This is a genomic window from Streptomyces sp. NPDC008150 (assembly GCF_042956945.1).
Classification (GTDB): domain Bacteria; phylum Actinomycetota; class Actinomycetes; order Streptomycetales; family Streptomycetaceae; genus Streptomyces.
This window is the reverse complement of sequence record NZ_JBIBHJ010000021.1, coordinates 1-57,671: the sequence shown is the minus strand read 5'-3', so window position 1 is coordinate 57,671 and position 57,671 is coordinate 1. Positions and strand designations below refer to the sequence as shown.

Sequence of the window (57,671 nt, the reverse complement as noted above, 5' to 3'; positions counted from 1 at the left end):
CTCCCAGCAGCCGGTGGTGCAGATCCTCGCGTCGATGCTGCTGTCGCTGACCTTCGCGGTGCTGCTCCAGCAGGAACGGTCCACCGTGCTCATGGTGACGCTCAACGGGGGCGTCGCCTGGTCGGTGTACGGCGCGATGCACACCGTGGGCGGCATCTCCCCGGTGGCGTCGACGGCCGCGGCGGCCGGTCTCGTCGGCCTGTTCGGGCAGCTCCTGTCGCGCTACCGGTTCGCGTCCGCGCTGCCCTACACCACCGCCGCCATCGGCCCGCTGCTGCCCGGTTCCGCGACGTACTTCGGGCTGCTCGCGATCGCCCAGAACGAGGTCGACAAGGGCCTGCTGTCACTGGCCCGCGCGGTGTCGCTCGCCATGGCCATCGCGATCGGCGTGAACCTGGGGTCCGAGATCTCCCGGCTGTTCCTGCGGCTGCCGGGCGCCGGCAGCGCCGCCGGCCGCCGCGCGGCCAAGCGGACGCGCGGCTTCTGAGGCACGGCCGGGCGGGGAGCGGCCGGCCGCTCCCCTACTGCTCGGGGTGACCGCCCCGGCCCCGGTGGCCCGGCTGCGGCTGCCCGCCCTGCTGCGGCTGCTGCGGGTACGCCTCGGGCGCGTACGGGCCGGGCTGCGGGTAGCCGTACCCCGGTCCTGCGCCGCCGTCCCGCTGCTCCTGCGTGCCGTACGGCTGCTGCCCGCCCTGCGGGTTCTGCGCGTACGGCTGCTGCTGCTGGTAGGGCTGCGGCTGCGGCTGCCCCTGCGGGTAGGGCCGGCGCCCGTACTGCGGCGCGTCCTGCCCGTACGGCTGCTGCTGCCCCGCCTGCGCGTCCTGCCCGTACGGCTGCTGCTGCCCGTACTGCTGCGGGTGTCCGCCCTGCGGGCCGCCGTACTGCTGCTGCCCGGCCCCGTACGCCCGCGGGTCCTGGCCGTACGGCTGCTGCTGCCCGTACTGCTGCGGCGCACCGTACGGCTGCTGCTGCCCGTACTGCTGCTGCGGCGCACCGTAGGCCGCCGCGGACTGCTGCGCCGCGTACGCCTGCGGGTCCTGGGGCTGCTGCCGGTCCGGCGCGGCGGGGGCGCCGTACGAGCCGGCGTCCTGGGCGGCCGGACGGCGGTGACCGGGCTGGATGCGCAGGGGCCGCGTCGCGTCGTCCATGGCCGGCGGGCCGGCCGGGCCGTCGCCGCCCCACCCGTCGTCGTCCCGTCCGTCGCCGCCGTGCGCGTCCTCGCCCGCGGGCTGCGGGTTCTTCCTCGCCTTGGAGCGGGCCCGCAGGAACTCGATGGCGATCGGGACCACCGACACGAGGACGATGAGGACGAGGATCAGCTCGATGTTCTTGTTGACGAACTCGATGTTGCCCAGCCAGGAGCCCAGCAGGGTCACGCCCGCGCCCCACAGCACGCCGCCGATGATGTTGAACGTGAGGAACGAGCGGTACTTCATGCCGCTGACGCCCGCGATGATCGGCGTGAACGTGCGGACGACGGGCACGAAGCGGGCCAGCACCAGCGACTTCGGCCCGTACTTCTCGAAGAACTCGTGCGCCTTGACGACGTTCTCCTGCTTGAAGAGCCGCGAGTTGGGCCGGTTGAACAGCGACGGGCCGACCTTCTTGCCGAACAGGTAGCCCGCCTGGTCACCCAGGACCGCGGCGACGCAGATCAGCGCGATCGCCGCCCACAGCGGGAAGTCCAGCGTCCCCGAGGTGATGAGCAGGCCGCACGTGAACAACAGGGAGTCGCCCGGCAGGAAGAAGCCGATCAGCAGACCCGACTCCGCGAAGACGACCAGCAGCAGTCCCCACACGCTGTAGGTGTCGAGCAGGTAGTTCGGGTCCAGCCAGCTCGGTCCGAGGGCAAGCGTCATCACGGTTCCGGGCTCCTGAGGGTGGGGAACGATACGGCGTCGTGCTGGTACGGCCGCACAAAGCTATCAACGCACTGTGGCAGCCCCAGGTTCCACCGGTGGCTCCAGGATGCACTGTGCCCCCGCTGGGGCAAAGCTGTGAGTCGGGGGGCCGACGGGGCCCCGCCCCCGGCGCCCCGGCCCCCGGCGCCGACACTGGCACCGCCACGTGAGAACGCACTGCCGCCCCTCTGGGAGAGAACATGCCGCTGCACGCAGGTCCCGGGACGCCGGACGAGCGCCCGATGTCCGTGAACCCCTTCTTCGGCGAGGCGAACCCGGTCGCCGGCATGGACGAGGCACCGCCCAAGCACCGGCTCCCCGATCAGCCGATCCCGCCGGCCACCGCGTACCAGCTCGTGCACGACGAGCTGATGCTGGACGGCAACTCGCGGCTCAACCTCGCCACCTTCGTCACCACCTGGATGGAACCCCAGGCCGGCGTGCTGATGGCCGAGTGCCGCGACAAGAACATGATCGACAAGGACGAGTACCCGCGCACCGCCGAACTGGAGCGGCGCTGCGTCGCGATGCTCGCCGACCTGTGGAACGCTCCGGACCCCTCGGCCACCGTCGGCTGTTCGACGACCGGGTCGAGCGAGGCGTGCATGCTGGCCGGGATGGCGCTGAAGCGGCGCTGGGCGCACCGCAACGCCGACCGCTACCCGTCGGGCACCGCACGCCCGAACCTCGTCATGGGTGCCAACGTCCAGGTCTGCTGGGAGAAGTTCTGCAACTTCTGGGAGGTCGAGGCGCGCCAGGTGCCCATGGAGGGCGAGCGCTACCACATCGACCCGCAGGCGGCAGCCGACCTGTGCGACGAGAACACCATCGGCGTCGTCGGCATCCTCGGCTCCACCTTCGACGGCTCCTACGAACCGATCGCCGAGCTGTGCGCCGCGCTCGACGACCTCCAGCGGCGCACCGGGCTCGACGTCCCCGTGCACGTCGACGCGGCCTCCGGCGGCATGGTCGCGCCGTTCCTCGACGAGGACCTGGTGTGGGACTTCCGGCTGCCGCGCGTGGCGTCCATCAACACCTCCGGCCACAAGTACGGACTGGTCTACCCGGGCGTCGGCTGGGCACTGTGGCGCGACAAGGAGGCGCTGCCCGAGGAACTGGTCTTCCGCGTCAACTACCTGGGCGGCGACACCCCGACCTTCGCCCTCAACTTCTCGCGCCCCGGCGCCCAGGTCGTCGCGCAGTACTACACCTTCCTGCGCCTGGGCCGCGACGGGTACCGCGCGGTGCAGCAGGCGACGCGGGACGTGGCCGTGGGGCTGGCGGAACGGATCGAGGCGCTCGGCGACTTCCGGATGCTGACCCGCGGCGACGAGCTGCCGGTGTTCGCGTTCACGACCCGCGACGAGGTCACGTCGTACGACGTCTTCGACCTCTCCCGGCGGCTGCGGGAGAGCGGCTGGCTGGTCCCCGCGTACACCTTCCCCGCCAACCGGGAGGACCTGGCCGTGCTGCGGGTGGTGTGCCGCAACGGCTTCTCCTCCGACCTCGCGGACATGTTCCTGGAGGACCTGCGCCGCCTGCTGCCCCAACTCCACGAGCAGCCGCACCCGTTGACCCGCGACAAGCAGGCGGCCACGGGCTTCCACCACTGAGGCACCGCAGCACCGCCGGCGCCCCCGTGAACTCCCGCCCGGCGCACGGGCGTTCACGGGGGCGGCAGGGGCCGTCTCAGCCCTCCCAGGGCTCTCCCCGTTCCATGGCGACCAGTTCGAAGGCGACCTTGCCGTCGAGGGACTCACGGATGATGTCGGCGTGCCCCGCGTGCCGGGCCGTCTCGCGGATCAGGTTGAGGACCAGCCAGCGCATCGACACCGCCTCGTCCGGCGGGAACCACGGCTCGTCCGGCAGCGGGAACGTGTCGTCGAGGCTCGGCACCGAGCGGACGAACGCCTCCGTCTCGGCGGCGACCTTCTCCCAGTACGCGAGCTGCGAGTCGACACTCTCGTCGCCGACGAGCACGAAGCACTCGTGCCAGTTGGACCGGTCGCGGGCGACGGCCGGCGGCTCGCCCTTCGCGCGGGCGACCCAGCTCTGCTCCACCTCCGCGACGTGCTTGAGCAGCCCGCCGAGGCTCAACTCGCTGGCACTGGGCTTCTCCAGCGCCTGCTCCGCGGTCAGCCCCAGCAGGGAACGGCGGACACCGCCGCGCTGCTCCTCCAGGAACGACAGCAGGGCCCCGCGCTCGTCGCCCCGCGCCTCGGCACGCACGTGTGTGACCATGTTCGGCCACCTTTCTCGGTGGTTCTCGATCTCTCCCTGACCCCGACGACGCTACGGGCCCTTGCGGTCACCTTCTGTCCGCAAGTCCACCGGCGTGGCGCGCGAACCGGCGTGACGCCGCAGCCGTGCACCGCAGCCGTGCGACGCATCGATCCGCGTGACGCCGCACCCGCGTGACGCACGCATCGCCTCCGCCCGCCGGTGCGGACCGGCGGCCGGAGGCGATGCGTGCACGGCGGCGCGCGCCCGCGCCACGGGGTGCGGTCAGAACGGGAAGCCGCTGCGGCCGTGCTGCACGGAGATCCACTTCAGCGTGGTGAACGCGTCCAGCGTGGTCTCGCCGTTGAGGCGGCCGATGCCGGAGCTCTTCTCCCCGCCGAAGGGGACGAGCGGCTCGTCGTGCACGGTGCCGTCGTTGACGTGGAACATGCCGGTGTCGATCTGCTGCGCGAAGTTCACGCCGCGCTCGACGTCACCCGTGTGCACGGCGCCGCTGAGACCGTACGGGGTGTCGTTGACGATGGCGACGGCCTCGTCCTCCCCGTCGAAGGGGATGAGGAAGGCGACCGGTCCGAAGACCTCCTGCCGCAGCAGTTCCGAACCGGCGGGGACGTCGGTGAGCACGGACGGGGTCACCAGGTTGTCGGTGACGGTGCCCCGCACCAGCGCGGTGGCCCCCTCGGCCACGGCCTGCTCGACGACACCCGAGACCGAGTCCGCCTGCTGGGAGTTGATCAGCGGGCCGATGATGGTCTCGGGGTCGCGCGGGTCACCGGTCTTCAGCGTCTTGACCTTGGCGACGAACTTCTCGGTGAACTCGGCCAGTACGGCGCGGTCGACCAGCACGCGGTTGGCCGCCATGCAGACCTGGCCCTGGTGGACGTACCGGCTGAAGACCGCCGCGTCGACGGCGTAGTCGACGTCCGCGTCGTCGAGGACCACCAGGGCGCTGTTCCCGCCCAGTTCGAGGATCGACCGCTTGAACTGCGCGGCGCACACCGTCGCAACGTGCCGGCCGACCTTGTCCGACCCCGTGAAGGAGATGACCTTCGGGATCGGGTGCTCCAGGAAGGCGTCGCCGATCTCGGCGATGTCCGTGACGACGACGTTCAGCAGACCGGCGGGCAGACCGGCGTCCTCGAAGATCTTGGCGATGACCGTGCCACCGGCGATCGGGGTGTTCTGGTGCGGCTTGAGCACCACGCCGTTGCCCGCCGCGAGGGCCGGTGCGACCGACTTCAGCGACAGCAGGAACGGGAAGTTGAAGGGGCTGATGACGCCCACGACACCCACCGGCACCCGGTAGAGGCGGTTCTCCTTGCCGTCGATCGGCGACGGCAGGATCCTGCCCTCGGGACGCAGCGCCAGGTGCACCGACTCGCGCAGGAACTCCTTGGCGAGGTGCAGCTCGAAGCCGGCCTTGGTGTGCGTGCCGCCCAGCTCGGCGACGATCAGCTCGGTGAGCTCCTGCTGGCGCTCCTCGACGAGACGCAGCGCCTTCTCGAAGACGGCACGGCGCGCGTACGGGTTGGTGGCCGCCCACTCCTTCTGCGCGCGGGCCGCGGCCTTGTACGCCTGGTCGACCTCGTCGACGGTGGCGATGGCTATCGACGCCAGCTTCTCGCCGTCGTACGGGTTGAAGTCGATGATGTCCCAGGAGCCGGACCCGGGGCGCCATTCACCATCGATGTACTGCTGTGCGAGGTCGGCGAAGTAGGACGACATGTGTGATCCCTCGAATCCCTTGCTGCCTCACGGCGGGCGAGGCAGGCTCCCGGACGCCTTCACGTTCTGATCACGCGTCATCGTACTTGCGTTTCAAGGCAGTTGAAGTTCGAGTTCGGCCAACTGCGTTTTATTCACAGGCAAGAAGGGAACAGCGCCGAGCGGCATCCGTCCGGGACGTCAGATCAGCTGGAACAGACCGCGCAGCAGGTCCCGGCTCTCGTCGGGGGACGGACTGTCGCTCTGGAGCTCCGTGAGGGCGCGCTCGTACTGCGCGACGTCCTCCTGCTTGTCCAGATAGAGCGCGCTGGTGAGCTGCTCCAGATACACGACGTCCGACAGGTCGGAGTCGGGGAAGCCGAGGATGGTGAAGGCCCCGCTCTCCCCCGAGTGGCCGCCGAAGCTGAACGGCATGATCTGCAGGCGCACGTTGGGCGACTCCGACACCTCGATGAGGTGCTGGATCTGCCCCCGCATCGTCTCGCGGTCCCCGGCCGGCCTGCGCAGCGCCGCCTCGTCTATGACCACGTGGAGGTCGGGCGCGTTCTCCGAGACCAGGTACTTCTGCCGCTCCAGACGCAGCGCCACCCGGCGCTCCACGTCCGCCTCGCTCGCGTCCCGCATGCCGCGCCGCACGACCGCGCGGGCGTAGCCCTCGGTCTGCAACAGGCCGTGCACGAACTGCACTTCGTAGGACCGGATCACCGAGGCGGCGCCTTCGAGGCCGACATAGGTGGGGAACCAGCTCGGCAGCACGTCGGAGTAACTGTGCCACCAGCCCGCGACGTTGGCCTCCTTGGCGAGGGAGAGCAGGGAGGTGCGCTCCGCCTCGTCGTTGATGCCGTACAGCGTCAACAGGTCTTCCACGTCACGTGCCTTGAAGCTGACGCGCCCCAGCTCCATCCGGCTGATCTTCGACTCGGAGGCGCGGATCGAGTATCCCGCCGCCTCGCGCGTGATCCCCCTCGCCTCACGCAGTCGCCTGAGTTGCGAGCCGAGCAGCATCCGCCGCACCACCGATCCGGGCTCTCCCGCGCTCACGTTCGCCAGCCTCCCCAACGGTTCCAGGTCCCGAAGTGTGCCATCAAAACACTCCGAGCAGTACTCATGTGATTACGGAAAGGGAAAGCCTTGTCCTCCCTTTCACAGGTTCAGACCAGATTCGGGCCCCGCGACGGCGCAAAAGCGGGGGAAGACGTGCTGCGGACGGGGGAAAAAATGACCCAGAAGCGGTACGGTCACGTCCATTTCGGTCTCGTGCACGTGCATCTGCCCTTGCATCTGCCGGACGCATCGGAAACCATGGTCCCGCGCAACCGCTGCATCGCCACGACCGCGAACCCCGGGAGTGCCTCGCATGGGGACGAATGGATCGACCATGCTCGAGCCGTTGAGGCAGGGCCTTCCGCCGCTGGATCCCGCAGCAGCGCGCAACGCCGCCACCTGCGCCCTGCCCGCCCGCCTCGAATCGGTGCGTGAGGCACGGCAGTTCACCCGCAGGACCCTCGGACAGTGGGACGTCGGCGACCGCTTCGACGACGCCTGTCTCGTGGTCTCCGAACTGGTGACCAACGCCCTGCGCCACGCGATACCCCGCGAACCCACTCCGCAGGACCCCACCGCGCCCGTACGGCTGCATCTGATGCGCTGGACGGAGCGACTGGTGTGCGCGGTGCGCGACACCAGCCGCGGCACACCGGTCGCCGGCGACTCGGACGACTGCTCCGCGGAGTCGGGACGCGGCCTCTTCCTCGTCGAGTCGTTCAGCGACGGCTGGGGCTGGCACCCGCTCGCGGGCACCCTCACCGGCAAGGTCGTCTGGGCCATGTTCCAGCTCCACCCCGACCGCTGACGACCCCCGCTCTCTTTGCGCGCCAAGGGTCTACGCGCGTTACAGCGTGTATGCCGACGGTGACTGGATTTCCTTCTCCGGAGCGATGCCGGCGACACCGCCGGCCCCCCGGGCCGTCCCGCGCGACGGGCTGCGGCCCGGCTTCGGGTCCGGTTCCGGTTCCGGCCGCCGTGCCTTCCGCTTCGGCCGCCGCCGCGCCTTCCGTCCCGGCCTTCGGAGCCTGACCCTCTTCGCACCGGCCGCCGGGTGCGCCGGGTGCGCCCGGAATTGCCGACCCACCGTGCAACACGGCTCGCCGGACGGTCAGTTCAGAATCAGGTGGTCGAACTCGCCGTCCTTGATGCCCAGAAGCATCGCCTCGATCTCCGCCCGCGTGTAGACGAGGGCAGGACCGTCCGGGAAACGCGAGTTGCGCACCGCCACGTCACCGCCCGGCAGCCGCGCGAACTCCACGCAGGACCCCTGCGAGTTGCTGTGCCGGGACTTCTGCCAGGCGACGCCGTCCAGTGCCGCGGCGGCCATGCCGTTGTACACGCCGGACGCGTCGGCAACGTCAAACGCGTCGTACACGTCGTGTTCCACAGGTCGCTCCCCGGTGGTGCACCGGCCGGTGAGGGCCATAGATGCAGTGGTCAACTGACGGGGATCATAACCCTGTTCACGTGCAGATGCATGAGCAAATGCACGTGCACGAGGGGTGGTGGCGCGATTACAGCTCCGCCGACCTGGCTCCCCGTCCTCACCGGTGCCCGACCTGACGGGTTCCCGCCCGCCTCTCACGCATGCGGGCACCGGCTCCGCGGGGTGTTGGAGGGTGGGGCAACGTGGCGGGTCGTGAGGGGTTGTGGGGGCTTGCGTGGGGGCGGTGACGGAGGCTCGGTGGCCGATTCCGGGTGGGGGTGAGTGAGGCGGGGCAGGGGGTGGGGCCTGTTATCGAGGGGGCCTCTGTTGCTAAAACGTTTATCCGGGGCCGAGGGTTCCGGGTGGGGCACTCGGATCACGTGCACGCGACGGGCGGCGGGACGGACGGGGGCGCACGGGGAGTGCGGGGCGGACTCCGCGTGGGTCGTCCGGGTAACCCCTGGTAGCTTGCTGCGGTCGGTCCGGCATGTCCGTCCGGACGGCCGCGGACCGGTTCCGTGACCGGCAGGCGGGCCACAGCTTGGGGGTTACCAGTGACTTCGGCGATCTCAGCGACTCCGCCGGCTTCGGCCGTCCCGGCCGCTCCTCCCGCCTCCACCACCCGCGCCTCGGCCTCGGCCGCCGGAGCGGCCGGATCCCGGGTCCGGGGCCGGGGCCGGTCGGCACTCCGCCGCCGGGCCCGGTCGACGGCGGCGGCCGTCGGCGTTTCCGGCGCACTCGTCCTGGCTCTGGCCGCGTGCGACGGCGGAGGCGGCGGGGACGACGCCTCCTCCAGCGCCTCCGCGACCTCCACCGCCACCGCGAACACCGGTGGCGGCTCGGCCGGTTCGGGAAGCACGGACGGTACGGAATCGCCGGGCGGGCTGCCCGGCAGTTGGCTCGCGACCACCGGCGGCAAGGCGGTGGCCCTGGTGATCACGGGCGACAAGGCCGGCCTCTTCGCCACCGGCGGCACGGTGTGCAGCGGTACGGCGAGCGGCAGTTCGATCCGCCTCACGTGCGTGGACGGTTCCAAGGACCGCGCGAAGGGCACCGTCGACTCGGTCAACAGCACGACGCTCAAGGTCACATGGAAGAGCGGCCTCGGCTCCGAGACGTACACACGCGCCGAGGGCGGCAAACTCCCGTCGGGTTTGCCGACGAGCACGAGTACTTCTTGAGTACCGGTACGTACTGCGGACTCGGGACACGCCGGGCGGACGGTGCGCGGGGCGGACGGTGCGGCGTCGAGGGGGCTCGTTTCGGCCGAGGCGTCAACTCCCGCTTCGTGTAACGCCCTTGCTGTCGACCCCCACCGGCGAGACCGCCGTGTCGAGCGCGTCGGACAGCTCCCGCAGGTGCTCCAGGAGAAGTCTGCCGCCGTCGCGCACCACGGGATCGACGCCCTCGGCCGCCAGGCCGCCGTCGTCGCCGAGCGCGTCCCGCACCGCGTCCCAGGCGGGCACCCGCCGCTCCCGAACGGCCCGCGCACCGTGCTGGGTCGACGTCCGCAGCGCCTCCGCCAGCCGCGCCGCGGACGGTGTCGGACGTGCGTCCCGCTCGGGCAGGTGTGCCTCCAACAGCATGGCCACCCGGCCGAGTTGGGCGATGGCGTCGTCGGCCGCCGCGTGGGACAGACCGCGGTGCCGTACCGGCTCGTCCCTCGCGTGCTCCAGGGCCTGGTGCCAGGCGACGCGGGCGGACCGGGAGCCGAGCAGCGCCTCCCGCACGTCCGGAGCGGTCTTGCCGACGGGTTCCGCGTAGTGCCGGACCACGCAGGCCGCGTACCTGCCCTGCGCCGCAAGCCAGTCGGCGAGCCGGGTGCGCAGGCGCGGGGTCTCCCAGGCCGGGTACACCGCGTACGCCACCATCGCCAGGACTCCGCCGAGCAGCGTGAGCAGCACACGTTCGGGCACCGTCTGCGTCCACTGCTGGCCGCCCATGCCGAGCAGGAAGACGACGTACGCGGTACCGCACGCCTGCGTGGCGAACTGCCCTGTGCGCATGAGGAGATACATCAGCCCCGCGCTGACGACGGCCAGACCGCCCGACACATACGTGCCCGGCCCCACCACCTGCACGACGGCCGTGGCGAGGGCGACACCGACGAGGGTGCCGCCGAACCGGGCGACGGCGCGGCTGTACGTCTGCGAGAAGTCGGGACGCATGATCATGACGGACGCGAGCGGCGCCCAGTAGCCGTGCCCGAGCGGCAGCGCGGTGCCCAGCACGTAACCCACCACCGCGACGGCGGCCAGCCTGACGGCGTGCCGCGCGACGGGCGAGTCCCGGAACACCTCGGCGCGCATGGCCCGCAGGGCGAGCGGGGCCAGCCCGAGGACGCCGGGCCGATTCCGGTGCGGGGTCGAGGCACCGCGGGGCACGGGAGGCGGGGGGCCGGCGGGGGTGCCGCCTGCGGAGGGCGTCCCGGTTCCGGTTCCGGCTCCGGCAACGGCGTCCGCCGCTGCCGCCTCTTCCTCCGCCGCTTCTCCGGCCCGCACCAGGTCGGGCACCGGCAACGCGGCACCCATCGCCGTGCCCGCCCCCACCACGGCCGCGGCCACGGCATCGGCGCCGGCCTCCTTCTCCGCCTCGGTCTCCGCCGCCGCGGCCTCGCCGACCGCCGACGCGACCTGCGCATCCGGCGCCTCTCCGGAGCGCGGCGCGGCGTATGGCACGGCCGGTTCGGGAACGCCGGAAGCGGACGACGGTTCCGGCGTCCGCTGCGGCTTCGGCGGTGTCGGCTCCGGCATCGGCTCCGGCTCCGGCGTACCGCCACCGGCCGTCTCCAGGACGTCCAGCACCAGCCGTCCGAGCCGGATCGCCGCACGGTACGGCGGGCCGGTGAGGATCGACCCCGTGTCCGGCGTGCGGAACGCGCCGATGGCACCCCCTGGCAGCACGACGGGCTCACCGCGGCGGATGGCGCGGGCGGCGGCGTCGAGGATGGTGCCGGCGGAGGCGAGGAGCTCGCGGACGCGGTCACGTTCCGGGCCGTCCTCGGGCACCCCCACGGCCGGATCCGCGAGGGACGCGAGCACCGGACGCACACGTTCCGCGAGGCCCCGCGCACCGTGCAGCTCGGCCGGCCGGTTGCGCGCCTGGCGCGGGGTGAGCGCCGCCGCCTGACGTGCCACCATCAGCGGCTCCGGGTCGAACGGGGCGACCGGGTCGTAACGCAGCCGCCGCGCGTAGTCCGCCACGGCGGCCAGCGCGTCCGCGAGGGCGTCGCGGTGCTGCCCCCAGCGGCGCACCGGGAACAGCACGATCAACGCGGCCTGCACGAGACCGCCCGCGACCATCAGGCCGGCGTGCCCGGCGGCCTCGCCGAGCGATGTCGGCAGGGTGACGGTGACGAGCATGATCGCGACGTTGGAGGAGGCGATGATGCCGATCGTGGGACCCGCGGCCCAGCTCAGCCCGGCGACGAAGGTCCACAGCAGCAACACGATCAGGAACAGCGGCCGCTGGGAGACCGTGACGTAGCCGATGAAGCTGGAGAGGGCGAGACTGACGCCGGACGCCAGCGCGAGTTCGGGACGGGGCCGCCAACTCCGCTCGAACGTGGCGAGCGCCGCCTGGAACGCACCGAACGCCGCGCCCGCCGCAGCCGCCGGGCCCAGCGTCGCCAGGGTCACCGCGATCACGATGGCGAGCCCCGCGGCGCCGCGCAGCGCGACCAGCGGTTCAAGCCGCTTGCGCTCGACCACGAACCCCGAGCGCGCGGTGGTTCTCAGCGCCCGAAACCAGCCCATTCAGCCAGCCTACGGAAGTTGCCGCCGACGACCACCGGACACAAAACACACCCCGGGGGCCCCTCCCCCTCCCCCTCCCCCCTCCCACCCCACCCCACCCCTCCCACCCCCTTCACGGAAGCGCGCGCCCCGCCCCCTCACGCTTCGTCGTACGGCCGCACCACCGCGCTCACGCTCCGCGCTGCCGCATTCGCTCCACGGCAGGGCCGCACCGCAGCGTCACCCTCACGCCCCGCCCCGCTATACGCGCACCCCAGCCGCACCGCCGCACCGCCGCACCAGCCACCCCCGCGCCACCCCGGCGTAGCCCCGCACCCCCGCACTCGCGCCCCGGCACAGACCACCCACAGCTCCACCGCCCCCGCCACCCCACCGCCCTCACGGCAGCGACGGTCGCCCTCCTCCCACCCGGGCCCTGTCCGCCGCGCGGGAGCCCTCCGTCCAGCCCGCCTCGTCGCTGACTCCCCGCAACCGGGTCGTGGTAGTCCGAGGGAACAGGTGCTCGACCCGGTCCTTGACCGCGACCTCACGGGTGGCCAGGACCGGAAGCAGGTCGTCGGTCACCTGGGTCTCCGCTGCGGCGGCCAGCCGTGTGCCGATGCGGTGCGCGTAGGCCGCGAGGAACGACTGCCGGAACGTCTTGGTGCGTCGGCGCCCACCGCCCGTGCCTCCCCCGCCCGTACCACCCCCGCCCGCGGCACCCCGGGCCCGTGCCTCCGCGCCCGGCCGCGGTGCCCTGACCGCGGCCTCCGCGCGGGTCATCGCGCTGGTGGCCTGGACGAGCAGCGAGGTGTACAGCACCTCGACGGACTCCAGGTCGGTCTCGAAGCCCACGACGGTGGAGAACATGAACGGCTCGTTCCACACCGCCTGGCAGTGGTTGGCGGTGGCCACCGCGTCCAGCAGGATCGCCTTGGCCTGTTCGTACGGCGGTTCGACGCCTATGCGCCAGGCCACGGGACCGTCGCCGGTGGGCGTCCCGGCGGCGAGCAGCGCCTCGTCGATGGTGTGCCGGGCCATCAGCTCCTGTGCCTTGGCACTCAGCGCCTCCGCCTCCTCGGGGTACTCGGTGCCCTCCGCCTTGGCGAGCAGCGCCCGGATCCGGGTCAGCATCCGGGACTCGGTGCCCGTGCGGTGCCCTCCGCCGGCGCCGTCCACGCCCCGTCCGTTCCGGCGTATCGGGTCGTCGAGGGGTTCGAGTGTGGGCAGGGCGAGGAGCAGGCGGTAGAGCTCAAGGACGGTGGTGGCGTACGAGAAGCGGTCGGTGCGGGGCGGGTCGCCCGCGGGCAGGTCGGCGAGTTGGTCGGTCCAGCGGCGCCCGCGAGGCCTGTCCTGGGGCACCTGCGCCCGGATCAGTCCGGCGAGTATGCGCACGTGCGTGTCGTCGAGGTCCCGCCGGACGAGCCGCACGACATCGGCCGGCTGCCAGCCGCGCCGCCAGGCGCCCGCCACGAACTCCGCCCCGCGCAGGGCGAGTTCGGTGTCCGCCGCGGGGTCGGCCGCGAGCAGGGAGGCCGCCGCGTCGAGGGCGTCGTCGACGGAACCGCCGCCGCGGCCGGACCGGGTCCGGGGCGCGGAGGCATAGAGCGCCGTCTCGAAGGCGCGTGTCACGGTGCTGCTGGTCGTACTCACCCGTCGATCGTGCCATGTCCGGTCGAGCGCCATCATTTTCCGTCCACACCCTGTGGATAACTTCTCCGACCTGACCAAAGCTCCTCACTTGTCAACCTTGGGTTGACAGTCGGCTACTGTCAACTTACGGTTGACACATGACGACGAACCCGCTCGGCCCCGCATCCCCGCGACTCGACGACCTGATCGACGCCATCAAGAAGGTCCACAGCGACAGCCTGGACCAGCTCCAGGACGCTGTCCTCGCCGCCGAGCACCTCGGTGACGTCGCGGACCACCTCATCGGCCACTTCGTGGACCAGGCCCGCCGCTCCGGCGCCTCCTGGACGGACATCGGCAGGAGCATGGGAGTCACCCGTCAGGCGGCGCAGAAGCGGTTCGTGCCCAAGGAGACCAACGACATCGACCCCGGCCAGGGCTTCGCCCGTTACACCGAGCGTGCCCGCAAGGTGGTGATGGCCGCCCACGGCGAGGCTGTCCGCGCCCGCAACGCGGAAGGCCGGCCCGCGCACCTGGTCCTCGGCCTGCTGTCGGAGCCCGAGGCGTTCGCCGCGCGGGCGATCGTCGCGCAGGGAGTCACGCTGGAGGCCGTGCGCGAGGCGGCGACCGCCCAGCTCCCGCCCGCCGCGGGCGAGGGCGAGAAGGTCCCCGAACTCGTCCCCTACGGCCCCGAGGCGAAGAAGGTCCTGGAACTGACCTTCCGCGAGGCGCTGCGCCTCGGCCACAACTACATCGGCACCGAACACATCCTGCTCGCCCTCCTCGAGTTCGAGAACGGCACGGGCGTCCTCAGCGGCCTCGGCGTCGACAAGGACGGCACCGAACGCTTCGTGGCCCAGATGCTGTCCCTGCTGGTGAACGCGCAGCAGAACCCGGAGACCCCGGAGGCGACTTCGGAGACCCCGCAGCAGGACTGACGGCCGCGCCCCACCACCCCGCCGCACGGCCGCCGGGCCGCCCCGCCGCCCGGCCGATGTCAGACCCTGCTGACAGACTCGTGGCGTGGCCGAACGCTGGGTGCTCGCACCGGCCGAGGACGGCGGCGCCGAGGTCGCCCCCCTCGGTCCGGACGGGCTGCCCGCCGGACCCGCGCGCCGCGAGGCGGACGCGGCCGAGGCGGTGCGCTCCCGCCCCGACGTCACCCGCTGGGTGTGGCGCTCGACCGCCGAGATCTACCCGCGCCTGCTCGCCGCCGGCGTCCGCGTCGAGCGCTGCTACGACATCGAGGACGCCGAGACGCTGCTGCTCGGCCACGAGGGCAGACTCGGCGAACCCCGCTCCGCCGCGGCCGCCCTGGGCCGGCTGCGCGGCGGCCCGGTGCCGCCGGACCCGCCGCCGCGTTCCGCCGACCCGGGCGCCCAGTCGTCCCTGTTCGAACCGGAGGGCACCCGGCTCCCGCTCGCCGACCTCACCGCGGTCTACGCCGAGCAGCTGCGACGGCACGCGGCGACCGCGCATCCGGCGCGGATGACGCTGCTGACGTCGGCGGAGTCGGCCGGGATGCTGGTGGCCGCCGAGATGAACCGCGCCGGGCTGCCCTGGCGCGCGGACGTGCACCGGGAGGTCCTGCACGAACTGCTCGGCGACCGGTACGCGGGCGGCGGCGAGCCCCGGCGTCTCGCCGAACTGGCCGACGAGGTGTCCGCTGCCTTCGGCCACCGGGTCCGGCCCGACCTGCCGGCCGAGGTGGTCAAGGCGTTCGCGCGCGCGGGCGTCAAGGTGAGGTCGACCCGGCGGTGGGAGATCCAGTCCGTCGACCACCCGGCGGTGAAACCCCTGATCGAGTACAAGAAGCTCTACCGCATCTGGGTCGCGCACGGCTGGTCGTGGCTCCAGGACTGGGTGCGGGAGGGCCGTTTCCGCCCCGAGTTCCACGCGGGCGGCACCGTCACCGGCCGCTGGGTCACCAACGGCGGCGGCGCCCTCCAGATCCCCAAGGTGATCCGCCGGGCCGTCGTCGCCGACCCGGGCTGGCGGCTGGTCGTCGCGGACGCGGACCAGATGGAGCCCCGCGTGCTGGCGGCCATCTCGCGCGACCCGGCGCTGATGGAGGTGGCCGGACGGGAGAGCGACCTCTACCAGTCGGTCTCCGACCGCGCCTTCTCCGGCGACCGCGCGCAGGCCAAGCTCGCCGTCCTCGGCGCGGTGTACGGCCAGACCTCCGGCGACGGCCTGAAGAACCTGGCCGCCCTGCGCCGCCGCTTCCCGAAGGCGGTCGCCTACGTCGACGACGCGGCCCGCGCGGGCGAGGAGGGGCGGCTCGTCCGCACCTGGCTCGGCCGCACCTGCCCGCCCGCCGTGGGCACGGGCGCCGACGCGACGGAGGAGGCCGGCATCCCGCAGGACGACCCGGCCGGGCCCCCGGACACGGGCGGCGGCGCCGACGCCGAGGACCAGCAGTGGATGCCCGGGTACGCGTCCACCAACTCCCGTGCCCGCGGCCGCTTCGCGCGCAACTTCGTGGTGCAGGGCAGCGCCGCCGACTGGACGCTGCTGCTGCTTGCCGCACTGCGGCGGACGTGTGCCGGCATGGCGGCCGAGCTGGTCTTCTTCCAGCACGACGAGGTGATCGTGCACTGTCCGAAGGAGGAGGCGGACACCGTCGTCGCCGCCGTTCGCGAGGCGTCGGACCTGGCGGCCCGGCTGACGTTCGGCGAGACCCCGGTCCGCATCCCGTTCACCACCGCCGTGGTCAAGTGCTACGCGGACGCGAAGTAACCACCCGGCCCGACCGACCGGCCCCGCACACACGGAAGCGGCGGTGGGAGGGAGTTCAACTCCCTTCCACCGCCGCTCTGTTCAGACGTTCAAGCGCCAGGTGCTACGACCGCACCCGTTACGCCGCGGCGCCGCCCCCGGTGGGACGACGGCGCGGGCGGGCCCTGCGGCTGCGCCGGGCGCGGTTGGCCGGGTCGGAGCGCACGGGGCGCTCCGCGGGCGGCGCCGCGACGACGACGGGCACACCCGTCGGCTCCTGCGCACCCGTGATGCGGACCAGCTCGGGCTCACCGGGGCGCACCTTGGTGACCTGGGCGCGGATGCCGGCGTCGGACAGCAGGCGGGTCATCGAGCGGCGCTGCTCGGGCAGCACCAGCGTGACGACGGTGCCGGACTCGCCGGCCCGCGCGGTACGGCCGCCGCGGTGGAGGTAGTCCTTGTGGTCGGTGGGCGGGTCCACGTTGACGACGAGGTCGAGGTTGTCGACGTGGATGCCGCGCGCCGCGACGTTGGTGGCGACCAGGACGGTGACGTGCCCCGTCTTGAACTGCGCGAGGGTGCGGTTGCGCTGCGGCTGCGACTTGCCGCCGTGCAGGGCGGAGGCCCGCACGCCCACGGACAGCAGGTTCTTGGTGAGCCGGTCCACCGCGTGCTTGGTGTCCAGGAACATGATCACGCGGCCGTCGCGGGCGGCGATCTCGGTGGTGGTGGCGTGCTTGTCGCCGCCGTCCACGTGCAGGACGTGGTGGTCCATGGTGGTGACCGCGCCGGCGGCGGGGTCGACGGAGTGGACCACCGGGTCGTTCAGGTAGCGGCGCACGAGGAGGTCGACGTTGCGGTCGAGGGTCGCGGAGAACAGCAGGCGCTGTCCGCCGGGCTTGACCTGGTCGAGCAGGTGCGTGACCTGCGGCATGAAGCCCATGTCGGCCATCTGGTCGGCCTCGTCGAGGACGGCGATGTCGACCTGGTCGAGGCTGCAGTCGCCGCGGTCCAGGAGGTCCTTGAGCCGGCCCGGCGTGGCGACGACGACCTCGGCACCGCCGCGCAGCGCACCCGCCTGGCGGCCGATGGACATGCCGCCGACGACGGTGGTGAGCCGCAGGCGCAGTGACCGGGCGTACGGGGTGAGGGCGTCGGTGACCTGCTGGGCGAGCTCGCGGGTGGGCACGAGCACCAGGGCCAGCGGCTGACGCGGCTCGGCGCGGCGCCCGGCGGTGCGGGCCAGCAGCGCGAGGCCGAAGGCGAGCGTCTTGCCGGAGCCGGTGCGGCCGCGGCCCAGGACGTCGCGTCCGGCAAGGGAGTTGGGGAGGGTGGCCGCCTGGATCGGGAACGGCGTCTCCATCCCGGCCGTGCGCAGTGCCGCCAACAGGCTGTCGGGAAGCGCGAGTTCCTCGAAGCTCTCGACTGCGGGCAGGGGCGGGGTGACCGTCACGGGCAGCGCGAACTCGCCCTGGAGGGCGGGCCGGCGCGACCGGTTGCCGCCGGAGCGGCCGCCGTCCGAACGGGACGGGTCGCCCTGACGGCCCTTGCCGCCACCCTGCGGGCGCCCACGGGTGCCGCGGACGGATCCGCCGGCGGAGGCGCTCTTGCGGGAGCGGTAGGAGTTGCCGTCACTGCGTGCGGTGGTGCGGTTCATGCAGAACCTTCCTCGATGCGGCGCGTATCGAGGAACTCGGCCCAACGGCGTTGCACCGCATGGGGGTTCGCAAGAACGAGCCGTAGAAAAGACGGGCGCGGCCGTGCCGGAAACCGGCTACGGACGACGTCCTGAAAGGGAGCACCCGGGCAGTACGGGCCTGGCCGAGAAGTACGGCGGCCCCTGTACGGGCGCGAAAGCGGGAGCGTGTTTGACGTCCCGCCGGATGCGGTCGGAAGAGGGTCGGCCCGGCGGCTCGGCCGCCGTTCACTCACCCTTCACGAAACCTTCAGACCTGCCGAAGTCCACGAACATTGCGCAATGAATGTCGTGGACAAGGCAACGAGCCGGGCCCGCACCCATGGTGCAGGCCCGGCACGCGTTACGCGTCAGCGTCAGGCGGGAACGATGTTCTCGGCCTGCGGGCCCTTCTGACCCTGCGTGACGTCGAAGTTCACCTTCTGGCCTTCCTGAAGCTCACGGAAGCCGGAGGTGGCGATGTTCGAGTAGTGGGCGAACACGTCAGCGCCGCCACCGTCCTGCTCGATGAAGCCGAAGCCCTTTTCCGCGTTGAACCACTTCACGGTGCCAGATGCCATATTGAATCTCCCTTGGGGGCAGTGCCCGGAGCTCGCACCTTGCGAACCCGGAGTCGCTGCAATGATTTCCCCTCCGGAAAACACCGGAAATGAAAAAGGTGCTTCTCGACGAATGTCGGGAGAGCACCTGAAGTCTTTGGGAACCACAACTGCAACTGGTACCAACCGTAGCACGGGTACCGCCGGAGAGTGGGATAAGTTTTGCGGACCCACCGTCGGCACCAGAAAACCTCACCGCCGATTTTCCGTATTTCTGCATCGGCGACGGGAGATATTCACCTCTCGCCGGTGGACACATGCACCGGCCACCGGCCCTCGGCGGGCCGCCCGGTCGCCGTCAGGCGTCGGACGTCGCCTCCCGGGCGCCTTCCTCGCCGCGCCGCAGCTCCTCGTTCATGCGCAGCGCCTCCTCCAGCTGGTCCTCCAGCACGATGATGCGGCAGGCCGCCTCGATCGGGGTGCCCTGGTCGACCAGCTCGCGGGCGCGGGCGGCGATGCGGAGCTGGTAGCGCGAGTACCGGCGGTGGGCGCCCTCGGAGCGCAGCGGCGTGATCAGCCCGGCGTCGCCGATCGCGCGCAGGAACGCTGGCGTCGTGTCCAGCATGGCGGCGGCCCGCCCCATGGTGAAGGCGGGGTAGTCGTCGTCGTCGAGGCTGTCGAGGGTGTGCGCGGGGGCCTCGTGGCTCCGGCCGGTCCCGGCGGGCCTGGGGGTACGGGGATTCCTGGGGGGCATTGCACCTTCATTCCGGGGACGCGTGGGAGGCCCCGGGCGCTGCGGGCGCCCGGACCCCGTGGGGGTTCACCACCACTCACCGGCCTTCTCGTGCGGCCGGCCCTTCCGCGTTCCGCAACGGGCCCCGCTGTCTCGATGTCACGCGTACGACAGAAACTCTACGCTTCACCCGTCAAAATCTACGTCCGTCGCGGCAGGTTTGCTCGCCGGGGCCGGTGTGACCGTCGGCCAGGTACCCGGCGGCGACATCGCCGCCGGGTGCCGGAAAAAAGATCCACGACACGCGCGTCACGACGCCGGGAACGCCCCCGGACCGGCTCCCACCTGCTCGGCACGGGCCGGGGGTGTACGGCCCAACGGGTGGCGACGGCCACCGCGACGCCGTCGCCCGGGGGCCGGTGCGTGGTGCGGAAGGTGCCCGCCCGCCGCCTCGGCGCCCCACCGTCGCGGCGCCCGTCTCGGCGCCGGGGGCCGCCGGTGTCGTCGGCCCGACCTGGTCTCCTCTGTACCAAGGCTTTACAGTCTGCTGATCAACCCCCGTGATGCGACAGGCCGGGGGCGGTCGCAAAGGGATCACCGAGCCGACACGCTCGTGGTGCCGCGCGTTCGCAGCCGTACGGGGACACAGGGACACAGGGTTACGGGGACACGCGCACGGGGGCCACGAGGTCGCCGGGCCGCGCCCCGGGGGAACAGGGGAGGGCAACGGATGTCCGGTTTTCAGAGGCGGCGGACGCGAAGATCCGCGGCTGCCGTGCTGTGCGGCACCGCACTGAGCGCGTCGGCACTGCTGGCGTCAGGGGCGACGGCCTCCGACGCCGCCGTGAACGTGGGGGCAGTCGGCACAGGGACCGTGGGAGTGGTCTCGCCCGCGCCGGGGGCGCCCGAAAGCCCGGCGCGGAGCGCGGAGTTGGGCGACGGGGGCAGCGCCGAACTCGTCGACGGACAGAACGTCCACATCACTGAGCCCCCGCGGGAGAACGGCGCGCGGGGAAGCCGCTACGCCGTCACCTCCGTGGGCGGCAAGGTGTCCGTACGCCCCGCCGGCGGCAGGGCAGGCACCGCCCACACACCCGCGACCCTCCGCCCGGCCACCGCCCCGGACAACACCGGGGTCACCCGGGACGGGACCGGGGACGACGGCCCCTCGACCATGAGCGCCGGCCTGCGCCCGCTCACCGCCGCCGCCTCGACGTACGCGGTGAAACTGGCCATCACCAACGCCTCGGTCACGACGAAGCAGTTCTACGTCTGGAACCGCACCACGTCGACGGCGTACGCGGTCGACAGCGACGCCCCGGGAGCCACCGCCTCGGTGAAGCTGCCGCCGGGCGACTACTTCGCCATAGCCCTGCACGCGGACTGGCAGCAGCCCAGCTACCTGCTCACCCGCACGTTCACCGTCGGGTCCGCCGCCACCACGGTCTCCTTCGACCAGCGGCTGGCGAAGGAGACCGCGATCCGCACCGACGACACGACCGCGAGCCGGTACTCCGCCGCCGCGTGGATCTCCCTCCCCAGTGGCGACATCGCGGGCTTCGCCGGATCCGGTGCCGACAAGATCTACGTCACCCCCTTCTCCGTGAAGGGCGTGTCACTGCGCCTGCACGAGGTGCTGGGCCGGGCGGGATCCTCCGCGAGCGCGCCGAGTCCCTACCGGTACGACCTCACGCACACCTTCGCCGGCACGGTGCCCGCCTCCCCGGTGACGACGGTGCGCACCGCCACCCTCGCCCGGACGACCGACCAGGTCGACGCCCCCGGAACGCGGACGAACGCCTCCCTGCTGAGCGTGCCCGAACTCGGCGAATGGACAGGCGTGTTCATCGGTTCCCCGGTCCCCGTGGCCGGTGCCGTCACCCAGTACGCGACGCCGGGCACCACGTACAGCCGCCTGCTGGATTACGGCGACGGCGGGCTCCGGCTCAACCTCCCCGACCGCACGCTCGCCGCCGGGACCGGCACCGGAGAGACGCTGGGCGCGGCTCCCCTCCAGCCGGCCCGCCCGCAGTGGGGCGGCTCCCGGCGGACCGGGAGCAAGATCGCCCTCACCGAGACGAACGCCTTCGCCGACACGGGCGGCCACGACACCGCCGACAACGGCGCAACGTACGCGTACCGCCTGTCCTCCGCCGACGGCGTCACCTACGCCCAGGCGTCCGGGCTCGGCGTGAACGACCAGCTCTCGTCGTCGGTGCTGCCCGCCGCCCGGACCACGTACACGCTGGACCAGAGCGCCCACCGCCGGGTCGGTTACGCGCGGCTGACGACGGACGTGGACAGCCGGTGGACGTTCCGTTCCGCCACCACCTCGACTGCCGAACTGCCGCTCGTGGACACGAAATTGACGGTCTCGGGGCTGAACGCCTCCGGTCGCGCGACGGCCGGCCCGGTCCAGGTCCGGGCGAGTGCCACGACCCGCGCGACCGACCCCGCCCTGGCCAACACCCGGGTCACCGCGCTCTCCTACTCCGTCGACGACGGCACGACCTGGAACGCGACGACCGTCGCGGCCGACGGTTCGGCGGCGCTGGACGTCCCCGCCACGGCGGCCTTCGTCTCCCTGCGCGTGAGCGCGGCCGACGACGAGGGCGGCGCCCTGACCCGCACCGTGCTGCGCGCCTTCGCGGGCCCCGCGGCCAAGGGCGACGAGACGGTGGGCGCGACGCGTGTCTCCAACGTCGTGGTCAACGGGGGCAAGGCGGTCGAACTGACCGACCAGCCGCTGCAGACCTTCACTGCCGGCTTCACCGCGACGGACCCCTCGGGCATCGCGGGCGGCGGCATGTACCTCTACCACGGCACCTACGACAGCCCCGACGCCGTCCTCTATCCGAGCTGGGCGACCACCTGCACGAAGGCGACGGCGACCACGGCCACCTGCCAGGCACAGTTCGCCTATCTCCAGCCGCGCTGGAACCTGGGCCGCAACGCGCTCGCCGGCGGCTGGAAACTGGCCGCCTGGGCGGAGTCGGCCGACGGCACCGGGCACGCCGACCTCCACGCGGCCAAGGCGGTGTCCCTCGTACGGGACGCGACCGTGACCGTCAACGCCGCCCCGGAGCCCGTCACCAAGGGCAAGACGATCACCGTCACGGGCAAGCTGGCGCGCGCCGACTGGGAAGCCCTCGGCGGCTACCACGGCTACGCCGGCCAGACCGTCAAGCTCCAGTTCCGCAAGAAGACGTCCACCACCTACACGACCGTGAAGTCGGTGGTGACCAACAGCACCGGCAACCTGAAGGCCACGACCACGGCAACGGTCGACGGCTACTGGCGCTTCGCCTTCACCGCCACGAGCACCACGGCGTCCGCGACGGCGGCGGGCGACTACGTCGACGTCCGCTGACCGACCCCGTCGAACGTGCGCCCCGGACAGGTTCCGGGGCGCACGTTCGGGTCCTGCCCCACCCGCGCAGGGAACCCGCCGTCCGGCCCCGCCGCCCCCGGACAAGCAAAAGCCCCAGGTCACGGCGAGTGAGTCCTGGGGCTTCCACAGAGCCGCCTTCGGGATTCGAACCCGAGACCTACGCATTACGAGTGCGTTGCTCTGGCCATCTGAGCTAAGGCGGCGCGCCGTCCGCACCATGGTGCGATCAGCAACGCCGGTAAGTCTACACAGTTTCCGGGGGTGCTCCGAACAGGCCCCGGAGCGCGGGGCTCCGGGGCCCGCGCGGGGTTACGAGCAGCGCTTTCCCTGCGCCGGCGGGGTGCCGCGGAGCAGGTAGGTGTTGATCGCCGAGTCGATGCAGGAACTGCCGCGCCCGTACGCCGTGTGGCCGTCGCCCTCGTAGGTCAGCAGGTGGGCCGAGGAGAGCTGGCGGGACAGGGACTGGGCCCAGCGGTACGGGGTCGCCGGGTCGCGGGTCGTGCCGACCACCACGATCGGGGCCGCGCCCTTCGCCTCGATGCGGTGGGGTTCGCCCGTCGCCCGGACCGGCCAGTACGCGCAGCTCAGGGACGCCCAGGCCAGGCCCTCGCCGAACACCGGGGACGCCTTCTCGAAGTCGGGCACCGCCTCGCGCACCTGGTCGGGGGTGTCGTACGCGGCGGGGAGGTCCAGGCAGTTCACGGCCGCGTTGGCGGACATCAGGTTCGAGTAGCGGCCGCCCGCGTCCCGCTCGTAGTAGCTGTCGGAGAGGACCAGCAGGCCCGCGCCGTCGTTCTCCCGCATCGCCGACGTCAGCGACTCGCGCAGCTGCGGCCACGCGGACTCGTCGTACATCGCGGCGATGACCCCGGTGGTGGCGAGCGCCTCACCGAGCTTGCGGCCGTCCGCGTCGCCCGCCGGGATCGGGTGCGCGTCGAGCTTCTTGAAGAAGGCCCGCAAGTTGTCGCCCACCTGCGCGGGCGTGGTGTTCCTGCCGCCCAGCGCGCAGTCGCTGTGCCGTACGCAGTCCTTCGCGAACGACTGGAACGCCGTCTCGAACCCGGCCGTCTGGTCGAGGTTCGTCCTGCGGGCCGGCAGGGAGGGGTCCATCGCGCCGTCCAGGACGAGCCGGCCGACCCGCTGCGGGAACAGTCCCGCGTACGTCGCGCCCAGGAACGTCCCGTACGAGGCACCCACGTACGTCAGCTTCTTGTCCCCGAGAGCCGCGCGCAGGATGTCCATGTCCCGCGCCGCCTCGACCGTCGAGACGTGCCGCAGCGTCCCGGCGGCACGGCTGCCGCAGCCTTCGGCGAACTCCTTGTACGCGTCGACCAGACCGGCCTGCTCGCGCCGGTCGTCGGGGGTGACGTCGGTCTGCGTGTAGGTGTCCATCTCCTTGCCGTCGAGGCAGACCACCGGCTCGCTGCGGGCCACCCCGCGGGGGTCGACGGCGACCATGTCGTAGCGGGCGCGGACCTGCGCCGGGTAGCCGATGCCCGCGTACTGCTGGAGGTAGCCGACCGCCGAGCCGCCCGGCCCGCCGGGGTTCACCAGCAGGGAGCCGAGGCGTTCGCCGGGGCCGGTCGCCTTCTTGCGGGAGACCGCGAGGCTCACGTCACCGGCGGCGGGGTCCGCGTAGTCGAGGGGCGCCTTCATCGTCGTGCACTGGAAGCCCGGCACGCCGCAGTCGCGCCACTTCAGCTTCTGCCCGTAGTACGACGAGAGCCCGGAGGGGGTGGCCCGGGGCAGCGCGGCGAGCGCCACCGCCGCCGTCGACGCCGTCGAGCCGGCCGGCTCGGTGCGCGGCCCCGCGGAACAGGCGGACACGAGCAGTGCCGCACCGGCGAGCAGCGTGCCGCCGACGCGCAGCGACCAGGGGGCGGCGAGCGGCCGTACGCCGGTCGTGCCCGGCGGGAGGTGCGCCGCGCGGGAGCGGGTACGGCGGAGAGGGCGGAGGGGGCGCCTGATGTACATCGACCGAGAGTAACCCCGTGCGGCGACTCGAATACTCTCCGTGGCGTACGTGACCCGGACGGGGGACGCCGTCAAACGGCGAACATCAGACAGCGGACACCGTCGCACCGGCCTGCCGTCCGGGCCGGGCCGGACCGGGCCGGGCCGGGTCCGTGCGGCTCCCGCTAGCCCGCCCTGATGGCCATCGTCATCGCCTCCACCGCGAGCAGCGGGGCGACGTTGCGGTCGAGGGCGTCGCGGCAGGCGCCGATCGCCTCGATGCGGCGCAGGGTCGACTCCGGGGTGCCGGCGCCCGCCAGGCGGTCCAGGGTGTCCTCGAAGTCCGCGTTGGCGATCGCCACGCGGGAGCCGAGCTGGAGCGCGAGGACGTCCCGGTACAGCGAGGTGAGGTCGGTCAGCGCGACGTCGAGGCTGTCGCGCTGGGTGCGTGTCCTGCGGCGCTTCTGCTTGTCCTCCAGGTCCTTCATCACGCCCGCCGTGCCGCGCGGCATCCGGCCGCCCTGCACGGCGCCCATCGCCGCCTTCAGCTCGTCGGTCTCCTTGCCGTCCCGCTCCTCGGCGAGCTGCTTGGCGTCCTCCGCCGCCGCGTCGACCAGCTCCTGCGCGGCCTTCAGGCATCCCCCGATGTCGTCCAGGCGCAGCGGCAGCCGCAGCACGGTGGCGCGCCGCTGGCGGGCGGCGGGGTCGGTGGCCAGGCGGCGGGCCCGGTCGACGTGGCCCTGCGTGGCGCGGGCCGCCGCGGCGGCGACGTCGGGTTCGACGCCCTCGCGTCGGACGAGCATGTCGGCGACGGCCTCGACGTGCGGGGTGCGCAGGTTCAGGTGGCGGCAGCGGGAGCGGATGGTCGGCAGCACGTCCTCGATCGACGGCGCGCAGAGCAGCCAGACCGTACGCGGGGCGGGCTCCTCGACGGCCTTGAGGACGGCGTTGGCCGACTTCTCGTTCAGCCGCTCCGCGTCCTCGACGAGGATCACCTGCCAGCGCCCGGTCGCCGGCGAGGTGTACGACTTGCGGACCGTGTCCCGCATGTCCTCGGCGAGGATCTGCGCGCCGACCGCCGCGACCGTGCTGACGTCGGCGTGCGTGCCGACGAGAGCGGTGTGGCAGCCGTCGCAGAACCCGCAGCCGGGCACTCCGCCGAGGGCGCGGTCGGGGCTGACGCACTGGAGCGCGGCGGCGAAGGCGCGGGCCGTCTGCGCGCGCCCCGCGCCGGGGGGCCCGGTGAACAGCCAGGCGTGCGTCATCCGCGACCCCTCGGGCAGTGGGGTCCCGGCGCCCACGGCGGTGACCAGGGCGTCGGCGTCGCGGGCGGCGGCGGCGAGCTGCTCGCTCACGGCCTCCTGCCCCACCAGGTCGTCCCACACGGTCATGGGTCACTCCGCCCTTTCGTCGTCACGCTGCACACTGCCTGTCCGCCGACCTGCGGCTCGCGCTGTTCGCCGCGCCCACTCGCCGCGCCCACCGCTCCCGCAGGGGCGGGTGTTTCGGAAAGGTCCGCCGCGTTCGTCACGCGGCCGTGTCCGGCATGCGTGCGGCGCGGATTCCATTGTGGGGGCGACCACTGACAAACCGGCACGATCGGCGCCCTCGGCCCCGGCCCGGCTCGGCCCCGGCCCTCCCCCGTTCAGCCTGCTCGCCCAGGTCGGAGGCCCGGGAACGGCGACGGGGCCGACCGGCCGCGGTCACCCGCGCCCGTCGACCCCGGAGGCCACGGCGGAACGCCGGCCGCCTCAGCCCCGGCGTCCGCGGCCCCTGCCGCCCCGGCCGCGGCCCGTGCCGTCGTCGTGCCCGTCCTCGTCGTCGCCCCGTCGGCCGAGCAGTTCGTCGGCCAGCGTCGGCAGGTCGTCGAGCGGGGTCTCCTCGGCCCACTCCGGGCGCGGGCGCCGGGAGCGGGGGGCGCCCTCGTCGTCGAGCTGGGGCAGTTCGCGCGTACGGTCGTCGCCCGTCACCGACGGCGGCGCCGGCGTGACGCGTTCGTCCTGCTCCCGGAAGAAGCCCGGGGGCACCCGGTCGGCGGGGTCGCCCGCACCGGCGGAGCCGCCCCCGTCACGCCCGATCTGCGGCAGCACCGCCGTCTCGTCCGAGGCTCCCGTCGAGCCGGGCTTCACCTGCGGCAGCACCGCCGTCTCGTCGGACGCGCCCGCGGGCGAGGCCGGCGGACGCGGCAGCCTGGCCGTGCGCTCCGACTCCGATTCCGGCTGCGACTGGGGCTCCGACTCCGGCTCCGGTGCGGACGGCCGGCGGTCGGCCCGACGGTCCTCGGTCCGCCCGACGGCGGGCAGCACCGCCGTCTCGTCGCTCGCGGCGCCGCCCGAGGACGACGCCCCCGGGTTCACGAGCGGGGTCTGCACCGTGGTCGCCTCGGCGGGCGCGTCCGCGGCGGGCCTGCGCGCGGGAGCCGGCGTCCCGGACGCGGCACTCCGCGTCTCGCCGGACGGCGCGTCGTCGGGGGCCGGGGCCGTGCCACGCTCGGCGGCCTGCCGCCGCGGTCCCGCCTCCGCCGCCGCGGTCGCCTGCTCCGCGAGGCGGCGGGCCTCCTCGGCGCGCAGCAGCGCCTCCTCGGCCTTGCGCTGCTTGTCCAGACGTCGCTGGTCGGCCTCGGCCCGCAGCCGGGCCTCCTCCTCGGCCTGCCGGCGACGGCGTTCCTCGTCGGCCTTGCGGCGCGTCTCCTCGGCGGCGCGGGCCTCCTCCTCGGCGAGCAGCCGGACCCGCTCCTCCTCGGCGCGGCGGCGCGCTTCCTCGGCCCGCTGCCGGGCCTCCTCCGCCTGCCGCTCGGCCTCGCGACGCTGCGCCTCCTCCAGCTCGCGCCGCTTGCGCTCCTCCTCCTCGGCGCGCAGCTTGGCGAGCTGCTCCTGGCGTTCGCGCTCGACGCGCTCCGCCTCGGCCTTGCGCGCGGCCTCCAGCTCCGCCTTGCGGCGGGCCTCCTCCTCGGCCTTGCGGCGCGCCTCCTCCTGGGCCGCGATCTCGGCCTCGGACAGCGGCAGCAACTGGTCGAGCCGGTGCCGGATCACGCTGGTGACGGCCTCCGGTTCCTGGCCGGCGTCCACGACGAGGTACCGGCCGGAGTCGGCGGCGGCGAGGGTGAGGAAGCCGGACCGTACGCGCGCGTGGAACTCGGCGGGCTCCGACTCCAGGCGGTCGGGAGCCTCCGTGAAGCGTTCGCGGGCGGTCTGCGGGGCCACGTCGAGCAGCACCGTCAGGTGCGGGACGAGACCGTTGGTCGCCCAGCGCGAGATGCGCGCGATCTCGGTCGGCGACAGGTCGCGCCCGGCGCCCTGGTACGCCACCGACGAGTCGATGTAGCGGTCGGAGATGACCACCGCGCCGCGCTCCAGGGCGGGACGCACGACGGTGTCCACGTGCTCCGCGCGGTCCGCCGCGTACAGCAGCGCCTCCGCGCGGTGGGAGAGCCCGGCGGACGACACGTCGAGCAGGATCGACCGCAGCCGCTTGCCGACCGGGGTGGCACCGGGTTCGCGCGTGAGGACGACCTCGTGCCCCTTGGCCCTGATCCACTCGGCGAGGGCGTCGGCCTGGGTGGACTTGCCGGCTCCGTCGCCACCCTCCAGGGCGATGAAGAAACCGTTCGCCGTGGCCAGCGGTCCCGGGTCGTCGCCGCCGCGCAGGGCGTCCAGCAGGTCGTGCCGCAGCGGCACGCCGGACCGGTCGTCGGTCTTGGCGAGCACCAGCGCGGCGACGGGCAGCAGCAGCGCGCCGACCAGCATCAGCGTGAACGCGGCACCGCCGTGCGCGAAGACGAACTTGCCGCTCGCCAGGCGGTGCGGCCCGATGCCCGCGGCCACCAGGGGCGCGACGACGGCGCCGACGGCGACGAAGACCCGGACGACCGCGTGCAGGTGCTCGGTGGTGCGTGCCCGGCGGTGCTCCTCGGCCTCCTGGTCGAGGAGGGCGTGTCCGGTGTTGGCGGCCACGCCCGCGCCGACGCCGGCCAGCGCGAGGATCAGCAGGACGCTGGCGATGTCCGGGTCGAGGCCCGCGCCGAGCAGGGCGACACCGGTGAACGCGATGGCCAGCGCGAGCAGCCGGCGGCGCGACAGGGTGACGAGCACCTTGGGCGCGCTGCGGATGCCGACGACGACACCGCCGGTCAGCGCGAGCACCATCAGGCCGTACGAGACGGGGCCGCCGCCGAGGTCCTTGGCGTGCAGTACGGCCACGGCGACCGCCGCGGCGATCGCACCGGCGACGGAGGCACTGGCCAGCACCAGCAGCGCGGCGGCTCCGGTGCGGCCCTTGTCGACGTCCGTGCCGGAACGCGGCCGGCGCAGCCCCTCCAGCGGGGAACGCGCGCGCGGGGTGCGCAGTCCGGGGACTTCGAGGAAGGTCAGCACCGACAGGGAGGCGGCGAACAGTCCCGCCGCGACGTACGAGGCGAGGGCCGCCTGGTGCTGGCCGAACCAGTCGAGGCCGGAGCCGAGCAGGTTGTTCAGCAGGCCCGCGACGACAAGGGCCGCGCCCGCGAGTGGGACGGCCACGAAGCTCGTGCGCAGCGACAGGCGGCGCAGGGCGTCCATGTGGTCCGGCAGCGGCCGGACGGTCGCGCCCTCCGGCGGCGGCACGGGCAGCAGCGCGGGCGCCGTGCCCTCGCGGCCCACGCTCCAGAAGCGCTCGGCGACACCGGCGACGAAGCCGGTGACGAGGAGGGCCGCCAGGGCGTTGTCCGGGGTCCAGTCGATCCACAGCGGCGCCACGATCAGCAGCAGGGCGCGCAGCCCGTCGGCGCCGACCATCGTCCAGCGGCGGTCCAGCGGGCCGTCGTGCGAGGTGAGGGAGGAGAGCGGTCCCAGCAGGACCGCCCCGAAGAGCAGCGTCGCGAGCACCCGCACCGCGAAGACCGCCGCGACGGCGAACGCCACCCCGCGGTAACCGCCCCCGAAGGAGCCCTCGGCGACGGCCGCCTGGAGGACGAGGAGGACCAGCACCAGGAGCGCGAGGACGTCCCCGATGCCGCCGACCAACTGGGCGCTCCACAAGCGCTTCAGCTGCGGCTGGCGCAACAGTGCGCGGACGGCACGCTCGCGTGAGTCCGCGACCAGGGTGTCGTCGGAGTTCGGCTGGTGGGCCGTTGGCTGCTCGGCTCGCGTCATGCATTCAGCCTATCGGCAGGCACCGACGGCTCGCGGCGGGCGCCCGAACGTGTGCACGCCCCGACACCAAAGTGATGCCGGGGTGTTGGAAACGTGACCTCCGCCGGCACGGATCTGCCCGCCCGGAGCTGTCCACGCAGCCCGGCCCGCCCGTCGCGCACCGAGCCGTGACGCACTGCGCGCGCGTGGCGGGCTGTCGCCGACCACGCGCGCGGAGGAGCAGTTCTGACGAGTGGGCAGCGAACCGTCCGGCCGGCCGCCCACCCGGTCACTCGTCCGAGGAACCCCCGGAGCCGCCGGACGCCGACACGCCGGAGGCGGCCGTCTTCGCGACGGCCTTCTTGGTCGTCGTCTTCTTGGCGGCCGTCTTCTTCGCCGTGGTGGTCTTCGCCGCCGTCTTCTTGGCGGTCGTGGCCTTCTTGGCGGGCGCCTTCTTCGCGGGCGCCTTCTTGGTCGTCGCCTTCTTCGTCGTCTTCTTGGCGGGCGTCTTGGCGCGCTTCTCGGCGAGCAGCTCGTAGCCGCGCTCCGGGGTGATCTCCTCGACGCTGTCGCCGGAGCGCAGGGTCGCGTTGGTCTCGCCGTCGGTGACGTACGGGCCGAAGCGGCCGTCCTTGACGACGACGGGCTTCCCGCTGACCGGGTCCTCGCCCAGCTCCTTCAGCGGCGGCTTCGCCGCGGCGCGGCCCCGCTGCTTGGGCTGCGCGTAGATCGCCTCGGCCTCTTCGAGCGTGATGGTGAAGAGCTGGTCCTCGGTCTGGAGCGAGCGCGAGTCCGTGCCCTTCTTCAGGTAGGGCCCGTAGCGCCCGTTCTGCGCGGTGATCTCGACGCCCTCGGCGTCCTTGCCGACGACACGCGGCAGCGACATGAGCTTGAGGGCGTCCGCGAGGGTCACGGTGTCGAGCGTCATCGTCTTGAACAGCGACGCGGTCCGCGGCTTGACGGCGTTCTTGCCCGTCTTCGGGGTTCCCTCGGGCAGCACCTCGGTGACGTACGGACCGTAGCGGCCGTCCTTGGCGACGATCTCGCGGCCGGTCTCCGGGTCGGTGCCCAGCTCGAAGTCTCCGCTGGGCCGCGCGAGCAGCTCTTCGGCCATCTCGACGGACAGCTCGTCCGGGGCGAGGTCCTCGGGGATGTCGGCGCGCTGGTGGTTCTCGGAGTCCTTCTCGCCGCGCTCGATGTACGGGCCGTAGCGGCCCACGCGCAGCACGATGTCGTTGCCGACGGGGAACGACGACACCTCGCGGGCGTCGATCGCGCCCAGGTCGGTGACGAGTTCCTTGAGGCCGCCCAGGTGGTCGCCGTCGCCGTTGCCGGCCTCGGCGGCGCCCGTCGCCTCGCCCTCGCCGAAGTAGAAGCGGCGCAGCCACGGCACCGCACGGGCCTCGCCCCGCGCGATGCGGTCGAGGTCGTCCTCCATCTTGGCGGTGAAGTCGTAGTCGACCAGGCGCCCGAAGTGCTTCTCCAGGAGGTTGACCACGGCGAACGACAGGAAGGACGGCACGAGGGCCGTGCCCTTCTTGAAGACGTAACCGCGGTCGAGGATCGTGCCGATGATCGACGCGTACGTCGACGGGCGGCCGATCTCGCGCTCTTCGAGCTCCTTGACCAGCGAGGCCTCGGTGTAGCGGGCCGGGGGCTTGGTGCTGTGCCCGTCGACCGTCATCTCGTCGGCGGTGAGCGCGTCGCCCTCGGAGACCTGCGGCAGCCTGCGCTCGCGGTCGTCGAGCTCGGCGTTCGGGTCGTCGGCGCCCTCGACGTAGGCCTTGAGGAAGCCGTGGAAGGTGATCGTCTTGCCGGACGCGCTGAACTCGGCGTCACGGCCGTCCGCGGCGGTGCCGCCGATCTTGACGGTGACGGAGTTGCCGGTCGCGTCCTTCATCTGGGAGGCGACGGTCCGCTTCCAGATCAGCTCGTACAGCCGGAACTGGTCGCCGGTCAGGCCCGTCTCGGCGGGGGTGCGGAAGCGGTCGCCCGAGGGGCGGATCGCCTCGTGCGCCTCTTGCGCGTTCTTGACCTTGCCGGCGTACGTGCGCGGCTTGTCCGGCAGGTACTGGGCCCCGTAGAGCTGCGTGACCTGGGCGCGGGCGGCGGTGATCGCCGTGTCGCTCAGGGTCGTGGAGTCCGTACGCATGTAGGTGATGAAGCCGTTCTCGTACAGCTTCTGGGCGACCTGCATGGTGGCCTTGGCGCCGAAGCCGAGCTTGCGGCTCGCCTCCTGCTGGAGGGTCGTCGTACGGAACGGGGCGTACGGCGAGCGCCGGTACGGCTTCGACTCGACGGAACGCACCGCGAACCGGCTGTTCTCCAGCCCGGCGGCGAGCTCGCGCGCGGTGGCCTCGTCGAGGTGCAGGAGGTTCGCGCCCTTGAGCTGCCCCACGGAGTCGAAGTCGCGGCCCTGCGCTACCCGGCGCCCGTCGACCGTTTGGAGGCGGGCGACCAGCGAGGACGGGTCGGAGGCGTCACCGGCGCGGCCGGTCGCGAAGGTGCCCGTGAGGTCCCAGTAGCTCGCGGAACGGAAGGCGATGCGCTCGCGTTCCCGCTCCACGACGAGTCGGGTGGCGACGGACTGGACACGGCCGGCCGACAGGCGCGGCATGACCTTCTTCCACAGGACGGGCGAGACCTCGTAGCCGTACAGGCGGTCGAGGATGCGGCGCGTCTCCTGGGCGTCGACCAGCTTCTGGTTCAGTTCGCGCGGGTTGCGCACGGCCTGCTGGATGGCGTCCTTGGTGATCTCGTGGAAGACCATCCGCTTGACGGGAACCTTGGGCTTCAGCACTTCCTGGAGGTGCCACGCGATGGCTTCGCCCTCGCGGTCCTCGTCCGTCGCGAGGAAGAGCTCGTCGGAGTCCCGCAGGAGGTCCTTGAGCTTCTTGACCTGGGCCCGCTTGTCGGCGTTGACGACGTAGATCGGCTGGAAGTCGTGTTCGACGTCCACACCGAGACGGCGCACCTCGCCGGTGTACTTCTCCGGCACCTCGGCGGCACCGTTGGGGAGGTCACGGATGTGCCCGACGCTCGCCTCGACAATGTAGCCGGGGCCGAGATAACCCTTGATCGTCTTCGCCTTGGCAGGCGACTCGACGATGACGAGTCGGCGGCCGCCGCCCTGCGCGGTCTCGCTGGTCGGGGACAACTTCGCTCTTCTCTCCGGATCGACGCTGGGGCCCTCCCTGGGCCTTGCGCCCCGGGTCGGGTCATGGTGACGCTGCGGAGTGTGACGGTACATCCCGCCCCCGTGTCAAACGGGAAAAGCCCGCAACGGCCACTCGAACGGTAACCCGACTACCGCCCTTCCTGCCGCCCGGAGTGCCCAGCTCCGGTCCCGGCCCCATCCGGAGCGTGATCCGCCGGTTACCGGCGCGAGGTCCGGCGGACCCCCCTCAGAGGTGCGAGAACAGGTGCGCGAAGCACCAGACCCCGACGGCCAGCGACACCAGCGAGACGGCGCCCGTGACGGTCGCCGCGAAGGCCGGGCGGACCCCGGCGGCGACCGGCCGCCGCTGCCGGACGCACACGGCCGTCCACAGCAGAAGTGTCGCCCCGAACAGGGCGAACACCGCGCCCGTCACCGCCGCAGGACCGTTTTCCACCGCGCCCGCCTCCCGTCCGGACGCCCCTGCGTCCGCACCGGAGGCTCGCACTCACGGACGACATCGGGGCCAACCCGCGGTGAACGCGGGAAGGACCGCAGGGCGAGGCACCGGCACGAGCCCGCGGCGGCACGTCCGGCCACCTCGGCCCCGGGTCGAAATCCGGCCCGTTCCCGCCCCGAAGTGGCGTGCACCACGCCCGCGACGACCGGAGGCGTTTCGTCCGGATCGGTATGCAATGGACGGGTACGGAGGCGCGGCAGATCCCGCGTCGGTCGGCGACCGGGCCGACCCGACCACCGCACCGAGGGCCACGAATCAGCCACTTCTTTCCGGATTCCGCCCGGATTCCACCCCGACCGCCCTTGACCGACTTGTCGGCAGTTTCCGGTCGCCGCCTTCCGCCGCTGTCCGGAATCGGCCGACATCAACCGCTGGCCGCCCGAGCGGGTCGACCGACCGACCGACCCGGTCGCTCCGGTCGCTCCGGTCGCTCCGGTCGGGAACCCACCTCGCCCCGCACCCCGCCCTGCGCACCACCGGCGCCGCCGGACCTAGACCGGTGACCGGCTCGCCGGGCGCGGTGGGCGGTGCGCCGGTTCGCGGCGAGCGGCGCGGCGGTGCCCCGGTTCGCGGCGAGCGGCGCGAGCCGAGTTCGCGCCGTACGGCCGCGTCGGGCCCGCGCGCCGAGCGGCCGGCCCGTGGCGGCCCGGCCGGGTACCGGCCCCTGCCGGGCCCACCCCCGCCACCCCGCCGGCGCCGACCCCCTCCGCGCATCCTCAGCTCGGGTCGAGGAACCCCTGCTCCACCAGCAGCCGGATCTGGGCGGGCGTGCGGTCCCGCAGGGTCACCGGGTCGTCGCCGGTGAGCTGGGCGATCGCGTCGAGGATGCGTCCGGCGCTCAGCGAGCCGTCGCACACGCCCGCGAAGCCCGCGCCGACCGTGTCGACCTGGGTGGCGCGGCGCATCCCGCGGTGCTGACGCAGCACCACGTGCTCCGGGTCCTCGGCGCCGGGCAGCCCGACCTGCTCCTGCACCACCTCGGCGGTCAGCCGGAAGTGCCCCTCCAGCAGCGCCGCGTCGTCGTTGTCGCGCAGCCAGTCGACGCGCTCGAAGTGCGTCCGCACCGCCTCACCGAGCGGCTGTTCGACCGAGTGGGGCCATTCCTCGACGGTGACCGACGGCTCGGCCGCGTCCGTCCGGTGCAGGGTGATCCAGCCGAAGCCCACACCGCGCACCTTGCGCGCCTCGAACTCGTCGAGCCAGGCGTCGTACCGCTCCTGGTACGCGGCCGTGTCGTCGCGGTGATCGCCCGCGTCGCGCAGCCACAGCTCCGCGTACTGCGTGACGTCCTGCACGTCGCGCTGCACGATCCAGGCGTCGCAGCCGCGCGGCACCCACGAGCGCAGCCGGTCCTGCCACTCCTCCCCCTCCACGTGCTGCCAGTTGGCGAGGAACTGCGCGAACCCGCCCCGGTTCAGGCGCTCCCCCGCCTGCTGAACGAGCGTGCGGCACAGATCGTCCCCGCCCATCCCGCCGTCCCGGTAGGTGAGCCGGGCACCCGGTGAGATCACGAACGGCGGGTTCGAGACGATCAGGTCGTACGTCTCGCCCTCGGGCACCGGCTCGAACAGGGAACCCTCGAACAGTGCGGGGGCCGGGGCGCCGGACAGGGCGAACGTCAGCGCGGTGACGTGCAGGGCACGGGGGTTGATGTCGGTGGCCGTCACGCGCGTGGCGTGCTGGGCGGCGTGCAGCGCCTGAATGCCCGAACCGGTGCCGAGGTCGAGCGCCGATCCGACGGGCGTACGGACGGTGATGCCCGACAGCGTGGTCGACGCCCCGCCCACCCCGAGCACCACTCCCTCGTCCCGGCGGGCGACCCCGCCGGCCCCGCCGACAGAGCAGCCCAGGTCGGAGACGACGAACCAGTCCTCGCCGTCGGTCCCGCCGTACGGGCGGACGTCCACGGCGGCGGCTACCTCGTCGCCCGCGGCCGTCAGCCAGCCGGTCTCCAGGCACAGGTCGACCGGCAGAACGCCTGCCACGCGCGCGTACGGCACGGGCTGCTGGAGCAGGAACAGCCGGACCAGCATCTCCAGCGGCGTGTCCCCACGGGTCGCGCGCAGCGCCGGCACGGTCTCGCTGCGGGCCAGCGCCGCGTACGCGGGTGCCCCCAGGAGATCGAGCAGTCCGTCGGCGGTGAAGGAGGCGCCGAGGAGGGCGTCGCGGAGGGCCGCGGCGACGTCCGGCCGGTCGGCGGCGGGCAGGGCGGGCAGGCTGGAGTTACTCACTCCCCCATTGTCTCCGCCCGGGGGCCGCCCGCACGCGTCCGCGTACAGGAACGCGGCGTGACGGCGGCGCTGGCCCCCCGACGACGGACGGGAGACGGACCGGAGGAGGACCGGAGACCGGCCGGAGACCGAACGGAGGGGAAGCCGACCTGCCGCCGGGTCAGCCCGCGGTGGCCGAGGCGTCGGCGGACGGCGTGGCGGAGGCGGACTTGCAGCTCTCCTGCTTGGCCATCGCCTTGCCGACGTCGCCCTCCTCCAGCGCCTTCAGCGCGTCGTTGCCGTTCTGGCTCAGCTTGTTGAGGGAGGTGGCGATGTCCTTGAGGCCGTCGGCGAACTTCGCCTGGTCCTTCGTGTTGAGAGCGTCGACCTGCTTCTTCAGCGACGCGTACGAGGCGGAGATCTCGTTGAGCTCCTTCACGGCGGCCTGCTGCTTCTGCTTGCCGTCGTCCACGTTCGGCGGCCCCGCCTTGGTGACGGCGGCGCCGATCGCCTTGTAGGCGTCGGACATGTCCTGGAAGGCCTGGGCGTCCGTCTTCCGGACGTCCTCCGGAGCGCTGTCGTCCGAGGTCTCCTTCTGGATCGAGGCGTTGGCGGCCTCGATCTTCTTGGCCTGCGTCTGCAGCGAGTCGCACACCTGCTTGGCCCAGGCGTCCAGTTCGTCGTTGCTGTCGTCGCTGCTGCTGCATCCCGTCAGCGCCAGTACCAGTACCGCACCGCCGGACAGTGCGGCCGCGAGCTTCTTGTTCACCGGGTTGGTCCCTTCCATGGCTCTCGGCCCCGGAACTTACACGCCGGAGGCGGGAACGCCGCACGGCGAACGTCCGTTAAGTGATTTATGAAGCCATTTGCACCAAGCGAGAGAAGGCTCACGGTCGGCAGGCCGAGTAGGCGCGCGAAGGGCGGACAGAGCGTCAAACGACTCTGTCCGCCCACCAGTTGAGGTGCCACGTGGGTTCGCCGGCTACGAAACCACCGCCTCCTCGGCCGACTTGGCGGTCCCGGCCGTCTCCTCGTCGTCGTCGCCCACGGTGATCCCGCGCCGCTTGGAGACGTAGACGGCGCCCACGATCACGACGAGCGCGAGCACCGCGACGAGTACCCGCACACCGACGTTCCTGTCGTCCCCGTAGCTGAACTTGATGACGGCGGGGGCGATCAGCAGGGACACCAGGTTCATCACCTTGAGCAGCGGGTTGATGGCCGGCCCGGCGGTGTCCTTGAAGGGGTCGCCCACGGTGTCGCCGATGACGGTCGCCGCGTGGGCCTCGCTGCCCTTGCCGCCGTGGTGGCCGTCCTCGACGAGCTTCTTGGCGTTGTCCCACGCGCCACCGGAGTTGGCGAGGAAGACGGCCATCAGGGTGCCGGTGCCGATGGCACCCGCGAGGTACGCACCGAGGGCGCCGACGCCGAGCGTGAACCCGACGAAGACGGGCGCGAGGACGGCCAGCAGACCTGGAGTGGTCAGCTCCCGCAGCGCGTCCCGCGTACAGATGTCGACGACCTTGCCGTACTCCGGCTGCTCCGTGTAGTCCATGATCCCGGGCCGCTCGCGGAACTGCCGCCGCACCTCGAACACCACCGAACCCGCCGACCGCGAAACGGCGTTGATCGCCAGCCCCGAGAAGAGGAAGACGACCGCGGCACCCGCGATCAGGCCGACGAGGTTGTTCGGCTGCGAGATGTCCATCATCAGACTCAGCGGAGCGCCCGGCCCGGACAGCTTCTCGCCCACGTCGTGCGCGCCGGTCGTGATCGCGTCCCGGTACGAACCGAACAGCGCCGACGCGGCGAGCACGGCGGTGGCGATCGCGATGCCCTTGGTGATGGCCTTCGTGGTGTTGCCCACGGCGTCCAGGTTGGTGAGGACCTGGGCGCCCTCCCCCTCGACGTCGCCGGACATCTCCGCGATGCCCTGCGCGTTGTCGGAGACCGGTCCGAACGTGTCCATGGCGACGATGACGCCGACCGTGGTGAGCAGCCCGGTGCCGGCCAGCGCCACCGCGAAGAGCGCCAGCATGATGCTGGTACCGCCCAGCAGGAACGCCCCGTACACCCCGAGTCCGATCAACAGCGCGGTGTAGACGGCCGATTCGAGGCCCACGGAGATACCGGCGAGGACGACCGTGGCGGGGCCGGTGAGCGACGTCCTGCCGATGTCGCGCACCGGGCGCCGGGTGGTCTCCGTGAAGTAGCCGGTCAGCTGCTGGATGAGCGCGGCCAGCACGATCCCGATGGCCACGGCGGTCACCGCGAGGACGCGCGGGTCGCCGCCCTTCGCCAGCACGGCCGCGTCGCTCACCCCGTCGAGGTCCCCGTACGAGGACGGCAGATAGACGAAGACGGCCACCGCCACCAGGACGAGCGAGATCACGGCGGAGACGAAGAATCCGCGGTTGATGGCGCTCATGCCGCTGCGGTCCGTGGCCCGGGGTACCACCGCGAAGATGCCGATCATCGCGGTGACGACCCCGATGGCGGGCACGATCAGCGGGAAGGCGAGCCCCGCGTCGCCGAACGCCGCCTTTCCGAGGATCAGTGCGGCCACCAGGGTGACGGCGTACGACTCGAACAGGTCCGCCGCCATGCCCGCGCAGTCGCCGACGTTGTCGCCCACGTTGTCCGCGATGGTCGCGGCGTTGCGCGGATCGTCCTCGGGGATGCCCTGCTCCACCTTGCCGACCAGGTCCGCGCCGACATCCGCGGCCTTGGTGAAGATGCCTCCGCCGACACGCATGAACATCGCGATCAGGGCGGCACCGAGGCCGAAGCCCTCCAGCACCTTGGGCGCGTCCGCCGCGTAGACCAGCACGACGCAGGAGGCGCCCAGCAGGCCGAGCCCCACCGTGAACATGCCGACGACGCCGCCCGTACGAAAAGCGATCTTCATTGCTTTGTGCGAGGCGGCGACAGAACCGGCGGGACCGGCACCGGCCGGGAGATCCAATTCACCGTCGCCCCCGTCCGGACCGGACGCCGTATCGCCCGTCGCGGTCGCGGAGGTCGCTTCCCTGGCCGCGGCGGCCACCCGCACATTGCTGCGCACCGCGAGCCACATGCCGATATATCCGGTCCCGGCCGAGAAGAGCGCCCCGACAAGGAAGAACACCGACCGCCCGATCCGCTGATTCCAGTCGTCGGCGGGCAGCAGGGACAACAGGAAGAACACGGCGACGGCGAATACACCGAGCGTGCGCAACTGCCTGGCCAGATAAGCGTTCGCGCCTTCCTGGACCGCCGCGGCGATCCGTTTCATGCTCTCGGTGCCCTCGTCCGCGGCGAGCACCTGGCGCACCAGGACGGCCGCCAGGGCAAGTGCCGCCAGGGCGACCACGCCGATGACGATCACGATGAGCCGGTTGTCGTCGGTCAGGACCGCGGCTGCGAGGGGTGAGGGACGGCCCAACTGATGAGGGGTAGAAAGCCCCGCCATTCGTCCTCCTTGACGCTTGGACTGAGCTCAAGACGTGGACGGATTCTAGGTTTCCGAACCTGATCAAAACAGAGCGCTGCAAGCGGAATTAATCTTCGCCGCCGACAGGCAATGATCGCGGAGAGGATTCGGAGATCATCCGGCCCGGAAATCGGTAATGCCCCTGGCGCATGGGCGATCCACCGGTTACCCAATTCTGCCGAAGATCAGAATACGGTCGCCCATAGATCAATTCCCCACCCTTTTCCCGCCGCCCACCCGCCACCGCCCGTCCCCACCCACACCTGCCGCTAATGCCTTTGGTGTGTGAATTACCTGTCCGGTGCCCCGGACCCCGATCGATCGTGAAGGAATTCACGAAAAGGGTCGGCTGCCGGGCGGTAACCGTGAACCGGCGCGGACCGGGCGGCCCCAGGACACGCCGAAGGGCCCCACGGCGTGCGTGGGGCCCTTCGGGTGAACAACAGGTCCGCGGGACGCCGACAAGCGGTGCGGCTCAGAACCGCCGGGCGGTCATCAGGATCGCGGGGCTGCGGACGGCAGCGGGCTCAGGACAGCAGGGTCGCCTGGATCGGAGCGGCGGTGGGCCAGGTCATGCGGATCAGGCCGCCGTGCTCGCCGGCCGTGACCTCCACGTCGTCGACGAGACCGCTGATCACGGCGAGTCCCATCTCGTCGTCCTCGGCCTCGGCGTCCAGATCCTCCGAGGCACCTCCTGGAGCACGGTCGCCCGGCGCAGCGCGCGGGGCCTCGTCGCCGACCTCGATGGAGAACTGCTTCTCCTCCTCGATCAGCTGCACCAGCACGGGTGCCGAGATCCCGCTGCCCTGGTGCAGTCCGACGGCACGGGTGCAGGCCTCGCCGACCGCGAGTCTGACCTCGTCGAGTACGGCCTCGTCCACTCCGGCACGGCGCGCCACCGCTGCCGCCACCAGACGGGCGGTCCTGACGTGCTCGGGAAGCGCGCTGAAGCGGAGCTCAACGGTGGCCATGCGTCCCCCTCGGAACTAAGGGCGTGCTGTCGGGGGGCCGAGCCGCCGAACGCCCGGACCCCCGCAGGAAGTACTCCGGTCCGGACCCACGGCCCGGTCCGGCTGTCAGTCGGTGGCCGCCACCGCTTCCTCGACCGAGGTGTGGATCGGGAACACCTTGGTGAGGCCGGTGATACGGAAGATCTTGAGAATGCGCTCCTGGTTGCAGACCAGGCGCAGCGAGCCCTCATGGGCACGGACACGCTTCAGACCGCCGACCAGCACGCCGAGACCGGTGGAGTCGAGGAAGTCCACGCCCTCCATGTCGACGACGAGGTGAAAACTCCCGTCGTTCACCAGTTCAACAAGCTGCTCGCGCAGTTTGGGCGCGGTATACACGTCGATTTCGCCACCGACCCTGACGATCGTGCGATCGCCGATGGTCTCGGTCGACAGGGACAGGTCCACGGATCCTCCAGCACCTTGCTATCGAGCGGTCGCCCCTCGGGACACCTCGGCTTGATCCCCCGGGACGGTTCGCCAGCCGCGTTGGCATTCAATCACTTACCGGCAGGCGTGCACGACGCCTTGGACCCATTGTCCGTCACGCCGGTGACACACTCGATGCCGATGGCCATAAATCACCGGTCCGATCGACCCCCGACGGACAACGCCTCCCGCCCCGCCCCCGGCACGGTTCTGGACCGTCTCGCCTCGGGGCCGGGCAGGGCTTCGCGCATCACTCATACGGAGCACTTGCCCCCGCGTGCGGGCCGTCATGCCGTCTGGCCGGACCGGATCCGTCCCGAGGTCGTCGCCGCGGTACAGGCCGCCGGGATCGAGCATCCCTGGGCCCACCAGGCACGCGCTGCCGAGCACGCGCTCGACGGCGAGTCCGTCGTCGTCTCCACGGGCACCGCCTCCGGCAAGTCCCTGGGCTACCTCGTGCCCGTGCTCTCGCGCCTCCTGGAGGGTTCCGAGGCACCCAACGGCCGCGGCGCCACCGCCCTCTACCTCGCCCCGACGAAGGCGCTCGCGGCCGACCAGTGCCGTGCCGTGAAGGACCTCTCCCGGCCGCTGGGAAACTCCGTGCGAACCGCCGTGTACGACGGCGACACGCCGTTCGAGGAACGCGAGTGGGTTCGCCAGTACGCCACCTACGTCCTCACGAACCCCGACATGCTGCACCGCGGCATCCTCCCCTCCCACGCCCGCTGGTCGTCCTTCCTGCGCGCCCTGAAGTACGTCGTCGTCGACGAGTGCCACACCTACCGCGGCGTCTTCGGCTCGCACGTCGCCCAGGTGCTGCGCCGGCTGCGCAGACTGTGCGCGCGCTACGGCGCGTCGCCCGTGTTCCTGCTGGCCTCGGCGACCGCCGCGGAGCCCGCCGTCGCCGCCCGCCGGCTCACCGGCCTGCCCGTCGCGGAGGTCGCCGAGGACGCCTCACCGCGCGGTGAGCTGGTCTTCGCCCTCTGGGAACCCCCGCTCACCGAGCTGCACGGCGAGAAGGGCGCCCCGGTGCGCCGCACCGCCACCGCCGAGACCGCCGACCTCCTCACCGACCTGACCGTCCAGGGCGTGCGGTCCATCGCCTTCGTACGGTCCCGGCGCGGCGCCGAGCTGATCTCGGTGATCGCCAAGGAACGCCTCGCCGAGATCGACCGCTCGCTCCCCCGGCGCGTCGCCGCCTACCGGGGCGGCTACCTCCCCGAGGAACGCCGCGCCCTCGAACGCGCCCTGCACTCCGGCGAACTCCTCGGCCTCGCCGCCACCACCGCCCTCGAACTCGGCGTCGACGTCTCCGGCCTCGACGCCGTGGTCATCGCCGGCTATCCCGGCACCCGTGCCTCCCTGTGGCAGCAGGCCGGCCGCGCCGGACGCTCCGGCCAGGGCGCCCTCGCGGTCCTCGTCGCCCGCGACGACCCGCTGGACACCTTCCTCGTCCATCATCCCGAGGCCCTGTTCGACCAACCGGTGGAATCCACCGTCCTCGACCCGGACAACCCCTACGTCCTGGCCCCCCACCTCTGCGCCGCCGCGGCCGAGCTGCCCCTGACCGACGACGACCTCGCCCTGTTCGGGCCGGCCTGCGCCGAACTGCTGCCGCAGCTGGAGGCCGCGAAGCTGCTGCGCCGCCGGACGAAGGCCTGGCACTGGACCCGCCGCGAACGCGCCGCCGACCTCACCGACATCCGCGGCGGCGGCGGACGCCCGGTGCAGATCGTCGAGGCCGGTACGGGACGGCTGCTCGGCACCGTCGACGAGGAGGCCGCCCACGCGACCGTCCACGAGGGTGCCGTCCACCTCCACCAGGGCCGCACCTACCTGGTGCGCTCCCTGGACCTGGAGGATTCCGTCGCCCTCGTCGAGGAGGCCTCCCCGCCCTACTCGACGGCCGCCCGCGACACCACGGCGATCTCCGTCCTGGAGACCGACGTCGAGATCCCCTGGGGCGACGGCCGTCTCTGCTACGGCTCCGTCGAGGTCACCAACCAGGTCGTCTCCTTCCTGCGCCGCCGGGTCATGACCGGCGAGGTGCTGGGCGAGACGAAGCTCGACCTGCCGCCCAGGACCCTGCGCACCCGCGCCGTGTGGTGGACGGTCACCGAGGACCAGCTCGACGCCGCACGCGTCAACCCGGAGATCCTCGGCGGCGCCCTGCACGCCGCGGAGCACGCCTCGATCGGCATGCTGCCGCTCTTCGCCACCTGCGACCGCTGGGACATCGGCGGCGTCTCCGTCCCCCTGCACCCCGACACCCTCCTTCCGACGGTCTTCGTCTACGACGGCCACCCCGGCGGGGCGGGCTTCGCCGAACGCGCCTTCCACACCGCCCGCGAGTGGCTCACCGCCACCCGCGAGGCCATCGCCTCCTGCGAGTGCGACGCCGGCTGCCCCTCGTGCATCCAGTCGCCCAAGTGCGGCAACGGCAACGAGCCCCTGCACAAACGCGGCGCCGTCCGCCTCCTCACGGTCCTGCTGCGGGACGCTCCCCAGGACCTGGGCAGCCCGGAGGATCCGAAGCGCCCCGAGGATCCGGCCGAGCCGGAAGGAAGCGACAACCCGGCACCAACTCCCCTTTCCTGACCGGCGGGTGGGCGCGGCAGCCAGCGTCGAGGGCGGCAGAGGCAGAGGGCGCTCGGCCGTCCCCGTCCCCGTACGCACCGGGCCGACGCGCCCGCGGGCCCGCCCTCACCCGGGCGGCCCCGCCCGCGCCCGCACCTCCGCCGCGAACGGTCCCTGTCCCGCGCTCGCGGTGACGTCCGAGATCTCCCCGACGACCACGCACCGCACGAGCCGTACGCCCTGTTCCCGGGCCAGCCGTCCGGCCCGCGCACAGGCCTCGGGACTCCCGTCCGCCCAGTGGTCGGCGGCGGTCAGCGCGGCCAGGTCGGCCCCGCCGGCGGCACGGTGACGCGCCACGACCGCCTGCCCCGCCGCGAGCAGGACCCCGAACACCACGCACAGCACGGCGATCGCCCCCACACTCCAGACGGTCGCGGAACCCCGGTCACCCCCGCCCCCGCCGCCGGTCCAACGCCGCCAACACCCCTTCCACCCCGCCCGGTTGACCCTCTCCGCACCCCTCTCTCCCTCGTTCACCGCTCCGCACTCTCCCGACTCTCCCGCCCACTGTGGGCGTCGGCGTCCCGCCCCGCCGTCAACTCGCGCCGTGGCGGCTGCCGTTGGTCGTCACCCGTCACCCCACCCAGCCCCTCCGCCCCACTCCCTTCCTCGACGGACGCCACCGTCGTGCCGCCCTGCGTCTCCTCCGCCGCCGCGACGGCCTCCTCCCGGAGGTCGAACGGCAGCCCGCCCAGCCCCGGCGGTCGCGCCACGACGACCACCCGCACCTGCCCCTCCCCGCGGCTGACGGTGACCGTGGCGCCCTTCGGTGCCGCCTCGCGGGTCACCTGCACGACGGCGTCTGCCGGGTCCTGCCGGGCGGCCGCCCTCGCTCCCGTCCGCGCGGCGTCGACGCACTGCAACTGCGCGCCCACCGCCAACAGCCCCCACACCAACGCCATGGCGAACAGCACCAGCACGGGGAGGACGGCGGCCGACTCCGCGGTCACGAACCCGCCGTCCGCACCGAGCCGTTGGCGCCGCCAACCACGGCCTGTCGCCGGAACCGTTCGCGGGCGTGGCCCTGTTCGCCCGCCCTGTCCCCTCCGCGGCTCCCGCTCACATCCGCGCACTGAGCGCCCGTTTCACGATCTCCTGGAGTTCCGTCTTGACCTGCCCGCTCGTCACCACCTGGTAGAGCAGCACCGCGAACGCCACCGCCGCCACGATGCCCATGGCGTACTCGGAGGTGACCATCCCGGCGTCCGCACGCCGCCAGGGCCGCAACCGTCGCACGCGTCGCAACGCCCACAGCCGTTCCCGAACCGTCCCGTACTTCTCGAACCCCGTGATCTTCATGTCCTGTCGCTCCTCGCCTCGTTCTCGTCGTCGTTCTCGTCCATGACCTGTCCGTGTCCCGCCCGCGCCGCGCGCCGCACCCCCGACGCGACGGGCCGTGCCTCCGCCCGCTCAGCCCCCACCCCCTCCCAGCACGCCGCCCGCCAGGCCGATCACCACGGGCAGCACGCCGACGGCGATGAACGCGGGCAGGAAGCACAGGCCGACCGGGGCGGTGACCATGACGGCCGCACGGCGGGCCCTCGTCGTCGCCGCACGCACCCACTCGGCGCGGGCATCCGCCGCGAGCCGCGCCACCGGTGCGACGGCCGGTACGCCGGACTCGTCCGCCCGCTCCAACAGCCGCGCCAGGCCGGCGGCGCCCGGCAGCACGGCCAGTCCGCGCCAGGCGTCGGCCGGGGCACCGCCGAGCCGAGCCTCGGCAGCTCCGTGCGCCAACCGGTCACCCACGGGACCGCCCAGGGCCTCACCCACCGCCCGTGCGGCGGCCACCGTGCCCGCTCCCGCCGCGATGCACGCCGCCAGCAGGTCTGCCGCCAGCGGGAGTTGACGCCCGGCATGCGCCGCGTCGAACTCGGGCTCGGGCACCGCGGCCGTCTGTCGCAGCCGCCATCTCCACAGCCCCGCTGCGACGACCAGGCCGAGTCCGGCACCGACGATTCCTCCGACGAGCACCCACCCCGCCACCACGATCCCCAGGGCGGGTAACCACCGCCGGAGCCTGCCGACCGGCAGGGCGAGCCGCGTCCGGGCCACGGGTGCCGGGGCCGCCAGCAGCCCGGTCAGGCGCCGGCGGGCAACCTGCGCGCGGCGGGCGGACACCGTCCGCCGCACGAGCAGTCCGCTCAGCCCGGCAATCCCCACGGCCTCCCCCAGCCTGTGGACAACTTCCGCGTTCACAGCGCCTCCGCTCCTCTGACGATCCGCAGGGCCCACCACAGCCCCAGGCCCTCGAACACCCCACCCGCCACCAGGCACCCCAGACCCGCGCCGGTGTGCAGCAGCACGTGCAGGGGGTCGGCGCCCATGGCCGTCCCGAGGAGCAGTCCCACACTCGGCAGGCCCGCGAGCATCACCGCCGTGGCTCGGGCGGACGCCAACTGCGCCCTGAGATCGGCATGTTGGTCCCGCTCCGCACGCAGGGCGCCTTCGAGCCTGTCCAGCCCGTCCGCCAGCCCGGCGCCCCGGTCGACCGCCACCCGCCAGCACGCCGCGAGCCCCAGCAGGCCGTCGGCCCCCGGTTCCTCGGCGGCCACCGCGAGCGCCCCGGGAACGTCCCCGCCGAACCGCGCCGCCGCCAGCACCGCCGCCGACCCGCCGCCCAGGCCGCCGGAGTCCCGCGCGGCGGCCAACAGCGCCTCGCCCGGCTGCCGTCCCGCCCGGACCTCCCCGGCGACGGCACCGCACAGGACGATCACCGCCTCGCCCCGGGCCTCCCCGGCCCGTCGCGCGCAGCGCGCCAGCCGTGCCCGGCGCAGCACCGGCACCACGGCCGCGCCCGCCACCGCCGGCACCACCGAGGTGCCCAGCACCGCGAGGACCAGCCCGGCCGCCAGGGCCCACCACTCGGGCCGCAACCTCGCCCTCAGCCGGTGCAGTTCGCCGCCGACGCGCTCCCAGCCCGGGGGCCCCGCGCCGACGACACCACCGCCCGCGAGCAGCAGTTGCGCCCGGCGCGCACCCGACCGGCGACCGCCCACCAGCCACACCGCCGCTCCGCCGCACAGCAGCACCGCGCCCAGCGCCTGCCCGGTCCCGCTTCCCCCTCCGGTCATCCCGACCACCGTTCCTCCCGCCTGTGCACGGCCGCCGTGCCCGTCGCCGCCGTGCCCGTTGCCGCCGACCCGGTGACGCCCGCGCTCGGGGCCGCCACGCTCGGGACTTCCGTGCCACCCGGGGGCGCCGCCCCGTACGGAGCGACCGTCGGTGTCGGCCCCGCCGGGAGCCCGTACGCGCGTCCCAACTCCCTTGCGATGTCCGCCCGGTGCTCCTCCTCCGGCGGCGCTTCGCCCCGTTCACCCAGCAGCGCCCGCAACCGGTCCCAGCCCCGTTCGCGCACGAACGCTCCGGGACCCCAGCGCAGCGCCGGCACCGTGCGCACCAGCCCGGCCGGGTCCCGCTCCAGCACATGGACCTCGGCGATCCTCCGGCGCCCGGTACGGTCGCGCACCAGGTGCAGCACCACCGAGAGCGCCGCCGCCAACTGGCTGTGCAGGGCCGCCCTGTCCAGCCCGGCCGCGGTTCCCAGCGCCTCAAGCCGGGCCGGCACGTCGGCCGCCGCGTTGGCGTGGACGGTGCCGCAGCCGCCCTCGTGGCCGGTGTTCAGCGCTGCCAGCAGGTGGACGACCTCGGGCCCGCGCACCTCGCCCACGACCAGCCGGTCCGGGCGCATCCGCAGTGCCTGCCGCACCAGGTCCTCCAGGGTGACCAGGCCCGCGCCCTCCTGGTTGGCGGGTCTGGCCTCCAGCCGCACGACGTGCGGATGGTCCGGCCGCAGTTCCGCGGAGTCCTCGGCGAGCACGATCCGCTCGTCCCCGCCGACCAGCCCCAGCAGGGCGCTGAGCAGGGTGGTCTTCCCGGTCCCCGTGCCACCGCTGACGATGAAGGACAGCCGTGCCCGAAGGAGCGCCCGCAGCAGCCGGTCACCGCCCGGCGGCACGGTCCCTGCCGCCACCAGTTCGCCGAGCGTGAAGGCCCTCGGCCGGACGACCCGCAGGGACAGACACGTGCACCCGACGGCCACCGGCGGAAGCACCGCGTGCAGACGCGTGCCGTCGGGCAGCCGGGCGTCCACCCAGGGCCGGGCGTCGTCGAGACGGCGGCCCGCGACCGCCGCCAGCCGCTGCGCGAGTCGCCGCACGGCCGCCGCGTCGGTGAACCGGACCGGCGACGGCTCCAGGCCACCGCCCCGGTCCACCCACACCCGGTCGGGAGCGGAGACCAGGACGTCCGTGACCGACGGATCGGCGAGCAGGGGGTCCAGCGGACCGCTGCCCACCAGTTCGGAACGCAACTGGGCGGCGGTACGCAGTACTTCGGCGTCGCCGAGCACCCGTCCCTGCTGACGCAGAGCCTGTGCCACTCGCGCGGGCGTGGGCTCCGCCCCGCTCTCGGCCAGCCTGCGACGCACCCCGTCCAGCAGCCCCACCACCGCATCGGTGTCGGCGACGGTGCCCTCGGCCCCGCTGCCGGGCCCGCCCGGTGACACGGCGCCGGGCGCGGAGCCCGGTCGTCCGGCAGACGGGGCCGGGTATCCGTAGGGCGCTTCCCCTCCGACGGCACTCGTTCCGAGCGGTGCAGCCGCAGCGCCCGCCCGTCCCACGCCGTGGTCGCCGTTCACGCGTCCGCCGCCTCGACGAGTGCCCGCTCCCAGAACGTCGTGCAGAAGCGGGCCAGTGGTCCGCGCCCCGCACCGGGCGGTGTCCGACCGGCGACCTGCCGCGGCAGCCCCGGGTCCGGCGGCACCTCACCCACCAGGGGCAGCCCCAGCAGCCGGGCCACCTCGCGCTCGTCCAGACCCGGCTCGTACGGGCCCCGGACCGCCACCCGCAGGTCGCGCAGAACCATGCCGACCGCCGACGAGACCCTGCTCGCGGCCGCCACCGCGCGCAGTTCGGCGGGCACCACCAGAATTCCCAGGTCCAACTGGGCGAGGACCTCGGCGACGCCCTCGTCGAGGCGCCGCGGCAGATCGACCACGACGGCCCCGCCGCGTCGTCGCGCGGCGGCGAGCACCGCCCGTACGGCCTGCGGCGGCACCGCCACGCGGTCGCCGCGGTCCCAGCTGAGGACGCGCAGGGAGTGCAGCTCCGGCAGGGACTCCTCCAGGGCGCCGCCGCCGACCCTGCCGCGCGAGGCCGCGAACGCGGGCCAGCGCAGCCCTTCCACCGCCTCCCCGCCGAGCAGGACGTCGAGTCCGCCGCCCAATGGATCCGCGTCCACCAGCAGCGTGCGCAGCCCCTCGTGGGCCGCGGTCACCGCCAGCGCGCAGGCCAGGGTCGACGCACCCGCTCCGCCGCGCCCGCCGATGACTCCGACGGTCAGCGCGGGACGGCCGACGCCCTCGGCCACGTCCGCGATGCGGTCGATGAGCCACTGTTCGCCGTCCGGCAGCATCAGGACGTGGTCGGCGCCGATCTCGACGGCGCGCCGCCAGACGCCCGGATCGTCCTGGTCGCGGCCGACCAGCACCACGCCCGGTCGGCGCGGCGCGCCCCGGACGCGCCGTGCCGCGTCGTCACCGACCAGGACGAGCGGTGCGCCGTCCCAGCGGCCGCCCGGCCCGGGTGGACCGTGGTGCACCTCCGGTGTGGCTCCGGCCGCCGCGCAAAGGCGGAGCAGGTCGTCGAGGAGCACCGCGTCCTCGGTGACGATCAGCGGTTTGCCCTGGCGCCCCCGGGCGGCGGGCGGAGGTTCCTCCGTGATGGCTCCGGCCATGATGTGTGTCCCCCATTTCTGTGATTCCTCGGGTGAATTGCGCGAGCCCGATGCGGCGCTTTCCGCACCGACGGTTTTCGCGGAACTGCCTTTGTCCGCCGACCTGTTCGTCCGGCGCGCACCCCTCCTCCGTCGTGGCCCGCCGACCGGCGCCGGCTCGCCCTGCGACGCTGGTCGGGCCGGGTTCCGGAACCGCCCGCGCTTCGGGAGACCCGGAACACCAGGGCCTCCCGCCGCGCGAATACCGGCGGGCTTTCCACTTTTCTGCTGGGCGGATTCGGGTGGTGCGAGCAGGCCCGGTCCACGGGAGTCCGGTCGGCGACCGCCGCCCCGTCCGGGACCTGCTGGAATCACCATGCGGGGATCGGGGAAATCCCGTGGATCTTGGTCGAAAACTGTGGACAACTCGAAGGCTGTGAATATCGCCGCCACCCTCATCGGTGACTCGCGCAACGAGTTTCGGACGCACCCCTGCGGACTTCGGGAAATCTTCCGGAGAGCGTCGCCATGACTACCCTCGGTGACGAATCGAGGGCGCGACGAGGCCACGGCAACCAGGGCCGCGAGGACGCGGATCAACCGCGAAAAGAAGGGGAAAAACCCACCCGGACATGCGACGACCCCCGCCGGGGGGGAGAGCGGGGGTCGTCCCCACGGCCGACTCGGGGGGGGAGGAGTCGGGCCGGGTTAGCACGGTCGCGAACGATCCGTGACTTCCATGGTGTACCCGAGAGACCTCTCAGGCAAACCCACGCGCCACACCTTACGCCGAATGGGCTGCCCCTATGCTCGGGGTCGTGGAAAACCACTCCTTGCCCCGCACAGCGGCGTTCTTCGACCTGGACAAGACGGTCATTGCGAAGTCGAGCACGCTCACCTTCAGCAAGTCCTTCTACCAAGGCGGCCTGATCAACCGCCGGGCCGTACTGCGGACCGCGTACGCGCAGTTCGTCTTCCTGGCGGGCGGCGCCGACCACGACCAGATGGAGCGCATGCGCGCGTACCTGTCCGCGCTGTGCCGCGGCTGGAACGTCCAGCAGGTCAAGGAGATCGTCGCCGAGACGCTGCACGACCTCATCGACCCGATCATCTACGACGAGGCCGCGTCCCTCATCGAGGAGCACCACACCGCCGGCCGCGACGTCGTCATCGTGTCGACGTCCGGTGCCGAGGTGGTCGAGCCGATCGGTGAACTCCTGGGCGCCGACCGCGTGGTGGCGACCCGCATGGTGGTCGGGGCCGACGGCTGCTTCACCGGGGAGGTGGAGTACTACGCCTACGGGCCCACCAAGGCCGAGGCCGTCAAGGAGCTGGCCGCCTCGGAGGGGTACGACCTCGCCCGCTGCTACGCGTACAGCGACTCGATCACCGACGTGCCGATGCTGGAGTCGGTGGGCCACCCGCACGTGGTGAACCCCGACCGGACCCTGCGCCGCGAGGCCGGTACGCGCGGGTGGCCGGTTCTCGACTTCCACAAGCCGGTACGGCTCAAGCAGCGGCTGCCCGCGTTCTCCGTGCCGCAGCGTCCGGCGCTCGCGGCGGTGGCCGCCATAGGCGCCGCGGCGGCCACCGCGGGACTCGTCTGGTACGCGAGCCGTCGCCGGGCCGCGGCCGTCTGACCTGCGGCTCGCCCGGCTTCCGACGTCAACGCCCCGCAGGGGCACGGCACTTCGAAGAGCCTTTTGACCCTTTTCGTGGCGAAAAGTAAAGAAGTGCGGTCAGGGCTTTCGCTTGCCCGCCGCCGGGAGTACAAAGGAATCAGCGGCCCGCGAGACCGAGGGACATCCGAGAGGACGACCCTTCTGTACGCATCCGGCCCCACGGACCGAGCACCGACACAGGGCACCCACGCGACGTCGACCCGTCGATTACGGGCCAGCCGCACCAGGTAACGGGACGAGGTTTCCCACCTGATGGGCAATATTCCGAGGACGCCTGGTAACCCGGTGGACGTGCCAGCGGCGGTACGAGAACTCGTACCGCCGCATTTTTGTGGGGAGTTCACCGCGCACGCGGGCGTGGGCGGGCCGTCGCGTGCGTCACGCGGCTCCGCGCTGGAGCGCCTCGCACACCGCCGTCGACTCGCGTGCGCCCAGCTCGACCGCACGGCCGCAGTGCGAGATCCAGGACGCCATGCCCTCGGGCGCACCGGAGACGTAGCCGTCGAGGGCCTTGAGGTAGTCGGCGCGGCCGAGTTCGGCGTGGCCCACCTCGGCGGCGCAGACCGACTTCGGGTCGAGTCCGCTGCCCACCAGGACGATGCGCTCGGCCGTGCGCGCGACGAGGCCGTTGTGGTCGGCGAAGGGGCGCAGCGCCAGGATCTCGCCGTGCACGACGGCGGCCGTCACCAGGGCCGGCGCGGCACTGCCCGCGACGACCAGTTCCGACAGTCCCTCCAGCCGGCCGGAGACCTCGGCGGCGTCGGGCAGCGGCAGTTCGACGAGCGGTTCGTCGACCGGTTCACCCCGGCGACGCGGGCGGCCGGTCTCGTCGCGGTTGTTCCCGGCGGCCACCAGGTGCAGCCGCGCGAGGACCCGCAGCGGTGACTGCCGCCAGATGGACAGCAGTTGGCCGGCCTCCGCCGTCAGCCGCAGGGCGGCGCCCACCACGCGCGCCTCCTCGTCACCGCTGAAGTCGGTGCGGCGGCGGACCTCCTCCAGCGCCCAGTCGGCACCGGAGAGCGCCGCCGAACCCCGCGCTCCGCGCAGTGCGGCCTCCGCGGTGATCTGGTTGCTGCGGCGGCGCATGATCCGGTGTCCGTAGACCCGGTCCACGGCCTTGCGCACGGACTCGACGGAGTCGGCCACGCCGGGCAGGGAGCCCAGGGCCGCGAGCGGATCGACTTTCGCGTCTGTCGTACTCATGAGTACGACACTACGCATCCCGGCGCCCGCCCCACGAAGGAGTGGTCTTCTTCACGCACCCATGTCACTCAGCGCCAACGGAAAGCTACTCTTCGTGACCATGAAAATTGCCTTCGTGGGAAAGGGCGGCAGCGGCAAGACAACGCTGTCCTCCCTCTTCGTGCGTCATCTCGCGTCGGTCGCGGCGCCGGTGGTCGCGGTCGACGCCGACATCAACCAGCATCTGGGCCCGGCCCTCGGGCTCACCGAGGAGGAGGCTGCCGCACTGCCCGCCATGGGCGAACGGCTGCCCCTCATCAAGGACTACTTGCGCGGCACCAACCCGCGCATCGCCTCCGCCGACACGATGATCAAGACCACACCGCCCGGCGAGGGTTCGCGTCTGGTGCGGGTCCGCGAGGACAACCCGGTGTACGAGGCCTGTGCGCGGGACGTGGAACTCGACGGCGGCACGGTCCGTTTGATGGTCACCGGGCCCTTCACGGACTCCGACGTGGGGGTCTCCTGCTACCACTCCAAGACCGGAGCGGTGGAGCTGTTCCTGAACCACCTGGTCGACGGCCGCCGGGACTACGTGGTGGTCGACATGACGGCCGGCTCCGACTCCTTCGCCTCCGGCATGTTCACCCGGTTCGACATGACGTTCCTGGTCGCCGAGCCGACCCGGAAGGGCGTCTCCGTCTACCGGCAGTACAAGGAGTGCGCCCGCGACTTCGGCGTCGCCCTGAAGGTCGTCGGCAACAAGGTGCAGGGCCGGGACGACCTCGACTTCCTGCGCGCCGAGGCGGGCGACGACCTGCTGACGACGTTCGCGCACTCGGACTGGGTGCGCGCCGCGGAGAGGGGCCGCCCGCGGGGTTTCGGGCTTTTGGAGGACGACAACCGGCGGGCGCTGTCCGTCCTGAAGGACGCCGCCGACGCCACGTACGCGCTGCGCGACTGGGAGCGCTACACGCGGCAGACGGTGCACTTCCACCTGAAGAACGCCGCCTCCTGGGGAAACGCGCGCACCGGGGTCGACCTGGCGGCACAGGTCGACCCCGGCTTCCTCCTCGGCGAGCACCGCGTCGCGGCACCCGCCTGACGTCCGGGAGGACGGCGGGCGGGGCCGGGAGCGCGATTCTCAGGCCACCCGGAGGCGGGCGGTCACTGCTTGGCGGCCGGCGCCCCGGGGACGCCCTTCGGTGCCGGCGCCGGGTGCCCGGACAGGAAGGACGCCCAGCCCTGCTTCGGTGCCTCGCCGACGTTCAGACCCCGCAGCTTCTGGACGGTCTGCGGATCCTGCGCGTCCAGCCAGTCGGACAACTGCCGGAAGGAGACGCAGCGCACGTCGGGCTTGTTGCACACCGTCTTGACCACGTCCTCGACGGCCTTCATGTAGGTGCCGCCGTTCCAGGACTCGAAGTGGTTGCCGATGATCAGCGGCGCGCGGTTGCCGTCGTAGGCCCGGTCGAAGCCCTTGAGCAGCCCGTCGCGCATCTGGTCGCCCCAGTACGCATACTTGTCCGGGTCGCCCTGGGTCTGCGTGCCGGACTGGTTGACCATGAAGTTGTAGTCCATGGTCAGCTGCTCGTAGGAGTGGCCGGGGAAGGGCACGAGCTGCATGGACAGGTCCCACAGCCCGTCCTTCTTCGCCGGCCAGACCTGGTTGTCGACCCCGCTGGTGTCGTAGCGGAAGCCCATCTCGCTCGCCGCCCTCATGAAGTTCTTCTGTCCTTCGAGGCAGGGCGTGCGGGCTCCGACGAGTTCCTTGTCGTAGTCGAACGGCAGCGCGGCGGCCTTCTTCATGCCGCTGTTCGTCTTCCAGGTCTTGACGAACTGCTTGGCCTGGTTGATCTCGCTCTTCCACTCGTCGACGGACCACTGGCCGACCCCGCCCTCGGGGCCGCAGAAGTGGCCGTTGAAGTGGGTGCCGATCTCGTTGCCCTCCAGCCACGCCAGCCGCAGTTGCTTGACGGTGTCGGAGATTCCCTGTTCGTCGTTGAAACCGATGTCGGAGCGGCCCGGAGAGTGCTGCGGGGGCTTGTAGAGGTCACGCTTCTCCTCCGGCAGCAGGTACACGCCGCTGAGGAAGTACGTCATCTTCGCGTTGTTCTCCTTGGCCACCTCGCGGAAGTGGGAGAACAACTTCTGGCTGTCCTCGCCCGCGCCGTCCCACGAGAACACCACGAACTGCGGCGGCTTCTCCCCGGGCTTGAGCCGCTGGGCCTTCGGCAGGTGGGGCTGCGCCCCGGTGTACGAGGTGGAGCCGTCGCCGATCAGACGGACCACGCTCTTGGGCGCCGCCGGCGCCTTGACCTTCTGCGGGCCGTGCGCCCCTTCCTTCGCACCGGTCGTGCCGAGCCCGCAGCCTGCGAGCGACGCGGCACAGGCCGCGGCGACCACGACGCTCACGGCGATCCTCTGGGTGGCGGCCATGTCCGCCCACCTTCTTCCTTCTCTCAGGCCAACGCCGATGAGGGCGTTTTCTGGTGATGTGCCGGAAAAGGCCGACAGCGCCGCCAAAATCGCATGGGACCGAGAAGGAATAAGTACGACAAGCCGATGAAATAACCACTTCACTCATGAGGGTGATCACTTAGCCCAAATGCGGCGAAAAGTAATGTCTCGGCTTTACTCTGAATTACGGTTCATTTACCGAGCCTTGAATCATCCCGCCACTGCACGCCGTGACCCACGGCCGCGACCCGATCCCCCGCCATCGACGGGGGAGTACCTGTTCCGCGACCGCGCTGCCCCGGAGGAGACGGGAACATGTCAGCCTGCATCCCCACCCGCGCCACCGACCCCCATCGGAAGAAGCGCTCCCACCAGCCCCACAGCCCGCCACCGCTCCCGCCCCGGCGCTTCCGCGTCGCGGGGGCCGATGTGTCCGCGGCGATCGCGGTCTTCCTGATCGCCCTGCCGCTGTCCCTCGGCATCGCCCTCGCCACCGGCGCCCCCCTCCAGGCGGGCCTCGTCGCCGCCGCCGTCGGAGGGCTCGTCGCCGGACGGCTCGGCGGCTGCCCGCTCCAGGTCAGCGGCCCGGCCGCCGGACTCACCGTGGTCACCGCCGACCTCATCCACCTGTACGGATGGCGCACCACCTGCGCCATCACCGCGCTCGCCGGATTGGCCCAACTCGGCCTCGGCTGCCTGCGCGTGGCCCGCAGCGCGCTCGCCGTCAGCCCGGCCGTCGTCCACGGCATGCTCGCCGGCATCGGCATCACGATCGCCGTGGCGCAGCTGCACATCGTCCTCGGCGGCACCCCGCAGAGCTCGGTCCTCGCCAACGTCCGCGCGCTGCCCGCCCAGTTGGCCGGGCTGCACCCGGCCGCCGTCTGCACGAGCGTGCTCACCCTGTTCCTGCTGCTCGCCTGGCCGCGGGTCCCGGGCAGGGCGGGGCGGTTGATGCGGAAGGTGCCCGCCGCGCTCGTGGCCGTCGCCGGGGCCACCGCCGTCGCCTCGCTCGCCGGCCTGCGCCTGGACCGGGTCGAACTGCCCTCCTGGAGCAGCCACTCCCTGTCCGGGCTGCCCGAGGGGCCGGTGCTCGGCATCGCCGCCGCCGTCCTGACGACCACCCTCGTGTGCAGCGTGCAGTCGCTGCTGGGCGCCGTCGCCGTCGACAAGCTCGTCGCCACCCGGCCCGGTCTCGGCGCCCGGGTCGGACGCTCGGACCTGAACCGCGAACTGCTCGGCCAGGGCGCCGCCAACATCGTCTCCGGTGTCCTCGGCGGACTGCCCGTCGCGGGGGTCGCCGTGAGAAGTTCGGCGAACGTGAACGCGGGGGCCGTCAGCCGGAACTCCACGATGCTGCACGGCGTTCTCGTAGTGATCGCCGCACTGCTGATGGTCCCGGCCCTGGAGCTCATCCCGCTCGCCTCGCTGGCCGCCCTGGTCATGGCCGTCGGTATCCAGATGGTTTCCCTGAACCACATCCGTACGGTGACCCGCCACCGGGAAGTCCTCGTCTACGCCGTCACCACGCTCGGCGTGGTTCTCCTCGGTGTGCTGGAGGGCGTCGGACTCGGGGTCGCCGTGGCCGTCGCCGTCGCCCTGCACCGCCTCACCCGCACCCGCATCACGCACGACGAGAAGGAAGGAGTGCATCACGTACACGTCAGGGGCCAGTTGACGTTCCTCGCGGTACCCCGCCTGAGCCGGGCGCTGCACCTGATTCCCCAAGGCAGCCCCGCGGTGGTGGAGTTGGACGGCTCCTTCATGGACCACGCCGCCTACGAGGCCCTGCACGACTGGCAGAAGTCGCACACCGAACAGGGTGGTTCGGTCGAGCTGACCGGCCGCCGGCCCGGTATCCGCATCGCCGAGCCCGGTGACACGGCAGACTGCCGCTGCCGCCCCTGGACGCCGTGGCGCAACCACCAGTGCGACGCCCCGGGCGCCGAACCCGCGACCGGCTCGGCGACGGTGTCCGCCGACCGGGGGGAGCACCAACTGGTGCGCGGCATCAGCGCGTTCCAGCGCAACACCGCCCCGCTCGTCCGCGACGAGCTGGCCCGGCTGGCGCGCGAGGGTCAGCGTCCGACCCAGCTGTTCCTTACCTGCGCGGACTCCCGGCTGGTCACGTCGATGATCACCTCCAGCGGTCCCGGCGACCTGTTCGTCGTGCGCAACGTCGGCAACCTCGTACCGCTGCCCGGCGAGGAGAGCGGTGACGACTCGGTGGCGGCCGCGATCGAGTACGCGGTGGACGTGCTGAAGGTGCGCTCGATCACGGTGTGCGGCCACTCGGGGTGCGGTGCGATGCAGGCCCTGCTCACGAGTGATCCGGACGCCCCGCCGACGCCGCTGCGGCGGTGGCTGCGGCACGGCAGACCGAGCCTGGAGCGCATGGCCGACGACGGCAGGCCCTGGGCGAGACTGTCCGCGCGGCAGCCGGCCGACGCGGTGGAGCAGCTCTGCCTGACCAACGTCGTCCAGCAGTTGGAGCACCTGCGGGCGAACGAGGCGGTCGCGCGCGCACTCGACGCGGGAGCGCTGGAGCTGCACGGGATGTACTTCCACGTGGGTGAGGCGCAGGCCTATCTGCTCGACGGACAGGAGCGCGAGGACGCCGTGTTCGGTCACGTGGCCGGTTCGGAGGAGGCGCACAGCCTGGCCTGACGTCCGCCTCGGGCGGTCGCCCCACCCCCGGAGGGCGGCCGTCATCGCGGTGGTCGACAGCACCCGGGAGCGGCACGGCGGGGCGGTCGCCACGGAGGGTCACCGCCCGAACAGGTTGCCGCACGGGGCGGTCGGATTCGGGCCCGGGGCGGTCCGGTTCGGGCTGCTGTCGAACCGGACCGGGCCGCCCCACGTGCACAGAAGGAAGAAGGAAGGACAGAAAGGCGGCATCAGAAGCGCTCCGTCGGGGAGGCGGAGGAGGGGGCGGGCACACCTATTGTCCGCTCGTGACCCCCTGTACCCGGTCCGGTACGAGTGCCAGGATCGGGAGGGGGTTGACCAACTACCCGCGGTCACAGAAGAATCCGAGAGCGCCGCGATTGGTCTAAACCACACACGGGACGGTGTTGTCTGCATGTTGGGAGTCACGAAGTGAACGAGCGTCCGTCTATCGCCAACATGCTCAAGGAAGAGCGACGGTTCGCACCCCCGGCCGACCTTGCCGCGCACGCCAATGTCACGGCGGAGGCGTACGAGCGGGCGGAGGCCGACCGGCTCGGCTTCTGGGCCGAGCAGGCCCGCCGGCTGAGCTGGGCCAAGGAGCCGACCGAGACCCTGGACTGGTCGAACCCGCCGTTCGCCAAGTGGTTCCAGGACGGCACGCTGAACGTCGCGTACAACTGCGTCGA

The 57,671-nt window shown here is 72.6% G+C and carries 39 protein-coding genes, 1 tRNA gene and 2 pseudogenes (1 of these 42 running past the window's edge); 12 read left to right on the top strand and 30 right to left on the bottom strand.

Features of this window, described 5'->3' with window-relative positions; translation table 11 throughout:
• Nucleotides 1-487 carry the final stretch of a threonine/serine exporter family protein gene (locus ACFZA0_RS34870; RefSeq protein WP_391024441.1) on the top strand. It extends 1,223 nt beyond the left edge of the window, so the window shows 487 of its 1,710 coding nt (coding positions 1,224-1,710); its start codon lies off the left edge, out of view; its stop codon occupies nt 485-487.
• Nucleotides 488-521: 34 nt separating this feature from the next.
• Here ACFZA0_RS34870 and ACFZA0_RS34865 read toward each other — a convergent pair whose 3' ends face one another.
• Nucleotides 522-1,859: a VTT domain-containing protein gene (locus ACFZA0_RS34865; RefSeq protein ID WP_391024440.1), complete on the bottom strand. Its 1,338-nt coding sequence runs from the start codon at nt 1,857-1,859 to the stop codon at nt 522-524.
• A 242-nt stretch (nt 1,860-2,101) separates the two neighbouring features.
• Here ACFZA0_RS34865 and ACFZA0_RS34860 point away from each other — a divergent pair, with 242 nt between their 5' ends.
• Nucleotides 2,102-3,514, top strand: coding sequence for a glutamate decarboxylase (locus tag ACFZA0_RS34860; RefSeq protein WP_391024438.1), 1,413 nt, complete (start codon nt 2,102-2,104; stop codon nt 3,512-3,514).
• A 76-nt stretch (nt 3,515-3,590) separates the two neighbouring features.
• Here ACFZA0_RS34860 and ACFZA0_RS34855 read toward each other — a convergent pair whose 3' ends face one another.
• The 3 genes from ACFZA0_RS34855 to ACFZA0_RS34845 form a co-directional block, all read right to left on the bottom strand.
• Nucleotides 3,591-4,142 (bottom strand): DUF664 domain-containing protein, encoded by a 552-nt coding sequence (locus tag ACFZA0_RS34855; protein WP_391024436.1) that lies wholly within the window; start codon nt 4,140-4,142, stop codon nt 3,591-3,593.
• 264 nt (nt 4,143-4,406) lie between these two features.
• Entirely contained in the window at nt 4,407-5,867 is a 1,461-nt protein-coding gene (locus ACFZA0_RS34850; RefSeq protein ID WP_391024434.1) for an aldehyde dehydrogenase family protein, read from the bottom strand.
• Nucleotides 5,868-6,047: 180 nt separating this feature from the next.
• Nucleotides 6,048-6,872: a Scr1 family TA system antitoxin-like transcriptional regulator gene (locus ACFZA0_RS34845; RefSeq protein ID WP_391024535.1), complete on the bottom strand. Its 825-nt coding sequence runs from the start codon at nt 6,870-6,872 to the stop codon at nt 6,048-6,050.
• A 352-nt stretch (nt 6,873-7,224) separates the two neighbouring features.
• Here ACFZA0_RS34845 and ACFZA0_RS34840 point away from each other — a divergent pair, with 352 nt between their 5' ends.
• Complete coding sequence (locus ACFZA0_RS34840) at nt 7,225-7,719, top strand: ATP-binding protein (protein ID WP_391024432.1); 495 nt, start codon at nt 7,225-7,227, stop codon at nt 7,717-7,719.
• A gap of 303 nt (nt 7,720-8,022) precedes the next feature.
• Here ACFZA0_RS34840 and ACFZA0_RS34835 read toward each other — a convergent pair whose 3' ends face one another.
• Complete coding sequence (locus ACFZA0_RS34835; RefSeq protein ID WP_391024431.1) at nt 8,023-8,301, bottom strand: DUF397 domain-containing protein; 279 nt, start codon at nt 8,299-8,301, stop codon at nt 8,023-8,025.
• Between the two features lie 593 nt (nt 8,302-8,894).
• On the opposite strand from ACFZA0_RS34835, the gene ACFZA0_RS34830 reads away from it, so the two are divergent.
• Complete coding sequence (locus tag ACFZA0_RS34830) at nt 8,895-9,521, top strand: hypothetical protein (RefSeq protein WP_391024429.1); 627 nt, start codon at nt 8,895-8,897, stop codon at nt 9,519-9,521.
• Nucleotides 9,522-9,614: 93 nt separating this feature from the next.
• Here the strand turns inward: ACFZA0_RS34830 and ACFZA0_RS34825 are convergent, their stop codons facing one another.
• Both ACFZA0_RS34825 and ACFZA0_RS34820 read right to left on the bottom strand, forming a co-directional pair.
• The gene (locus ACFZA0_RS34825) at nt 9,615-12,095 is read right to left on the bottom strand and encodes an FUSC family protein (RefSeq protein WP_391024428.1); all 2,481 of its coding nucleotides are present in this window, start codon (nt 12,093-12,095) and stop codon (nt 9,615-9,617) included.
• A 378-nt stretch (nt 12,096-12,473) separates the two neighbouring features.
• Complete coding sequence (locus ACFZA0_RS34820; RefSeq protein WP_391024534.1) at nt 12,474-13,760, bottom strand: DUF2786 domain-containing protein; 1,287 nt, start codon at nt 13,758-13,760, stop codon at nt 12,474-12,476.
• 104 nt (nt 13,761-13,864) lie between these two features.
• Between ACFZA0_RS34820 and ACFZA0_RS34815 the strand changes: the two genes are divergently transcribed.
• A complete protein-coding gene (locus ACFZA0_RS34815; protein ID WP_391024426.1) occupies nt 13,865-14,644 on the top strand; it encodes a Clp protease N-terminal domain-containing protein in 780 nt (259 codons plus the stop codon).
• Between the two features lie 85 nt (nt 14,645-14,729).
• Entirely contained in the window at nt 14,730-16,445 is a 1,716-nt protein-coding gene (locus ACFZA0_RS34810; RefSeq protein WP_391024425.1) for a bifunctional 3'-5' exonuclease/DNA polymerase, read from the top strand.
• 118 nt (nt 16,446-16,563) lie between these two features.
• On the opposite strand, the gene ACFZA0_RS34805 is transcribed toward ACFZA0_RS34810, so the two are convergent.
• The 3 genes from ACFZA0_RS34805 to ACFZA0_RS34795 all read right to left on the bottom strand — a co-directional run bounded on the left by ACFZA0_RS34805 (nt 16,564) and on the right by ACFZA0_RS34795 (nt 19,413).
• Nucleotides 16,564-18,081, bottom strand: coding sequence for a DEAD/DEAH box helicase (locus tag ACFZA0_RS34805; protein WP_391024424.1), 1,518 nt, complete (start codon nt 18,079-18,081; stop codon nt 16,564-16,566).
• A 395-nt stretch (nt 18,082-18,476) separates the two neighbouring features.
• A complete protein-coding gene (locus tag ACFZA0_RS34800; protein WP_010985872.1) occupies nt 18,477-18,680 on the bottom strand; it encodes a cold-shock protein in 204 nt (67 codons plus the stop codon).
• Nucleotides 18,681-19,017: 337 nt separating this feature from the next.
• Nucleotides 19,018-19,413 carry a MerR family transcriptional regulator gene (locus tag ACFZA0_RS34795; protein ID WP_391024423.1) on the bottom strand — a complete coding sequence of 132 codons (396 nt, stop codon included), beginning with the start codon at nt 19,411-19,413 and terminating at the stop codon, nt 19,018-19,020.
• A gap of 709 nt (nt 19,414-20,122) precedes the next feature.
• Between ACFZA0_RS34795 and ACFZA0_RS34790 the strand changes: the two genes are divergently transcribed.
• Nucleotides 20,123-22,762 carry a hypothetical protein gene (locus ACFZA0_RS34790; RefSeq protein ID WP_391024422.1) on the top strand — a complete coding sequence of 880 codons (2,640 nt, stop codon included), beginning with the start codon at nt 20,123-20,125 and terminating at the stop codon, nt 22,760-22,762.
• 150 nt (nt 22,763-22,912) lie between these two features.
• On the opposite strand, the gene ACFZA0_RS34785 is transcribed toward ACFZA0_RS34790, so the two are convergent.
• The 11 genes from ACFZA0_RS34785 to bldG form a co-directional block, all read right to left on the bottom strand.
• Nucleotides 22,913-22,986, bottom strand: a tRNA-Thr gene (locus ACFZA0_RS34785).
• A gap of 106 nt (nt 22,987-23,092) precedes the next feature.
• Nucleotides 23,093-24,757: an alpha/beta fold hydrolase gene (locus ACFZA0_RS34780; protein WP_391024421.1), complete on the bottom strand. Its 1,665-nt coding sequence runs from the start codon at nt 24,755-24,757 to the stop codon at nt 23,093-23,095.
• Between the two features lie 164 nt (nt 24,758-24,921).
• Complete coding sequence (locus tag ACFZA0_RS34775; RefSeq protein WP_391024419.1) at nt 24,922-26,127, bottom strand: DNA polymerase III subunit delta'; 1,206 nt, start codon at nt 26,125-26,127, stop codon at nt 24,922-24,924.
• Between the two features lie 360 nt (nt 26,128-26,487).
• Nucleotides 26,488-29,865 (bottom strand): dTMP kinase, encoded by a 3,378-nt coding sequence (gene tmk, locus ACFZA0_RS34770; protein WP_391024418.1) that lies wholly within the window; start codon nt 29,863-29,865, stop codon nt 26,488-26,490.
• Nucleotides 29,866-30,133: 268 nt separating this feature from the next.
• On the bottom strand, nt 30,134-33,001 hold the full coding sequence (topA, locus tag ACFZA0_RS34765) for a type I DNA topoisomerase (RefSeq protein WP_391024416.1): 2,868 nt from the start codon (nt 32,999-33,001) through the stop codon (nt 30,134-30,136).
• A 247-nt stretch (nt 33,002-33,248) separates the two neighbouring features.
• The gene (locus ACFZA0_RS34760; protein ID WP_391024415.1) at nt 33,249-33,458 is read right to left on the bottom strand and encodes a hypothetical protein; all 210 of its coding nucleotides are present in this window, start codon (nt 33,456-33,458) and stop codon (nt 33,249-33,251) included.
• A 779-nt stretch (nt 33,459-34,237) separates the two neighbouring features.
• Nucleotides 34,238-35,752, bottom strand: coding sequence for a methyltransferase (locus ACFZA0_RS34755; RefSeq protein WP_391024413.1), 1,515 nt, complete (start codon nt 35,750-35,752; stop codon nt 34,238-34,240).
• Nucleotides 35,753-35,912: 160 nt separating this feature from the next.
• Complete coding sequence (locus ACFZA0_RS34750) at nt 35,913-36,518, bottom strand: small secreted protein (RefSeq protein WP_391024411.1); 606 nt, start codon at nt 36,516-36,518, stop codon at nt 35,913-35,915.
• A 195-nt stretch (nt 36,519-36,713) separates the two neighbouring features.
• Nucleotides 36,714-39,182, bottom strand: coding sequence for a sodium-translocating pyrophosphatase (locus tag ACFZA0_RS34745; protein ID WP_391024410.1), 2,469 nt, complete (start codon nt 39,180-39,182; stop codon nt 36,714-36,716).
• A 548-nt stretch (nt 39,183-39,730) separates the two neighbouring features.
• Complete coding sequence (locus tag ACFZA0_RS34740; RefSeq protein WP_391024408.1) at nt 39,731-40,174, bottom strand: ATP-binding protein; 444 nt, start codon at nt 40,172-40,174, stop codon at nt 39,731-39,733.
• Between the two features lie 105 nt (nt 40,175-40,279).
• Nucleotides 40,280-40,621: an anti-sigma factor antagonist BldG gene (gene bldG, locus ACFZA0_RS34735; RefSeq protein ID WP_024885807.1), complete on the bottom strand. Its 342-nt coding sequence runs from the start codon at nt 40,619-40,621 to the stop codon at nt 40,280-40,282.
• An 81-nt stretch (nt 40,622-40,702) separates the two neighbouring features.
• Here bldG and ACFZA0_RS34730 point away from each other — a divergent pair, with 81 nt between their 5' ends.
• A complete protein-coding gene (locus ACFZA0_RS34730; RefSeq protein ID WP_391024406.1) occupies nt 40,703-43,240 on the top strand; it encodes a DEAD/DEAH box helicase in 2,538 nt (845 codons plus the stop codon).
• A gap of 105 nt (nt 43,241-43,345) precedes the next feature.
• Here ACFZA0_RS34730 and ACFZA0_RS34725 read toward each other — a convergent pair whose 3' ends face one another.
• The 7 genes and pseudogenes from ACFZA0_RS34725 to ssd all read right to left on the bottom strand — a co-directional run bounded on the left by ACFZA0_RS34725 (nt 43,346) and on the right by ssd (nt 49,015).
• The gene (locus tag ACFZA0_RS34725; protein ID WP_391024405.1) at nt 43,346-43,756 is read right to left on the bottom strand and encodes an Rv3654c family TadE-like protein; all 411 of its coding nucleotides are present in this window, start codon (nt 43,754-43,756) and stop codon (nt 43,346-43,348) included.
• Nucleotides 43,757-43,911: 155 nt separating this feature from the next.
• A pseudogene (locus ACFZA0_RS34720) lies at nt 43,912-44,229 on the bottom strand (TadE family type IV pilus minor pilin); the annotation flags it as partial.
• Nucleotides 44,230-44,338: 109 nt separating this feature from the next.
• A complete protein-coding gene (locus tag ACFZA0_RS34715; protein WP_391024404.1) occupies nt 44,339-44,578 on the bottom strand; it encodes a DUF4244 domain-containing protein in 240 nt (79 codons plus the stop codon).
• A 111-nt stretch (nt 44,579-44,689) separates the two neighbouring features.
• Complete coding sequence (locus ACFZA0_RS34710) at nt 44,690-45,478, bottom strand: type II secretion system F family protein (RefSeq protein ID WP_391024402.1); 789 nt, start codon at nt 45,476-45,478, stop codon at nt 44,690-44,692.
• Nucleotides 45,475-46,353, bottom strand: coding sequence for a type II secretion system F family protein (locus ACFZA0_RS34705; RefSeq protein WP_391024400.1), 879 nt, complete (start codon nt 46,351-46,353; stop codon nt 45,475-45,477). Before ACFZA0_RS34705 ends, ACFZA0_RS34710 begins: the two co-directional genes overlap by 4 nt.
• 233 nt (nt 46,354-46,586) lie before the next feature.
• Nucleotides 46,587-47,786: pseudogene (locus ACFZA0_RS34700) on the bottom strand (TadA family conjugal transfer-associated ATPase); the annotation flags it as partial.
• Between the two features lie 128 nt (nt 47,787-47,914).
• Nucleotides 47,915-49,015 carry a septum site-determining protein Ssd gene (gene ssd, locus ACFZA0_RS34695; RefSeq protein WP_391024398.1) on the bottom strand — a complete coding sequence of 367 codons (1,101 nt, stop codon included), beginning with the start codon at nt 49,013-49,015 and terminating at the stop codon, nt 47,915-47,917.
• A 785-nt stretch (nt 49,016-49,800) separates the two neighbouring features.
• Here ssd and ACFZA0_RS34690 point away from each other — a divergent pair.
• Nucleotides 49,801-50,634 carry an HAD-IB family hydrolase gene (locus ACFZA0_RS34690; protein WP_391024397.1) on the top strand — a complete coding sequence of 278 codons (834 nt, stop codon included), beginning with the start codon at nt 49,801-49,803 and terminating at the stop codon, nt 50,632-50,634.
• Between the two features lie 420 nt (nt 50,635-51,054).
• Here the strand turns inward: ACFZA0_RS34690 and ACFZA0_RS34685 are convergent, their stop codons facing one another.
• Nucleotides 51,055-51,879, bottom strand: coding sequence for an oxidoreductase (locus tag ACFZA0_RS34685; RefSeq protein ID WP_391024395.1), 825 nt, complete (start codon nt 51,877-51,879; stop codon nt 51,055-51,057).
• A gap of 100 nt (nt 51,880-51,979) precedes the next feature.
• On the opposite strand from ACFZA0_RS34685, the gene ACFZA0_RS34680 reads away from it, so the two are divergent.
• Nucleotides 51,980-52,963, top strand: a complete 984-nt coding sequence (locus tag ACFZA0_RS34680) for an ATP-binding protein (protein ID WP_391024532.1) — start codon at nt 51,980-51,982, stop codon at nt 52,961-52,963.
• Between the two features lie 62 nt (nt 52,964-53,025).
• Here the strand turns inward: ACFZA0_RS34680 and ACFZA0_RS34675 are convergent, their stop codons facing one another.
• A complete protein-coding gene (locus ACFZA0_RS34675) occupies nt 53,026-54,297 on the bottom strand; it encodes a hypothetical protein (protein ID WP_391024394.1) in 1,272 nt (423 codons plus the stop codon).
• Between the two features lie 336 nt (nt 54,298-54,633).
• On the opposite strand from ACFZA0_RS34675, the gene ACFZA0_RS34670 reads away from it, so the two are divergent.
• Both ACFZA0_RS34670 and ACFZA0_RS34665 read left to right on the top strand, forming a co-directional pair.
• Nucleotides 54,634-56,982 (top strand): SulP family inorganic anion transporter, encoded by a 2,349-nt coding sequence (locus ACFZA0_RS34670; RefSeq protein WP_391024392.1) that lies wholly within the window; start codon nt 54,634-54,636, stop codon nt 56,980-56,982.
• Nucleotides 56,983-57,441: 459 nt separating this feature from the next.
• On the top strand, nt 57,442-57,671 hold a 230-nt coding region (locus ACFZA0_RS34665), incomplete at its 3' end, for an acetyl-coenzyme A synthetase N-terminal domain-containing protein (protein ID WP_391024531.1).

Excerpts from the sequence above, each read along its gene's own strand:
- ACFZA0_RS34865 (WP_391024440.1), bottom strand. The coding sequence starts at position 1,859 with ATGACGCTTGCCCTCGGACCGAGCTGGCTGGACCCGAACTACCTGCTC.
- ACFZA0_RS34860 (WP_391024438.1), top strand. The coding sequence starts at position 2,102 with ATGCCGCTGCACGCAGGTCCCGGGACGCCGGACGAGCGCCCGATGTCC.
- ACFZA0_RS34855 (WP_391024436.1), bottom strand. The coding sequence starts at position 4,142 with ATGGTCACACACGTGCGTGCCGAGGCGCGGGGCGACGAGCGCGGGGCC.
- ACFZA0_RS34850 (WP_391024434.1), bottom strand. The coding sequence starts at position 5,867 with ATGTCGTCCTACTTCGCCGACCTCGCACAGCAGTACATCGATGGTGAA.
- ACFZA0_RS34845 (WP_391024535.1), bottom strand. The coding sequence starts at position 6,872 with ATGCTGCTCGGCTCGCAACTCAGGCGACTGCGTGAGGCGAGGGGGATC.
- ACFZA0_RS34840 (WP_391024432.1), top strand. The coding sequence starts at position 7,225 with ATGGGGACGAATGGATCGACCATGCTCGAGCCGTTGAGGCAGGGCCTT.
- ACFZA0_RS34825 (WP_391024428.1), bottom strand. The coding sequence starts at position 12,095 with ATGGGCTGGTTTCGGGCGCTGAGAACCACCGCGCGCTCGGGGTTCGTG.
- ACFZA0_RS34820 (WP_391024534.1), bottom strand. The coding sequence starts at position 13,760 with ATGGCGCTCGACCGGACATGGCACGATCGACGGGTGAGTACGACCAGC.
- ACFZA0_RS34815 (WP_391024426.1), top strand. The coding sequence starts at position 13,865 with ATGACGACGAACCCGCTCGGCCCCGCATCCCCGCGACTCGACGACCTG.
- ACFZA0_RS34805 (WP_391024424.1), bottom strand. The coding sequence starts at position 18,081 with ATGAACCGCACCACCGCACGCAGTGACGGCAACTCCTACCGCTCCCGC.
- ACFZA0_RS34800 (WP_010985872.1), bottom strand. The coding sequence starts at position 18,680 with ATGGCATCTGGCACCGTGAAGTGGTTCAACGCGGAAAAGGGCTTCGGC.
- ACFZA0_RS34795 (WP_391024423.1), bottom strand. The coding sequence starts at position 19,413 with ATGCCCCCCAGGAATCCCCGTACCCCCAGGCCCGCCGGGACCGGCCGG.
- ACFZA0_RS34790 (WP_391024422.1), top strand. The coding sequence starts at position 20,123 with ATGTCCGGTTTTCAGAGGCGGCGGACGCGAAGATCCGCGGCTGCCGTG.
- ACFZA0_RS34780 (WP_391024421.1), bottom strand. The coding sequence starts at position 24,757 with ATGTACATCAGGCGCCCCCTCCGCCCTCTCCGCCGTACCCGCTCCCGC.
- ACFZA0_RS34775 (WP_391024419.1), bottom strand. The coding sequence starts at position 26,127 with ATGACCGTGTGGGACGACCTGGTGGGGCAGGAGGCCGTGAGCGAGCAG.
- tmk (WP_391024418.1), bottom strand. The coding sequence starts at position 29,865 with ATGACGCGAGCCGAGCAGCCAACGGCCCACCAGCCGAACTCCGACGAC.
- ACFZA0_RS34750 (WP_391024411.1), bottom strand. The coding sequence starts at position 36,518 with ATGGAAGGGACCAACCCGGTGAACAAGAAGCTCGCGGCCGCACTGTCC.
- ACFZA0_RS34745 (WP_391024410.1), bottom strand. The coding sequence starts at position 39,182 with ATGGCGGGGCTTTCTACCCCTCATCAGTTGGGCCGTCCCTCACCCCTC.
- ACFZA0_RS34740 (WP_391024408.1), bottom strand. The coding sequence starts at position 40,174 with ATGGCCACCGTTGAGCTCCGCTTCAGCGCGCTTCCCGAGCACGTCAGG.
- ACFZA0_RS34715 (WP_391024404.1), bottom strand. The coding sequence starts at position 44,578 with ATGAAGATCACGGGGTTCGAGAAGTACGGGACGGTTCGGGAACGGCTG.
- ACFZA0_RS34705 (WP_391024400.1), bottom strand. The coding sequence starts at position 46,353 with ATGACCGGAGGGGGAAGCGGGACCGGGCAGGCGCTGGGCGCGGTGCTG.
- ssd (WP_391024398.1), bottom strand. The coding sequence starts at position 49,015 with ATGGCCGGAGCCATCACGGAGGAACCTCCGCCCGCCGCCCGGGGGCGC.
- ACFZA0_RS34690 (WP_391024397.1), top strand. The coding sequence starts at position 49,801 with ATGCTCGGGGTCGTGGAAAACCACTCCTTGCCCCGCACAGCGGCGTTC.
- ACFZA0_RS34685 (WP_391024395.1), bottom strand. The coding sequence starts at position 51,879 with ATGAGTACGACAGACGCGAAAGTCGATCCGCTCGCGGCCCTGGGCTCC.
- ACFZA0_RS34680 (WP_391024532.1), top strand. The coding sequence starts at position 51,980 with ATGAAAATTGCCTTCGTGGGAAAGGGCGGCAGCGGCAAGACAACGCTG.
- ACFZA0_RS34675 (WP_391024394.1), bottom strand. The coding sequence starts at position 54,297 with ATGGCCGCCACCCAGAGGATCGCCGTGAGCGTCGTGGTCGCCGCGGCC.
- ACFZA0_RS34670 (WP_391024392.1), top strand. The coding sequence starts at position 54,634 with ATGTCAGCCTGCATCCCCACCCGCGCCACCGACCCCCATCGGAAGAAG.